The organism is Corallococcus sp. CA049B, assembly GCF_003611685.1.
GTDB lineage: Bacteria > Myxococcota > Myxococcia > Myxococcales > Myxococcaceae > Corallococcus > Corallococcus coralloides.
On sequence record NZ_RAWC01000065.1, the window covers coordinates 1 to 40,883 of the forward strand.

Genomic DNA, 40,883 nt, shown 5'->3' on the forward strand with positions numbered 1-40,883 from the left:
GGGCAGCGGGAGGGCGCCTACGGGGGTGGGCGCTCTCCCGCATTTTTTCGTGCTCAGTGCGCGTCCGCCCAGCTCTTCCCCGCGCCCACGTCCACCTTGAGCGGCACCTTCAGCTCGGCGACGGAGGCCATGCTCTTCACGGCCAGGGCCTTCACGGCTTCCACCTCCGCGTCCGGCGCCTCGAAGAGCAGTTCGTCGTGCACCTGGAGGAGCACGCGCGTCTTCAGCTTCTGCTCGCGGAGCGCGGCGTCCACGGCCAGCATGGCCTTCTTCATCAGGTCCGCGGCGGTGCCCTGGATGGGCATGTTGATGGCGGCGCGCTCGGCGGCCTGGGCCACCGCCCGGTTCTTGGAGAGCAGGTCCCCCATCAGGCGGCGGCGGCCGTAGAGCGTCTCCACGTAGCCCACCTTGCGCGCCCGCTCCACGGTGTCCTCCAGGTACTGGCGGATGCCCGCGTACCGGATGAAGTACCGCTCGATGACGTCGCGCGCGTTCTCCTGGGAGATGCCCAGGCGCGTGGACAGGCCGTGCGCGGACAGGCCGTACGCGATGCCGAAGTTCACCATCTTCGCCACGCGGCGCTGCTCGCGGTCCACGTCCTTGGGGTCCACGCCAAAGACTTCCGCCGCCGTGCGGCTGTGGATGTCCTCGTCGTTGCGGAAGGCGTCGATGAGGACCGGGTCCTCCGCGATGTGCGCCAGCAGCCGCAGTTCAATCTGCGAGTAGTCCGCGCTCACCAGCTGGTGCCCCGCGTCCGCCACGAAGGCGCGGCGGATTTCGCGCCCCAGCTCCGTGCGGACGGGGATGTTCTGCAGGTTCGGGTCGGACGAGGACAGCCGGCCGGTGGCGGTGGCCGCTTGGTGGTACGTGGTGTGGATGCGCCCGTCCTTCGCGACCAGCGTGGGCAGCGTGTCCAGGTAGGTGCTCTTGAGCTTGGACAGGCCCCGGTACTCGATGAGCGCGCGCGCGAGCACGCTGCCGTGCTCCTCCGCCAGCTTCTCCAGCACCTCCTGGTCCGTGGACGGGCCCGTCTTGCCGCGCTTGAGGATGGGCAGCTTCTGCTCCTCGTAGAGCACCTGCGCCAGCTGCGGGTTGGAGCCCAGGTTGAAGACGTGGCCCGCGGCCTGGTGGCACTCGGCCTCCTTCGCCTTCACCTCCACGTCCACGCGCTCAGAGGTGCGGCCCAGCTCCGTCACGTCCAGCTTCACGCCCTCGCGCTCCATGCGCGCGAGCACGGGCAGCAGCGGCAGCTCCAGCGTGCGCGCCAGCTCCGCGAGCCCGCCCAGCTCCAGCTCCTTCCACAGCTCCGGCGCCATCCTGCGCGCCGCGTCCGCGCGCACCGCGTACGCCGCGGCCACCTCTTCCGGCCCGTGGTCCGCCAGCGGCCGCCCCTTCTTGCCGCCCACGGACGCGGGCAGCGCCGGCAGCTCCGAGCGCAGCCGCTCGCGCGCCAGGTCCGCGAGCGCGTGCTCCCGGCGCGACGGGTTGAGCAGGTAGCTGAGCAGCTCCACGTCGTCGTGCGCGCCCTCCAGCGTCAGCCCTTCGTTGGCCAGCACCAGCGTGAGCGCCTTGAGGTCGTGGCCGCCCTTCTTCACCGCCGCGTCGGAGATGACGTCCTTCATCGCCGCGGTGAAGGCCGCCACCGGCACCTGCGTGGCGCCCAGCTGCTGGTGCCTCAGCGGCACGTAGCGCGTGGTGCCGTCCGGCAGCGCCACGCCCAGGCCCACCAGCGGCGCCGCGAAGGGCATGCCCTCGTAGGCGGGCACCAGGGTGAGGGCCCCGGCCGCCTTCGCCGCGTCCGCCAGCGACTGCAGCTCCGCCTCGGTGGTGACCAGCGTGGTGGTGGTGGCGAGCGGCGCCACGTCCGGCCGGGCCGGGGCCTCCTCCGCGGGCAGGTCACGCAGGAGCGCGAAGAACTCCAGCTCCGTGAACAGGTCCCGCGCGCGCGTGGCGTCCGGCGCGCGGCGGATCAGGTCGTCCAGCTTCACGCCCAGGGGCAGCCCGGTGTTGAAGGTGACGAGCTGCTTGGCGCGCGTCAGGCTCTCACGGTGGGACTCCAGCGCCGCGCGGATCTTCGGCTTCTTCACTTCCTCCACGCGCGCGAGCAGCGTCTCCACGTCGCCGAACTGGTGGAGCAGCTCCACCGCCGTCTTGTCGCCCACGCCGGGCACCTTGGCGACGTTGTCCACCGCGTCGCCCACCAGGGCCAGGAAGTCGCGCACCTGCCCGGGCAGGATGCCCATCTTCTCCTGCACGTCCGCGATGCCCATGCGCTTGTTCTTCGCGGGGTCGAAGAGGGTGATGTCCTCGTCGACGATCTGCATGAAGTCCTTGTCGCTGGTGACGACCAGGACCTGGAAGCCCTCCGCCTTGGCCTGCATCGCCAGCGTGCCAATGACGTCGTCCGCCTCCCAGCCCTCCGCGTCCAGCGAGGGCAGGTTCAGCACGTCCCCCACCTTGCGGATGAGCGGGAACTGGGGCGTCAGGTCCTCCGGCGGCGCCTTGCGGTTCGCCTTGTACGTGGGGTCTATCTTCTGACGCTCCACGCGGCCGGACTTGTCGAACGCCAGCGCCACGTGCGTGGGCTTCAGCTCCTGCAGGGCCTTGAGCACCATGCGGGTGAAGCCCAGCACCGCGTTGGTCGGCACCCCCTTGCTCGTCGTGAGCGGGGGGATGGCGTGGTAGGCGCGGAAGATGAAGCCGGAGGCGTCGAAGAGCGCCAGGCGGCGCTCGGAGCGCGGGGGGCTGGTGTCGGCCATCCCCCGTCCCTAGCGCGCCTACCGCTGTCTGTCCACGAAGCCCCACACCGCGGCGCCGCTCAGCGGCACTTCAGCTCGGCCTTCTTCGCGGCCATCTGCTCGGCGATGCCGTCACCCGGCACGGCATAGTCCTCCACCGCCTGGAAGTCCGAGCAGCTGCCCGCGGCGTTCAACGCGTTCTGCGCCTGCGTGGAGCAGAAGGCCACCACGCGGTTCAGGCTCGTGTTGCCCTTGTAGAAATCGAAGCCCATCTTCCAGATGCGGCAGCCGCGGCGGCGGTCCTCCCGGTCGGCGAAGTGCTTGCCGCGCTGGTAGGCGGCGGTCGCCAGGTCCTGGAACATGTTCTTCCGGTAGAAGGACAGGTGCGACTCCGCCAGCTCCGCCATGATGCGCTTGTCCGTCGCCAGCGCGTCCTTGAACGGCGCCACCGCGCGCTCGGGGTCGTCGTTGGTGATCAAGCTCTGGCCCGTCTTGAAGAGCTGATCCACGTTGGACACGTCGCGGATGAGGTCGTCCGCCAGTTGGTGGAACTGCGCCTGGTCTTCCTTCGAGCGCAGCTTCTGCAGCGTCGCCATTGCCTCGCTGCCGCGGCCGGACCAGTAGTCCATCAGCGCCGCCTGGACGAGCTTCGGGGCGTAGCGCTTGGCGAACATGGCGCGCACCTCGCTGGCCTGATCCACGCCCAGCCCGTCCTCCTGGAGGATGTCCGACACGGGGCACGTCCACGGCGCGGCGTCGCGGTCCACGCGCAAGCGGGCCACCAGGAACTTCACGAACATGGCGTCCTTGGGGCGCCACTCGTTCTTGCGCAGGCTCCCCACCAGGCGGAGCGTCTGACCGATGGGCGGCTCCAGGTCCTCCTTGCTCTGCTTCTGGCACCACACTTCCATGTACTGCTGGCAGCGCTGGACCGCCGGAGCCCACTGCGAGTTGTTCAGGTAGCGGTTGCAGTCGAACTTCGCGCGCTCCACGAACTGCTCGGCCGTCTCCTTCGCCTTGGAGCGGGCGCGGCGGAAGTACTCGCTCTCCTTCGGAATCTTGCGCAGGTACTCCAGGGCGTCCTTCTCGCGGTTGAGCTCGATGGCCTTCTTCGCGGACTCGAAGTTGCCGAAGGCCTCCTTCTCCAGCTTGATGCGCCGCACGAGGGTGTTCGCCTCGGTGTTGATGGGGTCCCTGTCCAGGGCCTGCTCGCACGCCTTTTCGGCGCGCTCCCAGTCCGGAGCCCCCATCTCATTCGAGGCGTAGGAGCGGCACTCGCTGAGGAACTCCTGCACCTGCTGCGCGGGATCCATTGGCGCGGCGGGCCCCGTCTTCTGCGTCTTCTGCGGCGCCCCGACGGAGGACTTCACCACCGCCGCCACCGCCAGCAGCGCCACCACGCCGCCCGCGATCACCAGCAGCTTGCGCTTCTTGTCCGCCTCGGGTGCCGCCCTGCCCCCACGACGGGCCGGCGCCGCGCCCGTGCCCGGACGGCGCGAGGGCGTGTCGGAGGCCTCGTAGGTCATCTCCACCACGCCGAACTGGAGGACGTCCCCGGGCTGCAGGTCGACGAACTCCTCGCCCAGCAATTCGCCGTTGAGCAGGGTGCCGTTGGCGCTGCCCAGGTCGCGCGCGAGCACGCCGGAGCCCTCGCGCTTCACCTCCGCGTGCTTCCGGCTCACGGAGTCGTCATCCAGGATGACCGCCGCCGGGGGCGCCCGGCCCACCAGCAACGTGCCGTGGATGGGATGGGACTTGCCCGCCCACGGCCCCGTCATGCCCTTGAGCACCGGACCCGAAGCCGCGTCACCCGCACGCGAGGGCGTGGAGCGCGCGGGCCGCTTCGCCAGCGCGCCCTCGGGCTTCGCGGCCCCGTTCTGCGTGGCCTTGGCGCGGATACTGGGCATGGCGCGCGTGCCCTTCACGGGCGCGTCCGAGAGCGTCGCGGGATCGCCGGGCGGAGGCGTCGCCGCGCGGCGGCCGCTGGTGCTCCGGGCATTGCCCTTGAGCTTCAGCTCGTAGTCGCCCAGCAGCACCTGCGAGGCAGGCGTCAGCGCCGTGGGCCCCTCGATGCGCTCGCCGTCCACGAAGGTGCCGTTCTGGCTGCCTCCGTCCTCGACGTAGACGGTGCCACCCTCCACGTAGACGCGCGCGTGCTGCCGCGACACGCCGCCTTCCGTGAGGACCAGGTCATTGCCCTGCTGGCGGCCGATCTTCAGCTCGCCCGCGATCTCGTGCTCGTGCTCAGTGCCGTCAGGGTGACGGACGACCAGGGTAGGCATGGGCGCGTCAGTCCTCGCGGAAGATGCTCATGTTCACGGGGATGCCCTTGCGCTGGAGTTCGTCGTAGAACTTCGGGACGAAGCCCGACGCCACGTAGCGTCCGCGCACCTTGTGGTCTTCCGTGAAGCCGTCCTGCTTGTAATAGAAGATGTCCTGCAGGGTCACGATGTCGACCTCCATGCCGGACACCTCGGTGATGAAGCAGATCTTGCGAGAGCCGTCGGAGAAGCGCGTCTGCTGCACGATGAGGTGCACGGCGCTGGCGATCTGCTCGCGGATGGCCTTCACCGGCAGCTCCATGCCGGACATGAGCACCATCGTCTCCAGCCGGGCAATCGCGTCGCGCGGCGTGTTCGCGTGCAGCGTGGTGAGCGAACCGTCGTGGCCGGTGTTCATGGCCTGGAGCATGTCCAGCGTCTCACCGGAGCGGCACTCGCCCACCACGATGCGGTCCGGCCGCATGCGCAGGCAATTCTTCACCAGCTCGCGGATGGTGATGGCGCCCTTGCCTTCCAGGTTGGGCGGGCGGCTCTCCAGCTGCACCCAGTGGTCCTGCGGCAGCTGAAGCTCCGCCGCGTCCTCCACCGTGATGATGCGCTCACCCTCCGGGATGAACGAGCTGATGATGTTCAGCGTCGTCGTCTTCCCGGAGCCCGTGCCGCCGGAGATGACGATGTTGCGCCGGGCCGTCACGCACATCTCCAGGAACTCGGCCATCTGCGCGGTGACCGTCTTGTACTTGATCAGGTCCTGGATCTTCAGCGCGTCCTTCTTGAACTTGCGGATGGTGATGCAGGGGCCCTTGAGCGCCAGCGGCGGGATGATGGCGTTCACGCGGCTGCCGTCCTTGAGGCGCGCGTCCACCAGCGGGCTGGATTCGTCGATGCGGCGGCCAATGGGCGCCACGATGCGCTCGATGACGCCGAGCACCGCCTGGTTGGAGGAGAACGTCTTCTCCGACAGGGTCAGCTTGCCCTTGCGCTCGATGTAGATCTGGTTGGCGTGGTTCACCATGATCTCGCTGATCTCTTCCGACGCGAGGAACGCTTCCAGGGGCCCCAGGCCCAGCGCCTCGTTGATGACGTCGGTGAGCAGCTCCTCCCGGTCCACGTCCCCGGGAAGCTCCTGGTCCGCCTCCATCTGGTCGATGATGTCCCGGATGGCCTTCTCGGTGCGGCGCCAGAGCTCCTCGTCCCCGAGCCGGTCCATGTCCATGCGGCGCAGGTCCAGGTACTCGATGAGCCGGTCGTGGATCTCCTTCTGGAGCCGCGAGTAGCGCTCCAGCCGGGGGTCCACCTTGCGCTTGTTCTTCGCCATGGCCGCGGCCATGGACGCGGGCATGCGGCTGGGAGCGGCAGGGGCGGGCGCGGGCTCCTCCTCTTCGTAGGGCTCCTCTTCGTCGTAGGCCTCTTCCTCGTAGGCCTCCTCGCCCTGCTCCTCGTCGTAGGCCTCTTCCGCGGGCTCTTCCTCCAGCGGCTCCACGTTGAGGATGTAGTCGCCGATGGAGACCTGGTCGGTGGGCTTGAGCACCATGGGACCGGCGATCTTCTTGCCGTTCACGAAGGTGCCGTTCGTGGACTTCATGTCCACGATGATGAAGCGACCGTCCTTTTCGACGATGCGGGAGTGGGTCTTGGAGACGTTCCCCTTGGCGAGCACGATGTCGTTGCCGGCAATCCGGCCGATCGTGATCTCGTTCTTGGGGTACTCCCGCTGCTCCGAACCGCCACCCTTCTCCGTCAGCGTGATGAGAAACATGGGGTGGGATGCTACCAAGCCCTCCTACGACCTCAAAGACTCCTGCGACGCTCGCCCGCCTGCTGCCCGGAAACGGACGGGCCGGCACCCTCCCCCTCTGAAGCAGGGACGGGCCGGCCCGGATCCGACGTGAGGGCGCTGAAGGGCCGTCAGTCGAAGATGTTGAAGTTCACCTCGGAGCGGGCCTGCTTGTAGCGGGTCTTCACGTCCTCGATGATGCTGCGGACCTTGTCCGAGTCCGGGTTCACGATGCGCGGGGTGACGAAGATCACCAGCTCGCGCTTGGTGGAGTCGAACGCGCGGTTCTTGAACAGCTCGCCCACGATGGGGATGTGACCCAGGCCGGGCAGCTTCGCGACGGCCTTCTGCTCGTCGTGGCTGAACACGCCGGACAGCACGATGGTCTCACCGTGGCGCACGGTGACGTTCGTCTTGACCTTGCGGGTGCGGAAGCCGGGGATGGCGGACGAACCACCGAAGGACACGGACACGGAGGTGTCGATTTCGGAGGCCTCGGCCTCCACTTCCGTCTGGATGTTGCCGTTGCGGTCCGCGGTGGGGCGGATGTTCAGGATGACGCCGTAGGGCTTGTACTCCACCGTGAACTGCGTGTTGGTGATGAGGGGGATGGGCACCTCGCCGCCAGCGAGGAACTCCGCCTTCTCACCGCTGGCGCACACCAGCTTGGGCTGCGCCAGCAGGCGGCCGTAACCGTCGTTGGCCTGGAAGCCGATGCTCAGGTCGGAGCCGCCCGTCGCACCCAGCACCAGGTTGGAGATGGCGTCGCCGGAGGGGATGAGCGCCTTGTTCAGCGTCGCGGCGGCGGTCAGCGTGCCGGTGATGTCCGTGGGGTACTTGATGCCGTAGCGGTCGCGGCTGTTGCGGCGGATTTCGACGAACTGGACCTCGGAGAGGATCATCCGCTTGATGCCGACGACGAGCAGGTTCTCCACCTTCTCACCGATGGCCTTGGTGATGAGCTCCGCCTTCTGGAGGTCCTGCTGGCTCTCCACGGAGCCCTCCAGGAAGATGGTCGCGCCCACCACGTTGGCCTGCACGTTCTTCAGGCCCGCCTTCTGGAAGGCCGCGTTCAGGTTCTGGGCGACGAGCTTCTTGGCGTTGGGGGCGATCTTCACGAACGACTTCACGTTCGGGTACAGGCTCACCACCTGCTCGATGCGGTCCGCGTCCTGCGTGGTGTAGGCCTGACCGTCCAGGTAGATGCGGTCGCCCACCATGCGCACGGACACGCCTTCGATTTCACCCAGCAGGCGCTTGATTTCGGAGATGACCTCGTTGGGGTCCTGCTTGCGGACCGTCACCAGGTAGCTGATGCGCTGACCGGAGGACTTCCAGACGAGCAGCGTCGTCTTGCCCTCGGCGTTACCGGTGACGAGCAGCTGGCCGGTGCCGAGCGTCTTCACCTCGGCGATGGACGGATCTCCCAGCGCGACGCGGCTGAGGCCGGGAATGGTGAGCACCTTCTGGGTACCCACCCCCAGGCTGACGGAGCTGCCCTCCTGGGCCAGGGCGGGGGCACTGGCCACCAGGGAGACGAGGGCGCCGAGCGCCAGGGCTTGCGTGAAGCGAGTGAACATCGTGTGAGTCCCCTTCTTGCGTGCGCGCGCCCGGCCTGACGGCGCGCTATCCCAGATGTTGTTGCTGCCACCACATGGCCCAGAAAGTCCCGAGCGCGATGGAGACGCCGTAGGGGATGTGTCGCGCGGGAGCGGGCGAGGTTTCCTCGCGCATCCATTTCATCCGCACCGCCCAGCGACGGGCCACCGCCGCCAGCGTGTCCCAGACGGCCCCCTGCCACAGCAGCGTGACGATGGCTTGCAGCGCGCCCGTCAGCGAGATGAAGGCCGCCGCGGCGAGCACCGTGGGAAAGCCCAGCACGCAGCCCACGCCCGCCATCAGCTTGACGTCACCCCACCCCATGCGCCCGCGCAGCGCACCCGGCACCAGCAGCGCCGCGAGTCCCGCGCCCGCCAGAAGCCCGCTCACCACCCCCGACTCCAGCCCGCCCACCCCTTCGGACACACCGCGCACCCCGAGCCCCAGCACGATGAGCGGATAGGTCACGGCGTTCGGGATGAGCCGGCGCAGCACGTCGGTCACCACCGCAATCACCAGGGCCACTCCCAGAATCGTCCACAGCGCGAGCTGAACAGGTGTCATTCGGCACCTGCTCCCATGGGGAGCAGGCGACCCCCATCAAACAATGGAGGCCCTGAGGCCGTCAATTCCTGAACAAGGCCATCGCACCGTGGGGCCCCGCGTCATGCCGGCATCAGTGGATGACGAGGCGGATCTTCTCGCTGCAGATGAAGTACTCGTCCCCGTCCTCGACCTTGCGGCGCTTGATGCGCTGCTTGTTGAACCAGGTCCCGTTCGAGGAGCCGAGGTCCTCGATGTAGAAGTCGCCGCCGTCGCGGGCGATGACGGCGTGCTCGCGCGACACCTTGCCGGAGTTGATGACGAAGTCGCAGTGCTTGCCGCGGCCGATGACGTAGCGGTCCTTGACGATCTTCTCCTGCTCGCCGGACTCCAAGACGAGATAGAGCGAGGCGCCCTCCTCCTCGTCCGGCTCCTCCATCGGCTCTTCTTCTTCGGCCTCCTCGGGAGGCTCGTCCTGCATGTCGTCGAGCGGCGGCTCCTCCTGCTCCGGCAGGGGCTCCTCCTCGTCCTCGATCATGTCGTCCGCGGAGGGCGGGGGCGGCTCGTTCTTGCCCTTGATGAGCCGCTCCAGCTCCGCGGCCGTCTCCAGGACGCGCTCGGCGACCTCGCGGCGCACCGGATCATTGTCCAGCCCGTTGGAGGACGGGCGCTCCTCCGCGTTGCGCGCGGCGGGACGCGCGGCCGGCGCAGGGGCGAGGACTGGAGGACCGCCCTTGGCAGCGGCGGCCGGCGTTGGCGAGGCGGAGGGACGCGCCGCCGGAGCGGGCGCGGGTGACGGCACCGCCGCCACGGCGGGCTCGCCCTTCGTCTTCACGTCAATGAAGCCGTTGAGACGCGCGAACATGAACAGCGCCTGGTTGATCAGCGCGTCGCGATCCGACCCCATCTGCTGGGCCATCTCTTCGTACGTCTCCCACAGGTGCTCGGCGATGCCGACCTTGCGTGCGGGACGGGAGTTCTGATCGATCATCGGTCTTGGCTCGGGAAATGCTGGACGTGGGGAACGATAGCAGAGCCGGCTGAGCGCGCCCAGTTACTGGAACGCCCGGAGATACGTGAGGTTGTCCAGGTTGTCGGTGATGGACTCCAGGGCCACCTGGAGCACGCCGTCCGCTGAAGGATAGGCGACGTAGGCCAGGCTGGCGCCGTCCACGTCCGTGGCCACCACGGAAGCAGGCAGGGTGTAGACCCCCAGGTTGCTCGACTGACTGGTGTCCACGCCGAAGACGTAGCGGCGGAAGCGCGGCAGCAGCGTCACCACGTAGCGGTCACCCGCCGCCAGCCGGCTCCCCGCCCCGATGGTGGGCGTCAGCGTGAGCGTCAACGGCGCGGGCGCGAAGGTGGTGGGCGACTTGGGCGGCTCCAGGCCCAGGTCGAAGCCGTCCGGGTGGTAGTAGTAGTCCAGGACGCTGGAGACCGTGTACGCCTCGTTGACGTCCAACCGCTGCAGGTACGTGCCGCCGGTCTCCGCGCCGGAATAGAGCACGAAGGGCTTCACGTTCGGGCCCGCGCGCACGGAGAACAGCGGGTACGCCGCGCAGGGCTCCGCCGCGGCGGCGACCGCCGGGTTGGACAGGTCCGGGTAGAGCCGCGTGAGGCCATTGCCCTGGTCCTCCAGGCGCAGGATGGGGATGACCGCCGCGCAGGCGCCCGCGTTGTTCGCCAGGATGATGGAGTCACCGGGAATCACGCCGCGGGCCTCCACCAGGGGCGTCTCGATGAGGAGCGCGGGGTCTTCCTGGGTCAGGTCGCGAGAGAGTCCGACCAGTCCGGGCAGCACGCCCTGGAACACGAAGCGGTACGTCCCGTTGGGCACCGAGCCGTTGCAGAGGAACGCCGTGGCGTTGGTCGTATCCGTCACCTGGGGGCAGCCGGGCTGCTCCACGAGGATGCCCGGGAACTGATCCGCGCGCGCCACCTCGTTGTTGTCACGCAGCTCCGCGGACACCGACGAGTTCAGCGCCTTGCTTTCGGAGTCCCGGTCCAGGTTGAACGCGCGCCGCTCGTCCGCGCGGAACAGGGTGATCCGCCCGTCGGACGACGGCATGATGCCCAGGAGCGGAATGGGGGTGAGGTAGGGCACGTTGTCCGCCCGGAGCTCGCGGACCTCCAGGCCCGAGCGCAGCGTGAGGCCCGTGGGCAGACCCGCGGACGGCCGCAGGGTCAGCATGGGCGCGCCGGTGACGTCGCGGGCGAGCACCGGCGCCGCGGACGGCGCCAGCGGATCCGGACCATTGTCGAGCGCGATGACGCCCTCGCAGTCAGACGAGTTGCACGTCAGCTCATCCAGCACCACGAACACGTAGCGGCCCGCGGGCTCGGTCACCGTGTCCGACACCTTGTAGCTGGGGTGCGTGGTCACGAGCCGCGCCGGGATGTCCACCAGGTCCGCGTAGTTGGGCACCGCGTAGGGCTCCGGCCGCGGCCGCTTGTAGGGGATCTCCACGGAGGCCCCGTCCGCGACGACACGCACCAGCCGGCTGGTGCCGGACACGTTGCGGATGGCGACCACCAGCGAGTCCGCCACGTCGGCCCGCGCGGGCAGCGTGACCATGGACATCACCGTGTCCGCCGGCTTGAGGCAGAAGACGGGCAGCGCGGGAGGCAGCGCGGCGGCGTCGAAGCCCTCCGGGCCGGGCAGGTCCTGGCGCATCACCACCCCGCCGCCGAAGGGGCCGCAGAGCTGCTCGGCGGCCTCCGGGCGCGTCTGGAGCGCGTAGTACAGGACGCTCGGCGCGCCCTCCGCCACCGGGGCGTGCGCGGCGAAGGCGGTGATGAGCTGGCCGGTCGCCAGGCGCGTCACCTCGTTGAGGCGCGCGCGGTCCGCGGCCACCACGGAGATGCCGCGTCCGCCGGAGCTGCGCGCGTAGATGTACGGGCCGGACACGTCCTCGCCCTTGTCGTTGTAGCCCACATCGCGGGTGAGCGAGTCGGGCCGCGCGATGACGGGGATGGCCAACGGCTCCAGCGGGTTCGGCGCGGGGATGAACTCACGCGGCGCGCGCGTCAGGTCCAGCACGCGCAGCTCATCCCGGTCCTGCGAGGTGACGAAGACGAGCTGATTGGAGAGCACCACGTCGTACGTGCCGGACAGACCGGCGGCGCCCGCGGTGCTGGTGGTGTCGGAGCAGGCGAGCGCGAGGCTCGCGCCGCTCAGCAACAGGGCAGCAAGAAAGCCGCGCTTCAAGGTCAGTTCTCCTGGCACACGCTGGTGCCCTGGTTCGGATCGCGCTGCTGCTGGATGCCCAGCTTCGCCACCAGCCGCGCGTCCTGGGGACGCGTCAGGTCGGAGATGTCCACGATGGACACCTGGCTGTCGCCGAAGTTGGTCACGAACAGCCGCGCCGCGTTCGTCCCGGCGGGGTTGTCCACCGTCAGCCCGAAGGCCTGCGACGGGTTGCTGGTCTGGTTGAGTTCGTTGACGAGCGGCACCTGCGCCACGACCTGCCCGAGCGCCTCGTCGTAGAGGGACAACGCGCTGTCGCCGGTGCTCGTCACCGCGATGATGTGGGTGTCCGCGTTGGACGTGCCCGGCGTCCGCGAGATGATCTGCATGTCGCTCACGCCGTCGGGCATGGGCACCGCGGAGACCACGCGGAAGAAGGGCTGGGTGGCTGCGGTGCCCGGCACCGCGTCGTACTCGAAGTCGAGGGTGAGCAGCGTGTCCGGGCCGCGCGCCAGCATGTACAGCCGCTCGCGCACGAGGTTCGGACGCGCCGCCAGCTCCTCCGGCGTCACCGGACGGGGCACCACGCGCGCCGCGCGCGCCTCGCGGATGCGGTACTCCGACTGCAGCGAGGGCTCCAGGATGGTGCCGGGGTCGTTCTTGTCCACCAGCCGCAGCACGAAGTTGCCGCCCACCGTGCCGTTGATGCCGGCCACGAAGTTGCGGCCCGTCACGTAGAGGTAGCCCGCACCCACCGTCACCGAATCCGAGCCGCCGTAGAGGTAGCCCTCGGGAGACAGCGAGATGAAGCCCAGCGTGTCGCGCGTGGGGTTGTCCAGCTTCACCGTGGCCAGGTAGTTCTCGAAGTTGCTGCTGGACTTCGCGGGCGAGTCCGCCGCCTCCGAGTGCGTCACGTACAGGTTGCCGCTCGCCTCATCCACCGTCACGCCGATGGGCGACGGAGCGCGGGGCAGGCCCGCGCGGCCCTCGTCACTGAGGGACGACGGGATGTCGTCGGTGAGCGACAGCGCGCCATTGCGGCAGTCCACGCCGCCCTGCACGCAGGTGAGCACCGGAGCGCCATTGGCCTCCAAGCTCACGTCCACCGCGTTCAGGTTGTTGCCCTCCGCGCGCGAGGGCACGAACAGGCGCGGCAGCCCCGTGGCGGGGTTCACCCACATGCCCAGCTCACCCGCGAAGCTGCGGATCTGCACGAGCGATTCGTCCGCGGAGCTCAGGTCCTCGAAGGCGAGCGCGGGGGCCGGGAGCACGCTGCCCAGGTGGGGCACCATGACAGCCTGCCCGTCCACCTGCGTGCTCAGCGTGTCCAGGTTCAGCGCCACGACCGAGCCGGAGTCGTAGCAGTTGTCGAAGTTGGCGTTCGCAACGAAGAGATAGCCGTTGCTCACGGAGGGCCCGCCCGCCGCCGGAGGGCGCCAGAACGCCACCCCGCTGGGGTACACGAAGCGGGTGGACGGAGGCGGGTTCGGATCGGATTCAATCGAACACGCCCCGAGGAGCAGCAGCGCGGGGGTCAGGAAGTAGAGGCGCATCAGAGGGGGGCGGAGTGTAGGAACGCGGCCCCGCCCCGGGCAACTGAATAGGGTTGCCACTATTCCCGGCCGCCCGCCCGCCGACATCCGCCCCCATCCACGGGGCGTGCGCCGCTCCCCTGGAGGGGGAACGGGCACGCTCCGGCGGTGAAGCGGCGGCCGGGCATCAGGCCGCGGCGAGCTCGGCCTGGATCTTGGAAAAGTCCGCCACCTGGTTGAACAGGGCGCCAATCTCCGTGAGGAACCGGATGCGGTTCTCCCGCAGGTCCTTGTCCTCGGCCATCACCATCACCTTGTCGAAGAAGGTGTCCACGGCGGGCTTCAGGCCGGTGATCTCCTTGAGCGCGCCGGCGAAGTCATCCGCGCGCACATGCTCACCCACCTTGGTGCGCGCCTGGGTGAAGGCGGTGTGGAGGTTCTTCTCCGGCTCGTCGGTGAAGCGCTGCGGGTTGGTCTGCCCGCCGGCCACGTCCTTGCCCTGCTTCTCCACGATGTTGACCACGCGCTTGAACGCCGCCGCCAACGGCTGGAAGTCCGAGTGGCCCACGAGCACGCTCAGGGCCTCCAGGCGCTTCTTCGCCGCCACCAGGTCGTCGAAGCCCACGGCCAGCACCGCCTCTACGACGTCCGTGCGGTGCTGCTCGCCCCACAGCGCCTTGAGGCGGCCGCGGAAGAACTCCAGCACCTGCTCGCGCGGGGCCGCTTCACCCGGCTTGCGCTTCACGCTGGCCAGCTTGGGGGCCAGCAGGCGCAGCGCTTCATCCACCGCGGCGGACAGGCTGAAGCGGTAGCCGCGCCCCAGCACGATGCGGATGATGGACAGGCACGCGCGGCGCAGCGCGAACGGATCCGCCGCGCCGGACGGCGCCTTGCCGATGGCGAAGATGCCGCACAGCGAGTCCAGCCGGTCCGCCAGGCCGATGAGCGCGCCCGCGTCCTGGGACGGCAGCGCGTCCTCGGCGCCGCGGGGCAGGTAGTGCTCGAAGATGGCCAGCGCCACCGCGTCGGGCTCGCCGCCCGCTCTCGCGTACTCACGGCCCATCACGCCCTGGAGCTCCGGGAACTCGCCCACCATGCCGGTGACGAGGTCCGCCTTGGACAGCGTGGCGGCGCGCTCCACCGTGGCCGCCTCCCCTGCCCTGCCCGTCGCCTGGGCCAGCCAGCCCGCAAGCGCGCGGAAGCGCTCCACCTTCTCCAGGTACGTGCCCAACTGGCCCTGCCACACCACGCGGCCCAGCTTCTCCACGCGGTCGGCCAGCGGCGTGCGGCGGTCCTCGTCGAAGAAGAAGCGCCCGTCCGCGAGCCGCGCGCGCAGCACGCGCTCGTAGCCACGCAGCGACAACTGCGCGTCGCGCACCGGCGTGTTGGACACGGCGATGAAGCGCGGCAGGAGCTTCCCCTGCGCGTCCAGCAGCGAGAAGTAGCGCTGGTGGCTCTTCATCTCCTGCACCAGCACCTCCGGCGGCAGGTCCAGGTGGCGCGGGTCGAAGCTGCCCACCACGGGGTTTGGCAGCTCCACCAGGTTCGTCACCTGGTCCACCAGGCCCTCGTCCTCCATGAGCTGCCCGCCGGCTCCCTTCGCCGCGGCGTGCAGCGTCTCCACGAGCGACGCGCGGCGCTTGCCGAGGTCCGCCAGCACGTGCGCCTTCTCCAGCGCGGACTCGTAGTCCGCGGGCGCCTTCAGCGAGATGGGCCCCGGCGCGAGGAAGCGGTGGCCGTAGGTGGTGCGGCCCGCCTTCACGTCGCCCAGCACCACCGGCAGCTCCGTGTCGCCCAGGAGCGCCACCATCCACTGCACGGGGCGCGCGAAGGACGTGTCCACGTCCCCCCAGCGCATGGACTTCTTGAAGTTGATGCCGTGCACCGCGGCGTGCAGCGCATCCAGGAGGATGGCGTTCGCCGGGCGTCCCTTCTCTTCCACGCGCGCCGACACGTACTCGCCCTTGGCCGTCGTCGTGCGGCCGAGCGCGTCCACGGTCAGCTTGAGCCCCTCGGCGAACTTCTCCGCCGCCTTGGTGGGCTTGCCCTGCGCGTCGAAGGCGGCCTTGGCGCTGGGCCCCAGCACCTCCTTCGTGATGTCCTCGCCCGCGTCCGCCACGTCGCGGACCCAGATGGCCAGCCGGCGCGGCGTTCCGAACGTGCGCACCTCGCCGTGCTTCAGGCGGGCGTCGGCCATGCGCTCGGTGAGCACGCGCTTCAGGTCCTCCAGCGCGGGGACGATGAACGACGCCGGGATCTCCTCGGCACCGACCTCCAGCAGCAGATCACGCGCCACGGGCCACCTCCGACTTCTCCTTCTTCTCCACCGGCTTGTTGAGCTGCACCGTCTTCCAGTAGTCGCTGGCGGGCTTGCCCTCCAGCACCGGCGGCTGCTCACCCACGGTCCACGGCGTCTTCATCAGCGGGTAGCCCAGCCGCTCGCGCATCTGGAGATATCCCTCCGCGCACAGGCGCGCGTTGTCACGCACGCGCTTGATGAAATTGGCTCGCTCGGTGACGGAGATGGCGCCGCGCGCGTCCAGCAGGTTGAACGTGTGCGAGCACTTCAGCGCGTAGTCGTACGCGGGCATCGGCAGGTGGCGCTCGATGAGCCGCTTGCACTCCTTCTCGTACGCGTCGAACAGCGTGAAGAGCATCTGCGGGTCGGACTCGTGGAGGGCGTACTTGCTCATCTCCACCTCGTTCGCGTGGAAGACCTCGCGGTACTTCACGCCCTTGACCCACTCGATGTCGAAGACGCTCTCCACGTTCTGGAGGTACCTGGCCAGGCGCTCCAGCCCGTACGTCAGCTCCGCGGCCACGGGGCGGCAGTCGAAGCCGCCGCACTGCTGGAAGTAGGTGAACTGCGTCACCTCCTCGCCATCGCACCACACCTCCCAGCCCAGGCCCCAGGCTCCCAGCGTGGGCGACTCCCAGTCGTCCTCGACGAAGCGGATGTCGTGCTCCAGCGGGTCCAGGCCAACCTTCCGCAGCGACTCCAGGTACAGCTCCTGGACGTTCTTGGGCGCGGGCTTGAGGATGACCTGGAACTGGTGGTGCTGGAACAGGCGGTTCGGGTTCTCACCGAAGCGGCCGTCGGCGGGGCGCCGCGAGGGCTGCACGTAGGCGACGTTCCACGGCTCGGGACCGAGCACGCGCAGGAACGTGTACGGGGCCATCGTGCCCGCGCCGACTTCCGTGTCGTACGACTGGGTGACGATGCATCCCTGGTCGGCCCAGTGCTTCTGGAGCGTGAGGATGAGGTCCTGGAAATACATGATGGCGAGTCCTTCTCGCAGTGCGTCGAAGGCGAAGGCGGAACGCGGCGGACCCTAGTGAGGGGGTCCAGGAGCGTCAAGGACGGCGGTCAGTTCGAGTAGGCCGGGAGGTCGGCCAGTCGAATCTGCAGCTTCGTCACTTCGCCGGGACGGATGGGAGCGGACAACAGCTTGCTCGTACCGCCGGGGTCTTGCGGGTCCACCACGCGCAACCGGTACGTCCCGATGGGCAGGGGGAACTTGATCAACGGGGACGTGCCCAGCTGCGTGGCGCCGTCGAACACCGCCGCGTTCTTCGGCACGGTGTAGAGCGTCAGCCACCCCAGGCCCGCCTTCGCCGCGCCCTTCGAGGTGGTCGTGTCGAGCACCTCCGGGTTCTCCACCTGGGTGACGGTGGTGACGGGCTCCGGAGGCCGCTCCGAGGGCTCGGGCTTCGCGGGGCGCGGTTCCACCTTGGCCACCGCGGGCGGCGCGTCCGTCGTGGCGGCCGGCTTCGTCTTGCGTGCCCCCTTGCCGGCGGGGGCCTTCTTCGTGTCGGCGGCGGTCGCTGCCACCACCGGCTCGGGCGTGGGCGGAGCCTCCACCGGCGCCTGCTCGGGCTCGGGCTCGGGGGTCGTCTTCTGGACGAAGCCCGGCGGAGGACCGGAGGGCTTCGGCGGCCACTGCCCGTTCGCGGCGGGGTCCACGGGCGGAGCCGGATCCAGCTCCGCCTTCACCCACTGCTTCGCGGAGTCGAACGCCGGCATGAACACGCGGCGCACGGGTTCGAGCGTCGCCATGTAGGCCACGCCGCCCAGGATGAGGAGCAGGAACAACCGCATGCCCCAGCCGGAGCCCTCGCGAGCGGGCGGGGCAACGGAGGGCGCTTCAACGGACTCCGCTTCCTCCACCTGGCGTGAGGGCCGCGAGGTGCCGCGCACCGGACGGGCCTTGAAGCGCTGGGTCTGGAGCTCGCTGGGCGGATCCATCAGCCCGTCGGACTCGGCCGCGTCGCGAGCCTCGGAGGGCTCGGGCCGCGCGCTGGGACGGGCCCTCGAGGGCCGCACGGCGTCAGCAGGAGGACGGATGACCCGCGGAATGGGCGTCCCGTCAGGCCCCGAGGGCCGCTGTGCGCGCGGCGTCACGGCGGGCGTGCTGAGGCGAGAGGCGCGGGCCTCCACGGCTTCATTGGCGGGACGCGGGGTGGCGCGGGGCGCGGGCGCCGTGGGCTCGGCCGCGGTGCGACGGACAGGCGTGGGCTTGAAGGACGCCGCGACGTCCGCGGGCGGGGCCTCCGCGTGCGGCGACTTCACCTGCGCGGTGGCGGCGGAGGCGGCCTGCTCACTGCCCTCCTCCACCTGGAGCGCACCGGCGGCTTCGCTGACGCGGGCGTCCTCGGCGCGGCTGGCCAGTTCCAGGAGCGTGCGCGTCTTCTGGCGCTTCTCCTCGAAGAGTTCGCCCATGACGGCGGTCATCTGGTCTTCGTCGAACAGCTCGGAGCCCAGCGTGGCCTCGATGGCGCGCGCCATCTCCCGGCAGGTGCCGAAGCGCTGGGTGGCATCGCGCGACAGCGCCTTGAGCACCACGGCTTCCAGCGCCTCCGGCACGGCCGCGTTGAGCGAGCGCGGCGCGGGGATGTCCCCGTCCACGATCTGCATCATCACGGCGGCTTCGCCGGGGGCGTTGAACAGGCGCTGTCCCGCCAGCAGCTCGTGGAGCATCACGCCCGTGGAGAACTGGTCGCTGCGGCCATCCAGGTCCTTGTTGCGCACCTGCTCCGGGGACATGTACCCGCTGGTCCCCTTCACGGTGCCCACCTGCGTGCGGCCCAGCTTGCCGCGCGCCTTGGCGATGCCGAAGTCGATCACCTTCACGACGCCGTCGTAGGTGAGCATCACGTTCTTCGGGGACACGTCGCGGTGCACCACCGCCACCGGGCGGCCCGACGGATCCATGAAGTGGTGGGCGTAGTGCAGGCCCAGGCACGTGTCGCGAATCACGCGCGCGCTGAAGCCCAGCGGCAGCGCGTACTTGCGCCGCTCCGCCATCTTCACCACCTGCTCCAGGTTCTGGCCGGGCAGGAACTCCATGGCGAGGTACAGCTCGCCGTCCTCCTCACCCAGGTCGAACACCTGTCCGATGTTCGCGTGCGAGAAGGCCGCGGTGATGCGCGCCTCGTCGAGGAACATCTTGACGAACTGGTCGTCCTTCTTGATGTCGGGGAGGATCTGCTTCACCGCCACGAACTTGCGGAAGCCACCGGGGCCGGAGGTGTACGCGAGGAACAGCTCCGCCATCCCGCCCATCGAGAGTCGGGTGAGGATCTCGTACTTTCCAATGCGCCGCCCCCGGTCGGGATCGTCTCCGGCGACTCCCTGCGTGCTCATGCGGGGGCGGATGTTACCCGCCGAACCCTCCCAGGTCGATGACCGTCTTTCCAGACGGTCCCCCCGGGCTTCGGAGCCCGGTGAAAGCGGATTAGGCGCCGAACCGCCACCGCCGCACGTCGAGCATCCAGGCCTCGAGCGCGGCCACGGCCGCCGGTTGTGGCTCCAGAGGCAACAAGGAGGCCGCGTCCGCCGCGTCGAGCACCGCGAAGGCGCGCGTCACCTCCCGCTGCCACGCTTCGCTGAGCGCGTCGGTCAGCTCGATGCGCTCACCGCTCCGCTTGCGCTCCACCAGCGTGCGGGCTTCGCCAAAGCCATACGGTTCCAGCAGGACGGTGACGTCCGTCTCCACTTCGCCCGTGCGCAGCGCATGCGTCCCGGTGAGCGCGGTGCGCAGCACGTACAGCAACTTCTTCACGGAGCGGAATCCGCTCTTCTCCCACTCGCGCAACTGCCCCTGCGCGAAGCCGCGGTAGTGCCGGTGGATGCGCCGCGACAGCACGGCCCGCACCAGCGGCCGCAGCGCCTCCAGCTCCGGCAGGGCCCGCACGGTGATGGCCCCCAGCACCCGCTCGAGGTAGTTGCCGTTGCCCTGGAGGATGCCCAGCAGCACGGGCTGCAGCTCGTTGGACGAGTAGTCCACCTCCACGCCCTCCAGCACCTCCAGCCGCTCCGCCGGCACGTGCCGGGGCTGGAGGCCGAGGAGCGCGGCGGTGGGCGCGATGTGGATGGCCTTGAGGTCCAGGTCGCTGTCATGCGACGGGAAGCCGTACGCATGCGCGCCGGACAGCGAGATGACCAGGTGCTCGCGCTGGAGGGACTCCGCGTCCAGCACGCGGTCCGCCATGCGCTCCTGATGCTCCGTCACCCTGCCCTTCATTCCGTCCCTCCTTCCAGCGCCGGAGCCTCCGGCGCGTCACGGCCCAGCGGTCCGGGCGCCTTCAAGACCCAGCGCCGCGCCACCTCGTCCCCCACGCGCCGCAGCAGCCGGTCCGCGCGGGCGTAGTCCGGATGCTCCGGCAGCCGGCTCTCGCGGTGCGCGGCCTCCAACGCCGGAGCCATCGCCTCGGCGTCGCGCAGCACGTCCTCCAGTGGCACCTGTCCACCCTTGATGTCGAGCAGCCGCGCCTTCAACGCCCCCGTCGCCTCGAAGGAGGGCACACCGTCGCGCAGCCAGCCGGTCGCCAGCGCCACCAGCCGCAGCAGGTTGTAGGCGTTCTTCGGCCGCAGCTCCCGGGCGGACGGAGGACGCTGACCGCCGCCGCGCGCGTACGCAGTGAGCGCCGCGAAGTCGTTCGACGCGAGCAGCCCCTGGTCCCAGAGCGAGCGGTAGAGCTGCTTGACGTACGTCTTCGCCGCGAGCACCGCGTCCTCGGGCGTGGGCGCGGCACGAGGCGACACGGCGGACAGGCGGCGGGCCACTTCGTCCAGGTCCGGAGTGGGCTCCTCGCACAGCCACGCGAGGAGCAGGTCGCGGTGCTCGGCCAGCCGCTGGCTGCGGGTGAGCTTGTCGAGCTGGCTCATGGCGTAGCGCCCGAAGCTGCCGAAGATGGCCTTGGAGACGAACGCCTCGCGAGCCTCCAGCACCCACGTGCCCAGCTCGTCCACCGCCGTCGCGCCGGGGACGAAGAGGGTCTCCAGCGTGTTCGGATCCGCGCGCAGCGCCTGCTCCACCGTCTTGCGGACCTCCCAGTACGTGGTGCTGCCATCCGCGCTCACCAGGTCCTGCGGCGGCTGCCCCAGGCCGAGCTTCCACGGAAGCGGCAGCGCGAACACACCGCGCACGTCCACGTCGGAGCGCTCATCCGCGAGCCCCCACGCATGACTGCCCACGCGCGTCTCCAGCACCACGCACGGCCGCAGCGCGCCCCAGGCCGCCTCGCGCCGCTGGGCGAACTGCACCTGTCCCGCGCGCCGGGGTACCAGCTCGTCGCGCGCGAACCACACCTCCCCCACGCCGACGATCTGCACGTCGAAGCCGCCGTCATGCGCGCGCACCACGCGGCCCACCACGCCCTGGGGGATGCGGCGTCCCCCGGACGCCACACGCTCCACGCGGGTCGTGACCTCGGTGCCATGCGGCAGGGGCACCGACAGCCGGTCGATCTGCTCCAGCCCCCGGACACGCGCCGGAGCGGAGGATGCATTCTCGCGGGTGTCGCTCATCGGTCCCTCCTGGATGGGATGGTGGGCCACGCAGGACGCAGCGAAGCACACGAGCCTGACCCGGCGCGGTGCTTCCCGTCAGCGCGCGCTGCGTCGCATGGTGGGCCGAGCAGGCAGCAGCCCCTCCACTTCGGATGCCAGGGGGAGCGCCGACACCGCCCCCAGCCTTGTCACCACCCGGGCCCCCACGCCCGCCGCGAAGGTCATCAGCGCGACCAGCTCCTCGCGGGTCGCCTCCTCCAGCGAGCGCGCGTCGCCGTACCAGCGCACCAGGCCGCTCAACATGGCGGACACGAAGCCGTCACCCGCGCCTGTCGTGTCCACCACCGTCACCTGGGGCGCGGGAACGGAGAGGACCTCGCCCCGCCAGAGGAACACCGCGCCGCGAGGGCCCAGCGTCACCACGGGCAGCCGCACGCCCTGCGCGGCCAGGACGTGCAGGGCCGCCTCGGGCGAGTGCTCGCCGGTCGCGAAGTGGATCTCCTCCTCGGACAGCTTCACCACGGTGCACAGCGGGAGCATGCGCCCCAGGAGGGCTCGCAGCTCCTCGGGCTGGGTCCACATGTGCAGCCGCAGGTTCGGATCACAGCTCACCAGCATCCCGGCCTCACGCGCCAGGGTGAGCATGCGCACCATGGCCTCGCGCGCCTCCGGCAGGAGCAGGGAGTTGGAGCCGCAGTGCAGCGCCTTCGCGCTGAGCACGAAGCCAGCGTCCACGTCGGAGTCGTCCAGCAGGAACTCCGCGGACCGGGTCCGGAAGTACGTGAAGCTGCGCTCGCCATGCGCGTCCAGCGAGACGAACAACAGGCCCGTGCGCGCGTGGTCCACCTGGCGCAGGCGGCTTACGTCCACGCCGTCCGCCGCCAGCCGGTCGCGAAGAAAGTGGCCGAACTCGTCGGAGCCCACCACGCCCACCATCGCCGAGCGCAGGCCCAACCGCGAGAGCCCCACGGAGACGTTGGCCGGCGAGCCCCCCGGCGATGGCTTCCAGGCCTCCACGTCCCGCACGCGGGTGGCGCCGCCGGCCACGGGAAGGAAGTCCACCAGCGTTTCGCCGACACACACCACGTCCAGCGGCCCGGCTTCGTGCATGACAGCTCCCCCTGGGGACCGCGTGCTGCCCGTCAGTCCAGGCCCACCTGCGCCATGAAGTCCACGCTCTTGAGCTTGCGGCCCACGTGGTGCGCGATGAAGACGTTGAGCAGGCCCCGAGCCCGCGCACGGAGGTCCGCGGGCAGCGGCGTGCGCTGGCCTTCCTGAAGCGAGCGCAGCCCGGTCAGCAGCGCCACCGGCACCGGCACCGAGTCACGCGCGCGTCCGCCACACGGCTCGCACACCGCGCCACCGTGGCCCTGGTCGAACCGGGGCCGCTCGCCGGGCAGACCGCCGCACAGCGAGCAGGAGTCGAAGCGCGGCATCAAGCCCGCCTGCGCCAGCGCCGCCAGCTCGAACGCGAGCAGCGACGTGGGCCCGGCCTCCTTCGCGTCCAGCCGGTGCAGGTAGCCCTCCACCAGCTCGAACAGCTCCGGGTGCGGTTCATGTTCGCGCGTGAGCTCGCGGCACAGCTCCACCGCGTACAGCGCCCGGGCGATGAGCGACAGGTCCTCGCGCGCGGCGTAGAAGCCCGTGACGATGTCCGCTGAATCAATGCGCACCGTGCTGCCGCGCGTCTCCACGAGCTGCACGCGCAGCCGCATGAACGGCTCCAGCGCCCCCGCGAACCGGCGCTTGCTCTTGCGCGCGCCCGCGGCGAACGCGGTCAGCTTGCCGTGCTCACGCGTGAGCAGCGTCACCAGCCGGTCGGACTCACCATAGTCGACCGTGGACAGCACGAACGCGTCGTCGGCGTACCGCTCCATGATCCCTCTTCAACGCGCCGCGGGGGGCGGAAGCTTCCCGGACAGCACCAGGAACAGCCCCGCGCCCAGGAGCAGGACCGCCAGCAGCACGGCCAGGATGACGTACGCCCGCTTGCGCCGCGCCTTCTCGAGCTGCGCCGGCGAAGGCGCGGGCACCGCCCGGTCCACCTCCTCGTAGCGCAGCGCCGCTTCCTCCGGCGACAGGCCAATGACCTGCGCGTACGCGCGGATGTAGTTCAGCACGAACACGCGCTCGGGCAGCCGCTCCACCTGCCCCGCCTCCAGCGCCGCGACGAGGCTGGGGGGAATCTTCGTCTCCCGGGAGACGTCCTCGCGCGACAGGCCGCGAAGCTCGCGCTGCTGGCTGAGGTATTTGCCGAAGTCGACGTGATCCACGGTCTTTCGGGGCCCCCGCGGCTAGAGGTGGTCCAGCAGTGAGCGGCAGTCGTCCTTGAGCACCTGCTCGTTGGGCTGGGCCTTGGCCTCGCAGCCCGCGAACGCCTTCTTCGCCTCCTCCACCCGCCCGAGCTTCGCCTGGCACACGCCTTCGCGGCGATACGCATCCGCCACGTCCGGGCACTTCTCACGGTAGTTCCCGAACTGCCGGCACGCCTCCTCCGTCTTGCCCGTCTCGTCGTAGATGATGCCCAGGTTCTTGTAGCCCAGGCAGAAGTCCGGGTTGGTGGTGACGGCGGACTTGATGTTCTGCAGCGCGTTCGCCGTGTCGCCCTTCTTGTAGAGCGCCCAGCCCAGGTTCCCCTGCGCGGAGTAGCCGTGGCGGTACTGCATGTCGTTGAGCGACTCTTCGTACAGCTTGATGGCCTCGTCGTAGCGGCCCTGATCCAGGCGCAGGTTGCCCAGGTTGGTGCGCGCGTCGGAGAAGGACGGCCGCAGCTGCAGCGCCTTCTCGTAGTGGGACGACGCCTCGTCGAGCCGCCGGAAGGACAGGTGCAGCAGCACGCCCACCGCGTTGTGGGCCTCCGGGTTGCCCGGGTTCTGCTCCAGCGCCTTCTGGTACTCCTGGAGCGCGTCCTGCACGTGGCCGTGCTGCTGTGCCTGGATGCCCAGGTCGTAGTGGATCTCCGAGCTCTGGCGCTCCTTCTCCGTGGGGACGTGCGCACAGCCCGCCGACGCGAGCGCGAACGCGAGGAAGCAGGAGGAAGTGATGCGGGACATGGGTGCCAATCCAGGGTGGAGGGTCAGAACGCGGCCAGGAAGCGGCCCAGGGTGGTGGCGACGTTGCGCTTCTCTTCGGCGCGGGCCTTCACGGCGGGCACGAGCGTGGGCTCCCGGAAGAACACGGGCAGCGTCTTCAGCCACTCGTCCTGCTGCGCGGGGGCCGCGGCGCGCCAGTTCGCGTTGTCCATCATGAAGCCCAGCGACTCCACGAACGCGAGCGCGTCGTCCTCGTCCTCGCGCAGCTCCTCCGCGGACTGGATGCGCCGGCCGGACACGTACACCGCGCAGTCCCCCGCCTCCACGAGGTACAGGTACACGAAGACGCCCGCGCCCTGCCCGCCGCGCAGCCCCACCACGAAGGCCTGCGCGGGCCCGGCCTGCTTGCCGGGAATGGCCACGTGCGGCGTGTTGAGGGCCAGGTGCAGCGCGAGCACCTGGTCGCGGTTGGCGGGAAGGCCCCGGTAGCGCTCGTCGATGGTGAACACCGTCGTCTCCCTTCCCGCGCACCCTAACGGGTGGTGAGCGTGAACTCCTCGGTCGCGTCCTGCATGTCCGCAGCCGTCTTCTGGAAGCGGATGAGGGGCGTGTCAATCATCACGTTGCCGCCGCCCTCGTTCCCCTCGCCGATGATCACCTTGAAGACGTTCCCGGGCGACGTGCTGCGGCGGCTGCCCGTGCTCTGCTTGCGGGCAATCAGCGTCACCGCGTTCGCGCCGGGACGCAACTGGCTGGTGATGTCCACCACCACCTGGTCCTCGTTGTTGCGCAGACGGCGCAGCCAGCGCGAGTTCACGTACACGTCGATGTCGAAGTCCGTCATGCCCGGCGTCGTCTGCTCCGTCACCAGCCAGTAGCGCTGGGAGATGCGTCCCGGCACGGCCGGGGAAGCCGCGGGAGCGGCCGGCGCGGGGGCCTGCGCGACGACACCCGCGTCCACCGGCGCGGCTGCCGGAGGCGCGGCTGCCGGAGGCGTGGCGGTGGAGGGTGTCGCGGGCGTGGGCGTCACGTTCGTCACGCGGGCGGCGTACCCCGGCGCGTCGATGTGGACGTTCCCCTCCGCGTCGATGCGGACGGTGGCCTTCTCGAAGCGCGTGTTCGTCACTCCGTCGATCTTCACGCCGTTCAGGAAGACCGAGCCGGCCAGGGCCAGCATGGGGACGAGCGAGGCCGCGACGGTGATGGCAATGCGGGCGGACGGACGGGGCATGGGGGCATTCCTCCTCAGGAATCCTCAACAGTCCCGGGAGCTTGCGAACGACTTAGCGCACCCGGGGGAGCGGGACAAGGCGGTGACGGCCCTCCTTGGAGCGCTCCGCCGCCCCGAACATTCACCCGGGGGCCCGTCTTCCAGTCCAGCCGCGAACGCCGTCAGGGCGTCGCGGTCGGCGTCTCGTCGGGCGCTGGTGGCGGCAGCTCACGCTGCGCGAGCGCCCAGTCCCCGCCCAGGCCGTGGCCCTCGCGGAAGCGGCGGAAATCGCGCCGCACGGCCCGGGGGTAGCGGCGGAACTTCTCCAGCTCCCCTGCCTTCATGGCGTCCCGGATGCGCGTGGGGCCGGCGTTGTAGGCCATCAGCGCCAGGTCCAGGTCGCCGCCGAAGCGGCCCTGCAGGTTGCGCAGGTAGCGGATGCCCAGGCGCACGCAGACGGCGGGATCCGCCACCACCTCCTCGCGCGACAGCCGCAGGCCTTCCTTCTCCGCCAGGAAGTGCAGCGTGCTGGGCTTGATCTGCATCAGGCCCCGGGCGCCCTTCTCGGAGACGGACTCCTCCTCGAAGTCGGACTCCACGTCGATGAGGGCCAGCACCAGCAGCGGGTCATACCCCGTGCGGCGCGACTCCTCGTCGATGGCCTGCCCCAGCCGCCGGCGCAGCGTGAGCCCCAGGTCCGGGGCGCGCTTGGCCAGCACGGCGTCGATGAGGGCCGCCTCCTCGGAGACGACCTCCTGCGCCACCACCTCGGGGACCATGGGCTGGGGGGCGGACTCCTCCAGGAGGGGCACCACCCGAGCGGACACCACGAGCGCCACGCCCGCGAGCAGCGGGAGCCGGGAGCACCCGCTGCTCAGGGCATGCAGCCCCGCGAAGAACCGCGTTCCCAACGACCTGCCGCCCGAGGCGGCGGGTCCTCTCACTTCCGGTGCTCCAGGGCCTGGATGCGTTCGTTCAGGCGCTCCAGGCGGGCACCGAACGCCTGCAGCTCCTCGCGGCGCGGCAGCTTCAGGAGGGTCAGGGCCGTGCGGACCCGCTCCTCCACGTTGTGCTCCAGGTCCTTGCGGTGCCCCGTCAGCCGCTCCGCGAACTCACGGGCCTGGCGCTTCACCTCGTCCTGGCTCCAGCCCGCGACGGACGCCACGCGCTGCACGGCGCGGGAAGCCTCCTCCTCCGCCGTGTTCACCGCCAGGAGCGCCTGGCTCCAGATCCGCTCGAATGCCTCCGCCACGGAGGTCTTCTCTCGGGGGGCCTCGGTGTTGTTGTCCATGAAGTCGCTCCGGGAGTTACCCCGGGCCCTTCCCGTGGAAGGACCCTGGGCATTCAAAGGGGTTTGCGACCTAAGCACACCCCATGGGTGATGGAAACGCTGCTCAGGCCCGCGGAGAAGACGCCGCGCCGCCCGAATTCTTGGTCGACGGGTGGGCACGACGGGTGGGCTTCAGGAGCACATCCAGCTTCTTCGAAAGGCGGTTCAGCTCCCGGGTGATCTGCTCCACCTGGGACTGGCTGGCAACTCCCACCGCCTCCACGACCTTCGTCTGGAGCCCATCCAACCGCTTGCGCAGCTCTACGCCCGCGGCGTCCACCTTCTTGCTCAGCTCCTGCACGCGAGGGTCGGCGCGCAGCTCACCGGCCTGCACCTTCGTCCACAGCTCCTGGACCTCCTTCGCCGCCACCTGGCCCCGCGTCTCCAGCGCACGGAAGGCCTTGTTCGCCTCCCCTTCCAGGCCCTGGAACCGCTTCTGCGCCTCGGAGAACCGCCCCTTCAGGAAGGCCTCCACGTTCTGCGTCACGCCCGCCTTCGCGTCAGCCTTCTCAGTCGTCGTCGCCATGTCGCGCTCCCCCCCGGGTGTTCCGGGTCTCACAACGTGATGCGTCAAAATAACGCACCGCGACATACTGTCAAGCAAACAGGAAGCGGAGTGTGCAAAACGAGAAAGCCGCCGCCCCGGCATGACACCAGGACGGCGGCTGACTCAGGAAGCGTCAGGGACGCTTCTTACGCAAGCACTAGGCGACGTCAGTGGACCGGGTGTCCGGCCGCGACGGCGGAGGGGCCAGCGGGCCGGTGTCGCCGTGGGTGGCGGCCAGGGCGGCCTCCATCTCGTTGACCTCGTCCGTGGGGCTCTCCACCTCGATGTCGAGGTGCTTGTAGTTCGGCAGGCCCGTGCCGGCGGGGATGAGCCGGCCCATGATGACGTTCTCCTTGAGGCCGCGCAGGTAGTCCACCTTGCCGTTGATGGCGGCCTCGGTGAGCACCTTCGTGGTCTCCTGGAACGACGCCGAGGAGATGAACGACTCGGTGGAGAGCGACGCCTTGGTGATGCCGAGCAGCAGGGGCTCGCCCACGGCCGGGCGCTTCCCTTCGGACATGACCTTCTCGTTCTCCTCCTCGAACACCCACTTCTCGACCTGCTCGTCGACCAGGAAGTTGGTGTCGCCCACGTCGGTGACGCGCACCCGGCGCAGCATCTGCCGGACGATCGTCTCGATGTGCTTGTCGTTGATCTTCACGCCCTGCAGTCGGTAGACCTCCTGCACTTCGTCCACCAGGTAGCGAGCGAGTTCCTTCTCGCCCAGCACCTTGAGGATGTCGTGCGGGTTGGCCGCGCCGTCCATCATCGCCTCGCCGGCCTTCACGCGGTCGCCGGAGTGGACGTTGATGCTCTTGCCCTTGGAGATCAGGTACTCCTTGGCCAAGTCCGCGCGCTGCTCGCCGCTCACCTCGGGGGTGATGATGAGCTTGCGCTTGCCCTTGGTGTCCTTGCCGAAGGACACCACGCCGTCGATCTCCGCGATCGCCGCCGCGTCCTTGGGCTTGCGCGCCTCGAAGAGCTCGGCCACGCGGGGCAGACCGCCCGTGATGTCCTTGGTCTTCGTCGTCTCGCGCGGCACCTTGGCGATGACTTCACCCGCGGAGATCTCATCCTGGTCGTTGACCGTGATGATCGCGCCCTGGGGCAGGAAGTAGCTCGCCTGGTTCTTGGAGGACGGCAGGTCCTTCACGTTGCCGGCCGCGTCGCGGATGGTGACGCGCGGACGCGCCTCCGGGTCCTTGGACTCGATGACCGTCTTGCGCGACAGGCCCGTGACCTCGTCGAGCGTCTCGGACATCGTCACGCCTTCGATGATGTCCTCGTAGCGCACGACACCGCCCACTTCCGTGAGCAGGGGAATCGCGAACGGGTCCCACTCGGCCACCAGCACGCCCGGCTCCAGCTTCTGGCCTTCCTTCACCAGGATGCGGGCGCCGTAGATGATCTGGTAGCGCTCACGCTCGCGGCCGGACTCGTCGACGATGACGATCTCGCCGTTGCGGTTCATGGCCACCAGCGTGCCGTCCGCCTTCTGCACCGTGTTCAGGCCCGCGAACTTCACGGAACCCGCGTAGCGGTTCTCCAGGCTGGACTGCTCCGCGCGACGGGTCGCCGCGCCACCGATGTGGAAGGTGCGCATGGTCAGCTGCGTACCCGGCTCACCGATGGACTGCGCCGCGATGACGCCCACGGCCTCGCCCACGGACACCTTGCGGCCACGCGCCAGGTCACGGCCGTAGCACTCCACGCAGATGCCGCGCTTGGCCTGGCAGGTGAGCACCGAGCGGATCTTCACCTTGTCCAGACCGCTGTTCTCGATGCGGCGGACGCGCTCCTCGTCGATCTCCTCGTTGGCGCGCACCAGCACCTCGCCCGTCACCGGGTCGAGGATGTCGTCCAGGGCCACGCGGCCCAGGATGCGCTCACCCAGCGGCTCGATGATCTCGCCGCCCTCGACCAGGGCGCCGATGAACAGACCGTCCATGGTGCCGCAGTCGTACTCGTTGATGATGGCGTCCTGCGCCACGTCCACGAGACGGCGGGTGAGGTAACCGGAGTTGGCCGTCTTGAGCGCCGTGTCCGCCAGGCCCTTGCGGGCGCCGTGCGTGGAGATGAAGTACTGGAGCACGGAGAGGCCTTCACGGAAGTTGGCCGTGATGGGCGTCTCGATGATTTCGCCGGAGGGCTTCGCCATCAGGCCGCGCATACCCGCCAGCTGGCGGATCTGCTGGGCGCTGCCGCGGGCGCCGGAGTCGGCCATGATGTAGATGGGGTTGAACGACGGCTGCTTGCGCGTCACGCGCTTGCCGTCGACGTCCCCGGAAGCCTCGTCCTGGGAGATCTGCTGCATCATCTCCTGGGCGACCTTCTCGGTGATCTCCGCCCAGATATCGATGACCTTGTTGTAGCGCTCACCGTCGGTGATGAGGCCTTCCAGGTACTGGTTCTCGATCTCCGCCACTTCCTTGCGCGCGTAGTCCAGGAACTCCTGCTTCTTCGCAGGGATGATCATGTCCTTGAGCGCGATGGAGATACCGGCGCGGGTCGCGTGGAAGTAGCCCGCGCTGCGGACGCGGTCCGCCAGCAGCACCGTCTCCTTCTCGCCCGTGAGGCGGTAGCAGAGGTCGATGAGGTTACCGAGCGACTTCTTGTCGAGCACCTTGTTGATGGCGTCGAAGCCCACGCGGCGCGGAACGACTTCCCACAGCAGCACGCGGCCGACCGTGGTCTCCTTGCGCTTGCCGTCGATGCGGCACACCACCTTGGCCTGCAGGTGGACCTCGCCGTGGTCGTACGCGGCGCGCACCTCGTCCGGCGACGCGAACACGCGGCCTTCGCCGTTGGCGAACTCGCGGGCGCGCGTCATGTAGTAGATGCCGAGCACCATGTCCTGCGTCGGGACGATGATGGGCTTGCCGTTCGCGGGGCTGAGGATGTTGTTCGTCGACATCATCAGCACGCGCGCTTCCATCTGGGCCTCGATGGACAGCGGCACGTGCACGGCCATCTGGTCGCCGTCGAAGTCCGCGTTGAACGCGGCGCAGACCAGCGGGTGCAGCTGGATGGCCTTGCCTTCGATGAGCACGGGCTCGAAGGCCTGCATGCCCAGGCGGTGCAGCGTGGGGGCGCGGTTTAGGAGCACCGGGTGCTCGCGGATCACGTCCTCGAGGATGTCCCAGACCTCCGGACGCTCCTTCTCCACCATCTTCTTCGCGGACTTGATGGTGGTGACGTAGCCCTTCTCTTCGAGCTTGTTGTAGATGAACGGCTTGAAGAGCTCGAGCGCCATGATCTTCGGCAGGCCGCACTGGTGCAGGCGCAGCTCGGGACCGACGACGATGACGGAGCGGCCCGAGTAGTCCACGCGCTTGCCGAGCAGGTTCTGGCGGAACCGGCCCTGCTTGCCCTTGAGCATGTCGGACAGCGACTTCAGCGGCCGCTTGTTCGGGCCGGTGATGGTCTTGCCGCGGCGGCCGTTGTCGAACAGCGCGTCCACGGCCTCCTGGAGCATCCGCTTCTCGTTGCGGATGATGATGTCCGGCGCGTTCAGCTCCTGGAGCCGCTTGAGGCGGTTGTTCCGGTTGATGACGCGGCGGTACAGGTCGTTGAGGTCGGAGGTCGCGAAGCGACCGCCGTCCAGGGGCACCAGCGGACGCAGGTCGGGCGGGATGACCGGGATGACGTCCAGCATCATCCACTCCGGCTTGTTGCCGGAGACGCGGAACGCCTCCGCCACCTTCAGGCGCTTGGCGTACTTCTTCCGCTTCGCCTCGCTGGTGGTCTCGCGCATGTCCTTGCGCAGTTCCTCGGACAGCTTCTCCACGTCCAGGGACTTGAGCATCTCGCGGACGGCCTCGCCGCCCATGCCCGCGCTGAACGAGTCCTCACCGTGCTCCTGGAAGAGCCGGTGCATCTTCTCCTCGGAGATCAGCTCGCCCCGCTGGAGCGGCGTCGCCTTGGGGTCGATGACCATGTAGCTCTCGCAGTACAGCACCTTCTCCATCTCCTTGAGGGTGATGTCGAGCAGGTTGCCGATGCGGCTGGGCAGCGACTTGAGGAACCAGATGTGGGCCACGGGCGTGGCCAGCGTGATGTGGCCCAGGCGCTCACGGCGCACCTTGGACTGGATGACCTCCACGCCGCACTTCTCGCACACGACGCCACGGTGCTTCATGCGCTTGTACTTGCCGCAGTTGCACTCGTAGTCCTTCACCGGCCCGAAGATGCGGGCGCAGAACAGGCCGTCCCGCTCCGGCTTGAAGGTGCGGTAGTTGATCGTCTCCGGCTTCTTCACCTCGCCGTGCGACCACTGACGGATCTTGTCGGGCGACGCCAGCGCGATGCGGATGGCGTTGAACGACAGCGGGTCCTTCGGCTTCTCGAAGAAGTTGAAAATGTCCTTCACGTTGCCTCCGAAAACTTATGAGCGCTCAGGGCGCCAAACGTTTCGGGCCCCCGCCCTGCGCCCGGCCAGCTGCTCCCTCCACGAGGAAGCAGCCAGCCGGTCAGGCGGGCGCACCGGCTTCTTTGAAAAGGCCTAGGCCTCGGTCCCCGACTTCCGGTCCTCGCCGTCGCCGCCGCCCAGGAAGTCACCGCCGAAGCTGCGCTGCCGCTCCGGGGGCGCGCTCTCCAGCAGCTCCACGTCCAGGGCCAGCGACTGGAGCTCCTTGAGGAGCACGTTGAACGACTCGGGCAGGCCGGACTCCAGGACGTTGTCGCCCTTGACGATCGCCTCGTACATGCGCGTGCGGCCCACCACGTCGTCCGACTTGACCGTGAGGAACTCCTGCAGCGTGTACGCCGCGCCGTAGGCCTCCATCGCCCAGACTTCCATCTCGCCCAGACGCTGACCGCCGAACTGGGCCTTGCCGCCCAGGGGCTGCTGCGTGACGAGCGAGTAGGGCCCGATGGAACGGGCGTGGATCTTCTCGTCCACCAGGTGGTGCAGCTTGAGCATGTACATCACGCCCACGGTGACGTTCTGGTCGAACGGCTCACCCGTGCGGCCGTCGAAGAGCACCATCTGACCGGAGCGCGGCAGCCGGCCCTCGTCGAAGAGGGCGTGCAGTTCCGTTTCGCGAGCGCCGTCGAACACCGGCGTCGCCACGTGGATGCCCTTCTTCAGGCGGCGGCAGAGGTCCTGGACTTCGGGGTCGGACAGGCCGTCCACGAAGTCACCGAACGCCTTGTCGTCGTAGATGGTCTTCAGCTGCTTCTTGAGCTGCTCGCCGCTGAAGTTCTCATCCAGGTAGCGCTGGATCTGCTCGCCCACGCCCTTCGCGGCCCAACCCAGGTGGACCTCGAGGATCTGCCCGATGTTCATTCGGGACGGAACGCCGAGCGGGTTGAGGACGATGTCCACCGGACGGCCATCCTCCAGGTACGGCATGTCCTCCTCGGGGAGGACGCGGGACACGACGCCCTTGTTGCCGTGGCGGCCGGCCATCTTGTCGCCCACCGCCAGCTTGCGCTTGATGGCGACGTACACCTTCACCATCTTGATGACGCCCGGGGGGAGCTCGTCGCCCTTCTTGATGCGGGCGATCTTCTCGCCGAAGGCCAGCTTCACGGCCTCCTTCGTCTCCTCCAGGTTGCGCAGGATGTCGCGCAGGCGCGCGTCCAGCGGGTCGCCCACGGAGATCTCGCCCCAGTACTTGTACGGCACCGTGGCCAGCAGCTCGTCGTTGAGGATGTCCCCCTTCTTCAGGAGGATCTTCCCCTTGTCGTCCACGAGCTTGCCCTGGACCTCCTTGCCGCGGACCAGGCCGCGCAGGCGGCTGTACGCGGAGTCCTGGAGGACCTTGATCTCGTCGTTCTGGTCCTTGAGGAGCTTCGCCTCCTCCATGGACTCGATCTGCTTGGCGCGCTCGTCCTTCTCCACGCCCTTGCGGCTGAACACCTTGGCGTTGATGACGGTGCCGACCACGCCCGGGGGCACGCGCAGCGAGCTGTCGCGCACGTCGCCGGCCTTCTCACCGAAGATGGCGCGCAGCAGCTTCTCTTCGGGGGAGAGCTGGGTCTCGCCCTTCGGAGTGATCTTGCCCACCAGCACGTCGCCGGGCTTCACCTCGGCGCCGATGCGGATGATGCCGCTCTCGTCCAGGTCCTTGAGGGCTTCCTCACCCACGTTCGGGATGTCGCGGGTGATCTCCTCCTTGCCCAGCTTGGTGTCGCGCGCGATGCACTCGAACTCCTCGATGTGGATGGACGTGAAGACGTCCTCCTTGAGGATGCGCTCGCTGAGCAGGATGGAGTCTTCGAAGTTGTAGCCCTGCCACGGCATGAACGCGACGACGATGTTCTGTCCCAGCGCCAGCTCACCGGTCTCGGTGGCCGGGCCGTCCGCGATCACGTCGCCCTTCTTCACCCGGTCACCCTTGCGGATGATGGGCTTCTGGTTGAGGCACGTGTTCTGGTTGGAGCGCTGGTACTTGAGCAGGTTGTAGATGTCCACTTCGCTGGACACGTCGCTCAGGGCCGCGTTGGAGTCCGCCTTCACCACGATGCGGCTGGCGTCCACCGACTCCACGATGCCGTCACGGCGCGCCACGCAGGTGACGCCCGAGTCGCGGGCCACGATGGCCTCGATGCCCGTGCCCACGAGCGGCGCCGCCGTGCGCAGCAGCGGCACGGCCTGGCGCTGCATGTTGGAGCCCATGAGCGCGCGGTTCGCGTCGTCGTTCTCCAGGAACGGGATGAGGGAGGCGGCCACCGACACCAGCTGGTTCGGGGACACGTCCATCAGGTCCACGTCCTCGGCCTTGACCTGGACGAACTCGCCGCTGCGGCGGCTCTGCACCAGCGCGTTGACGAACTTGCCCTTCTTGTCCGTCTCCGCGTTCGCCTGGGCGATGGTGTGCTTCTCCTCCTCGAGCGCCGAGTAGAAGGCCACGTCCCCCGTCACGCTGCCCGCGTCCACCTTGCGGTACGGCGTCTCCACGAAGCCGAACTCGTTGACGCGCGCGTAGGTCGACAGCGACGCGATGAGGCCGATGTTCGGGCCTTCCGGCGTCTCGATGGGGCAGATGCGGCCGTAGTGCGTCGGGTGCACGTCGCGGACTTCGAAGCCCGCGCGCTCACGCGTGAGGCCGCCAGGCCCGAGCGCGGACAGACGGCGCTTGTGCGTGACTTCCGAGAGCGGGTTCGTCTGGTCCATGAACTGCGACAGCTGGCTGGACCCGAAGAACTCCTTGATCACCGCCGTCACCGGCTTGGCGTTGATCAGGTCGTGCGGCATGAGCGTCTCGATCTCCTGGAGGCTCATGCGCTCCTTGATCGCGCGCTCCATGCGGACGAGGCCGATGCGGTACTGGTTCTCCAAGAGCTCGCCCACCGCGCGGACGCGGCGGTTGCCCAGGTGATCGATGTCGTCGATCGTGCCCTTGCCGTTCTTCAGGTCGATCAGGTAGCGGATGACCTCCAGGATGTCGCGCTTGGTCAGGATCTGACCGTCGAGGGGCTCCTCGAGGCTGAACTTGAAGTTCAGCTTGAGGCGGCCGACCTTGGACAGGTCGTAGCGCTCCGGGTTGAAGAACAGGTTGCTGAACAGGTTCGTCGCCGTCTCCGGCGTCGGGGGATCGCCCGGGCGCAGACGCCGGTAGATCTCCATGATGGCCTGCTCGGGCGACTCGATCTTGTCCAGCATCAACGTCTCACGCAGGTACGGACCCACGTTGAGGTTGTCGATGAAGAGGACCTTGAACTCCTTGATGTCGCGCTTGAGGAGCTCGTCCACCTTCTCCTGGGACACCTCCTCGTTGCACTCGAGGATGACCTCACCGGTGTTCTCGTCCACCACGTCGTAGGCGGACACCTTGGTGAAGAGCTCGTCCGCGTCGATGGGCAGCTTGGTCATCTTCGCCGCTTCGAGCTTCTTGATGGCGGCGCGCGTGAACTTGCGGTTCTTCTTGACGATCAGCTCACCGGCCTTGGTCTTGATGTCGCGCGTGGCGCGCTGACCCGGCAGGAGCTCCAGCTCGACGGACTTCTCGAAGTCCGCGGCGCTCTGCAGGTAGATGGTCTCGGTGGCGTAGTAGTAGTTGAGGATTTCCTCGGTGGAACCCTTGAAGTCGAGCGGGTTCTTCTTCGCCGTATCACCGACCGCGCCCAGGGCGCGGATGAGCACGGTCGCCGGCAGCTTGCGGCGCCGGTCGATGCGCACGTACAGCAGGTCCTTGTGGTCGAACTCGAAGTCGATCCACGAGCCGCGGTACGGGATGATGCGGGCGTTGTAGAGCAGCTTGCCCGACGAGTGGCTCTTGCCCTTGTCGTGGTCGAAGAACGCACCCGGGCTGCGGTGCAGCTGGCTCACCACGACGCGCTCGGTGCCGTTGATGATGAACGTACCGTTCTGGGTCATCAGCGGGATTTCGCCGAAGTAGACCTCCTGCTCCTTCACGTCGCGGATGGACTGGGCGCCGGTCTCCTCGTCCTTGTCCCAGACGACCAGGCGCACGACGACCTTGATAGGCGCCGAGTAGGTCATTCCACGCTGGTGGCACTCATCGACGTCGTACTTCGGCTTCTCCAGGTGATAGCTCACAAACTCCAGCGAGGAGGTCTCGTTGAAGTCCCGGATCGGGAAGACGGACTTGAAGACACCCTGAAGGCCAAGGTCCTCACGCTTCTCCGGGGCGATGTCGGCCTGGAGGAACTTCTCGTAGGATTGCTTCTGGATGTTGATGAGATTGGGAATGTCGATGATCTTCGCGATTTTCGCGAAGGTCTTCCGCACGCGGAAATTGTTCTGGATCTGCGTCGGCATTCGGTCTCCGGGGACGGCTGCTCGGGCGGGGCAAACTTCAGTAACGCGCGGCGGCGCCGGGAAATTTGGCAAATGTCAAATGGGCAAAGCCGGCGCCCCAGCAAAGGGAGCGCCGGCCTGCTCATCCGATCAGGCGGCTACCCGGGATTTCCCGGAAGAACAGGGTAGCCCCTGTACAGAACTACTTGATCTCGACGGTGGCGCCAGCCGCGACGAGCTGGTCCTTGATCTTCTTGGCGTCGTCCTTGTTGACGCCTTCCTTGACCGTCTTGGGCGCGCCCTCGACCAGATCCTTGGCCTCCTTCAGGCCCAGGCCGGTGATCGCGCGGATCTCCTTGATGACGTTGATCTTGTTGGCGCCGGCGTTCGCCAGCACCACGTTGAACTCCGTCTTCTCCTCGACAGGAGCGGCGGCGGCGGCGGGACCCGCGGCGGCAACGGCCACGGCGGCGGCGGAAACGCCCCACTTGTTCTCCAGCAGCTTCACGAGCTCGCCCGCCTCGAGGACGGTGAGCTTCGAGAGTTCTTCAGCAATCGCGTTCAAATCGGCCATGGAACTGTTCCTTCTGGTTGACTAACGGCCGGCGACCCATTTGGGCGGCTCGGCCGAAGAGGTTGCGGTAGAAAAACTTCTCGGGACGATTACTGACCCTGCGCCTTGTCCGCGTGCGCCTGGATGACGCGCGCGAGCTGCGACCCGGGGGCCGCGATGGTCCGGACCAGCTTGCCTGCAGGCTGGTTGAGCATGCCGAGCAACATCCCGCGCAGCTCATTGAGGCCCGGCAGCTTCGCCAGTGCCTTCACGCCGTTGGCGTCGACCTTGTTACCGGCGACGACGGCGCTACGGACCTTGATGGTCTCCATGTCCTTGATGAAATCCATCAGGATCTTCGCAGGAGCCACCTCGTCGTCGTAGCTGATGCACAGCGCCACGGGACCGGTGAAGTCATCCGAGATCGCGGAGACGGTCGTACCCTGAGCGGCACGGCGCGCCAGCGTGTTCTTGATGACCTTGTACTCGACCTTGCCCTCGCGGAACTTGCGACGCAGCTTGGTAACGGTCTCGACGTTCACCTTGGAGGACTCCACGAGCACCGCGGTCTTGGTCCGGGTGAACTTCTCGTGAAGCTCCTTGATCATTTCTTCCTTCTCGCTCTTCAGCACCTTGACTCACCTCCTTCATGGCCCGACCTGACAGTCGGGCGTGATGCCTGGGCCAAAGTGGCAGAGCGAGAGAGGAGCCTCCGAGAGGCACCACACCGCACCTCCAGTCTCGGCAGGGCTGACCTTGCGGTCGTTTGAACCAGGAGCGGATGGACGGCCCGACCGGTTGCCCGGTTCCCAACGGACGCGTCTTCTCCCATCCAGGTCCCTGCTGTCATGAACCAGGTCGGAACGCCGCGTCTCTCGACATGGCGCCCCAATTGCAAAAGCCGGGGGCCTATACCCCCGGCTTTCGCAAAGATCCAGCACTTTCTAACGGACCGACGTTCACGGGCGACGGGACTGACGCTCCCCGTCAGGGAGCGCACCCTTCCCTGCCCGTCCTGGCAGCCGCGATTAGCGGTGACGCGCCAGGATTTCCGTGGTGTCGAGCTTGATGCCCGGTCCCATGGTCGTCGAGATGGCGATGCCCTGCAGGTACACGCCCTTGGCGGTGGCCGGCTTGAGCTTCATCACCAGGTCCACCAGCGCGTTGAAGTTCGCCTCGAGCTTGTCCGCAGGGAAGGAGGCCTTGCCCATCTTCGCGTGTACGATGCCCGCCTTCTCAGCGCGGAAGTCGACCTTACCGCCCTTGGAGTCGCGGATGGCCTTGGCGACGTCCATGGTCACCGTGCCGACCTTCGGGTTCGGCATGAGGCCACGGGGACCGAGCACCTTACCGAGGCGGCCGACGATACCCATCATGTCCGGCGTCGCGATGACGGTGTCGAAGTCGAGGAAGCCCTCCTCGATGCGCTTCTGGAGGTCCTCGGCGCCGACGATGTCCGCGCCGGCGTTGGTGGCCTCGGTGGCGCGCTCGCCCTTGGCGAACACGGCCACGCGCACGGTGGCGCCGGTGCCGTGCGGGAGCACCACGGCGCCACGGACCATCTGGTCCGCGTGCTTCGGGTCCACGCCCAGGTTGATGGCGACGTCGACCGTCTGGTCGTACTTCGTCGCGCGGGCATCCACCGTCTTCTTCAGCAGCGCGAAGCCCTCGGCGACGGCGTAGCGCTTGTTGCGGTCCACCAGCTCGTTGGACGCGCGGAACTTCTTTCCATTGGTAGCCATGGCAGGAATCCTTGAGAGGTAGGGCGGGCTAGCCGACGACGTCGATGCCCATGGAGCGCGCGGTGCCGGCAATGGTGTTCATGCAGGCTTCGAGGGACGCGGCGGTGGTGTCCTGGATCTTCTTGTTGGCGATCTCCTCGAGCTGCTTGCGGGTGATCTGCCCCACCTTCTCCTTGCCCGGCTTCTTCGCGCCCGAACCCTTCTTCTTCTCCGTGTGGAGACCCGCGGCCTTCTTGATGAGGATCGCGGCGGGAGGGGTCTTCAGGATGAAGGTGAAGGAGCGGTCCTGATACACGGTGATGATCACCGGGATGATCAGACCCTCCTTGGCCTCCGCCTGCGTCTTGGCGTTGAACTGCTTGCAGAACTCCATGATGTTCACGCCCTGCTGACCGAGCGCGGGACCAATCGGCGGGGCGGGGTTCGCCTTGCCGGCGGGGATCTGCAACTTGACCTGACCTGTGACCTTCTTCATCGGCGGACTGCTGCCTTTCGAGAGGGTGGTTCCGACGGGCCGCCAGACGGGGCGACCCTCCCACCCGTTGATCCGCGCCCGTCACCCGGGCGCGGAAGACCTGTGAAACTAGCCGGTGGTCTTCTCCACCTGCATGAAGTCGAGTTCCACGGGGGTCGCACGACCGAAGATGCTGACGAGCACGCGCACGCGGCCCTTCTCCGGGTTGACCTCTTCCACGGTGCCATTGAAGTTGGCGAACGGACCGTCGATGACGCGCACCGTGTCGCTGGTCTCGAACTGGACCTTGGGCTTGGCCTTGTGGGCGCCCTCGGTGACCTGCGCGGTGAGGCGCTCGACCTCGCGGTCCGACATGGGCCGGGGCTGCTCGTTCTGACCGACGCCCGGGAACCCCGTCACCTTGGAGGTGTTCTTCACCAGGTGGACGGTGGTGTCGCTGAGCTCCATCTGGACGAAGATGTAGCCCGGAAACAGCTTGCGGCGGGTGGTCTTCTTCTCGCCGTTCACCATCTCCACGACCTGCTCCATGGGGATGAGGATCTCACCAATCAGATCCTGGTCCTGCAGGCCCTTGAGGCGCACCTGCTCTTCCAGGTTCTTCTTCGCCTGGTTCTCGTAGTTCGAGTAGGTCTGGACCGTGAACCATTTCTTCGCCATTACAGCTTCCCCCACAGGGCAGGCAGCCACTCCACCATCAAGTTGTAGGCGACGGTGTCGATGCAGAAGAGCAGAACGGCCGCCACCAGCGAGGCGACGACCACGGCCATGGTCGACGCACGGGTCTCCGACCAGGTAGGCCAGGTGACCTTCATCAATTCGGCCGCCACGTCGATGGAGAGTGCGTGCGTGCGAGGGTGGAAGTAGGCCGCCAGCATCAGGGCCAGGGCGACCCCGTAGCCCGCGAGCGTCGACACGCGCCAGCCGAGGCCTTCGAAGAGTTCCACGTCGCTCCAGCCGAACCGGCTCCAGAGCAACCCGAAGACGTGCTCCAGGAAGAGGGCCAGGACGATGCCGGAGACGAGATAGAAGATGACCACGAGCCGCTTGGGGTCGATGCCCGAGCGGTTAGCCTGCTGGCTGGCCTCAGATGCCGTCGCCATGGTGCCTCACGAGGGACTGCGGAAGCGGGACTGCGAAAAGGCAGGGACCCCCGGCACCGCTCGGTACCGGGGGTCCCTGTACTGAAGCTGGCAGGCCAGGAGGGATTCGAACCCCCAACACGCGGATTTGGAGACCGCTGCTCTACCGTTGGAGCTACTGGCCTAAACCTTCATGAAACCGACGACCTAGACCTTGCCTTCCTTGTGGTCCGTGTGCTTGCGGCAGCGAGGGCAGAACTTGCTCAACTCAAGCTTGTCCTGGCTCTTCCGCTTGTTCTTCGTGGTCGTGTAGTTCCGCTCTTTGCACGTGGTGCACTCGAGCGAGATGATGGAACGGTTACCCTTAGGCATGGTTCATTTCACCAGATGCGAGAAGGGAAGGCTACAAAAGCAGCCCTCCCCTCCGCAACTCAGTGCCCGTGAAAGCCGGTCGGCGGGAAGCCGACTAGGCGATGATCTCCGCAACGACGCCGGCGCCCACCGTACGGCCACCCTCGCGGACGGCGAACCGGAGCTCCTTCTCCATCGCAACCGGGGTGATGAGCTCCACCTCGATGGCGATGTTGTCGCCCGGCATGACCATCTCGACGTTGTCCGGCAGCTTCACCGTGCCCGTCACGTCCGTGGTGCGGAAGTAGAACTGCGGACGGTACCCCTTGAAGAACGGGGTGTGGCGGCCGCCCTCTTCCTTCGACAGCACGTAAATCTGCGCCTTGAACTTCGTGTGCGGCGTGATG

General features: G+C 68.3%; 31 protein-coding genes, 1 tRNA gene and 1 pseudogene. All 33 read right to left on the reverse strand.

Annotated elements, in window-relative coordinates; all coding sequences use genetic code 11:
• Window positions 1–53 precede the first annotated feature (53 nt).
• Complete coding sequence (gene polA, locus D7W82_RS16790) at window positions 54–2,759, reverse strand: DNA polymerase I (protein ID WP_120619324.1); 2,706 nt, start codon at window positions 2,757–2,759, stop codon at window positions 54–56.
• Between the two features lie 59 nt (window positions 2,760–2,818).
• Window positions 2,819–5,020, reverse strand: a complete 2,202-nt coding sequence (locus tag D7W82_RS16795) for an FHA domain-containing protein (RefSeq protein WP_120619325.1) — start codon at window positions 5,018–5,020, stop codon at window positions 2,819–2,821.
• A 7-nt stretch (window positions 5,021–5,027) separates the two neighbouring features.
• Window positions 5,028–6,779 carry an ATPase, T2SS/T4P/T4SS family gene (locus D7W82_RS16800; RefSeq protein ID WP_120619326.1) on the reverse strand — a complete coding sequence of 584 codons (1,752 nt, stop codon included), beginning with the start codon at window positions 6,777–6,779 and terminating at the stop codon, window positions 5,028–5,030.
• Between the two features lie 149 nt (window positions 6,780–6,928).
• A complete protein-coding gene (locus D7W82_RS16805) occupies window positions 6,929–8,377 on the reverse strand; it encodes a type II and III secretion system protein family protein (RefSeq protein ID WP_120619327.1) in 1,449 nt (482 codons plus the stop codon).
• Window positions 8,378–8,423: 46 nt separating this feature from the next.
• Window positions 8,424–8,960 carry a prepilin peptidase gene (locus tag D7W82_RS16810; protein ID WP_120619328.1) on the reverse strand — a complete coding sequence of 179 codons (537 nt, stop codon included), beginning with the start codon at window positions 8,958–8,960 and terminating at the stop codon, window positions 8,424–8,426.
• Window positions 8,961–9,072: 112 nt separating this feature from the next.
• A complete protein-coding gene (locus D7W82_RS16815; protein ID WP_120619329.1) occupies window positions 9,073–9,930 on the reverse strand; it encodes an FHA domain-containing protein in 858 nt (285 codons plus the stop codon).
• Window positions 9,931–9,993: 63 nt separating this feature from the next.
• Window positions 9,994–12,147: a hypothetical protein gene (locus D7W82_RS16820; protein WP_147439359.1), complete on the reverse strand. Its 2,154-nt coding sequence runs from the start codon at window positions 12,145–12,147 to the stop codon at window positions 9,994–9,996.
• Between the two features lie 2 nt (window positions 12,148–12,149).
• Window positions 12,150–13,679: a hypothetical protein gene (locus D7W82_RS16825; protein WP_120619331.1), complete on the reverse strand. Its 1,530-nt coding sequence runs from the start codon at window positions 13,677–13,679 to the stop codon at window positions 12,150–12,152.
• A 166-nt stretch (window positions 13,680–13,845) separates the two neighbouring features.
• Window positions 13,846–15,954 (reverse strand): glycine--tRNA ligase subunit beta, encoded by a 2,109-nt coding sequence (gene glyS / locus D7W82_RS16830; RefSeq protein ID WP_120619332.1) that lies wholly within the window; start codon window positions 15,952–15,954, stop codon window positions 13,846–13,848.
• On the reverse strand, window positions 15,944–16,936 hold the full coding sequence (gene glyQ, locus D7W82_RS16835; RefSeq protein ID WP_120619333.1) for a glycine--tRNA ligase subunit alpha: 993 nt from the start codon (window positions 16,934–16,936) through the stop codon (window positions 15,944–15,946). Before glyQ ends, glyS begins: the two co-directional genes overlap by 11 nt.
• Before the next feature lie 89 nt (window positions 16,937–17,025).
• Complete coding sequence (locus D7W82_RS16840) at window positions 17,026–19,302, reverse strand: serine/threonine-protein kinase (RefSeq protein ID WP_120619334.1); 2,277 nt, start codon at window positions 19,300–19,302, stop codon at window positions 17,026–17,028.
• Window positions 19,303–19,393: 91 nt separating this feature from the next.
• Complete coding sequence (locus tag D7W82_RS16845; protein WP_199727769.1) at window positions 19,394–20,182, reverse strand: DNA polymerase beta superfamily protein; 789 nt, start codon at window positions 20,180–20,182, stop codon at window positions 19,394–19,396.
• Window positions 20,179–21,468, reverse strand: a complete 1,290-nt coding sequence (locus tag D7W82_RS16850) for a DNA polymerase beta superfamily protein (protein WP_120619335.1) — start codon at window positions 21,466–21,468, stop codon at window positions 20,179–20,181. The genes D7W82_RS16845 and D7W82_RS16850 overlap by 4 nt, the downstream gene beginning before the upstream one ends.
• Window positions 21,469–21,546: 78 nt before the next feature.
• Window positions 21,547–22,560: a carbohydrate kinase gene (locus D7W82_RS16855; protein WP_120619336.1), complete on the reverse strand. Its 1,014-nt coding sequence runs from the start codon at window positions 22,558–22,560 to the stop codon at window positions 21,547–21,549.
• Window positions 22,561–22,592: 32 nt separating this feature from the next.
• Window positions 22,593–23,327, reverse strand: coding sequence for a DNA repair protein RecO (recO, locus tag D7W82_RS16860; protein WP_120619337.1), 735 nt, complete (start codon window positions 23,325–23,327; stop codon window positions 22,593–22,595).
• A 9-nt stretch (window positions 23,328–23,336) separates the two neighbouring features.
• Window positions 23,337–23,723 carry a RodZ family helix-turn-helix domain-containing protein gene (locus tag D7W82_RS16865; RefSeq protein ID WP_120568121.1) on the reverse strand — a complete coding sequence of 129 codons (387 nt, stop codon included), beginning with the start codon at window positions 23,721–23,723 and terminating at the stop codon, window positions 23,337–23,339.
• Window positions 23,724–23,744: 21 nt separating this feature from the next.
• Complete coding sequence (gene tgl / locus D7W82_RS16870) at window positions 23,745–24,503, reverse strand: social motility TPR repeat lipoprotein Tgl (RefSeq protein WP_120619338.1); 759 nt, start codon at window positions 24,501–24,503, stop codon at window positions 23,745–23,747.
• 23 nt (window positions 24,504–24,526) lie between these two features.
• Window positions 24,527–24,991, reverse strand: coding sequence for a social motility and stimulation tgl protein (locus D7W82_RS16875; protein ID WP_120619339.1), 465 nt, complete (start codon window positions 24,989–24,991; stop codon window positions 24,527–24,529).
• A 23-nt stretch (window positions 24,992–25,014) separates the two neighbouring features.
• On the reverse strand, window positions 25,015–25,713 hold the full coding sequence (locus D7W82_RS16880; RefSeq protein WP_120619340.1) for a hypothetical protein: 699 nt from the start codon (window positions 25,711–25,713) through the stop codon (window positions 25,015–25,017).
• Between the two features lie 161 nt (window positions 25,714–25,874).
• Window positions 25,875–26,636 carry a lytic transglycosylase domain-containing protein gene (locus tag D7W82_RS16885; protein WP_120619341.1) on the reverse strand — a complete coding sequence of 254 codons (762 nt, stop codon included), beginning with the start codon at window positions 26,634–26,636 and terminating at the stop codon, window positions 25,875–25,877.
• Window positions 26,633–26,983, reverse strand: a complete 351-nt coding sequence (locus D7W82_RS16890; protein ID WP_120568125.1) for a phasin family protein — start codon at window positions 26,981–26,983, stop codon at window positions 26,633–26,635. Before D7W82_RS16890 ends, D7W82_RS16885 begins: the two co-directional genes overlap by 4 nt.
• 103 nt (window positions 26,984–27,086) lie before the next feature.
• Window positions 27,087–27,548 (reverse strand): hypothetical protein, encoded by a 462-nt coding sequence (locus D7W82_RS16895; RefSeq protein WP_120619342.1) that lies wholly within the window; start codon window positions 27,546–27,548, stop codon window positions 27,087–27,089.
• A 178-nt stretch (window positions 27,549–27,726) separates the two neighbouring features.
• A complete protein-coding gene (rpoC, locus tag D7W82_RS16900) occupies window positions 27,727–31,938 on the reverse strand; it encodes a DNA-directed RNA polymerase subunit beta' (protein WP_120619343.1) in 4,212 nt (1,403 codons plus the stop codon).
• A gap of 132 nt (window positions 31,939–32,070) precedes the next feature.
• Entirely contained in the window at window positions 32,071–36,297 is a 4,227-nt protein-coding gene (rpoB, locus tag D7W82_RS16905; protein WP_120619344.1) for a DNA-directed RNA polymerase subunit beta, read from the reverse strand.
• 181 nt (window positions 36,298–36,478) lie between these two features.
• Entirely contained in the window at window positions 36,479–36,850 is a 372-nt protein-coding gene (gene rplL / locus D7W82_RS16910) for a 50S ribosomal protein L7/L12 (RefSeq protein WP_120619345.1), read from the reverse strand.
• Between the two features lie 89 nt (window positions 36,851–36,939).
• Complete coding sequence (gene rplJ, locus D7W82_RS16915) at window positions 36,940–37,461, reverse strand: 50S ribosomal protein L10 (RefSeq protein ID WP_120619346.1); 522 nt, start codon at window positions 37,459–37,461, stop codon at window positions 36,940–36,942.
• A gap of 396 nt (window positions 37,462–37,857) precedes the next feature.
• Complete coding sequence (gene rplA, locus D7W82_RS16920) at window positions 37,858–38,571, reverse strand: 50S ribosomal protein L1 (RefSeq protein ID WP_120619347.1); 714 nt, start codon at window positions 38,569–38,571, stop codon at window positions 37,858–37,860.
• Between the two features lie 28 nt (window positions 38,572–38,599).
• Window positions 38,600–39,046, reverse strand: a complete 447-nt coding sequence (gene rplK / locus D7W82_RS16925; protein ID WP_120577859.1) for a 50S ribosomal protein L11 — start codon at window positions 39,044–39,046, stop codon at window positions 38,600–38,602.
• 108 nt (window positions 39,047–39,154) lie between these two features.
• Window positions 39,155–39,703 carry a transcription termination/antitermination protein NusG gene (nusG, locus tag D7W82_RS16930; RefSeq protein ID WP_014397772.1) on the reverse strand — a complete coding sequence of 183 codons (549 nt, stop codon included), beginning with the start codon at window positions 39,701–39,703 and terminating at the stop codon, window positions 39,155–39,157.
• On the reverse strand, window positions 39,703–40,146 hold the full coding sequence (gene secE / locus D7W82_RS16935; RefSeq protein WP_120619348.1) for a preprotein translocase subunit SecE: 444 nt from the start codon (window positions 40,144–40,146) through the stop codon (window positions 39,703–39,705). Before secE ends, nusG begins: the two co-directional genes overlap by 1 nt.
• A gap of 88 nt (window positions 40,147–40,234) precedes the next feature.
• Window positions 40,235–40,310 (reverse strand) — tRNA-Trp (locus tag D7W82_RS16940).
• A 22-nt stretch (window positions 40,311–40,332) separates the two neighbouring features.
• Window positions 40,333–40,497 (reverse strand): 50S ribosomal protein L33, encoded by a 165-nt coding sequence (gene rpmG, locus D7W82_RS16945; RefSeq protein WP_002617522.1) that lies wholly within the window; start codon window positions 40,495–40,497, stop codon window positions 40,333–40,335.
• Window positions 40,498–40,591: 94 nt separating this feature from the next.
• Window positions 40,592–40,883, reverse strand: a pseudogene (gene tuf / locus D7W82_RS16950) (elongation factor Tu); the annotation flags it as partial.

Coding starts and splice junctions, on each gene's coding strand:
- recO (WP_120619337.1), bottom strand. CDS start 23,327: ATGGAGCGGTACGCCGACGACGCGTTCGTGCTGTCCACGGTCGACTAT.
- polA (WP_120619324.1), bottom strand. CDS start 2,759: ATGGCCGACACCAGCCCCCCGCGCTCCGAGCGCCGCCTGGCGCTCTTC.
- D7W82_RS16805 (WP_120619327.1), bottom strand. CDS start 8,377: ATGTTCACTCGCTTCACGCAAGCCCTGGCGCTCGGCGCCCTCGTCTCC.
- D7W82_RS16840 (WP_120619334.1), bottom strand. CDS start 19,302: ATGAGCACGCAGGGAGTCGCCGGAGACGATCCCGACCGGGGGCGGCGC.
- rpmG (WP_002617522.1), bottom strand. CDS start 40,497: ATGCCTAAGGGTAACCGTTCCATCATCTCGCTCGAGTGCACCACGTGC.
- rplK (WP_120577859.1), bottom strand. CDS start 39,046: ATGAAGAAGGTCACAGGTCAGGTCAAGTTGCAGATCCCCGCCGGCAAG.
- D7W82_RS16845 (WP_199727769.1), bottom strand. CDS start 20,182: ATGAAGGGCAGGGTGACGGAGCATCAGGAGCGCATGGCGGACCGCGTG.
- D7W82_RS16825 (WP_120619331.1), bottom strand. CDS start 13,679: ATGCGCCTCTACTTCCTGACCCCCGCGCTGCTGCTCCTCGGGGCGTGT.
- glyQ (WP_120619333.1), bottom strand. CDS start 16,936: ATGTATTTCCAGGACCTCATCCTCACGCTCCAGAAGCACTGGGCCGAC.
- D7W82_RS16810 (WP_120619328.1), bottom strand. CDS start 8,960: ATGACACCTGTTCAGCTCGCGCTGTGGACGATTCTGGGAGTGGCCCTG.
- D7W82_RS16815 (WP_120619329.1), bottom strand. CDS start 9,930: ATGATCGATCAGAACTCCCGTCCCGCACGCAAGGTCGGCATCGCCGAG.
- nusG (WP_014397772.1), bottom strand. CDS start 39,703: ATGGCGAAGAAATGGTTCACGGTCCAGACCTACTCGAACTACGAGAAC.
- tgl (WP_120619338.1), bottom strand. CDS start 24,503: ATGTCCCGCATCACTTCCTCCTGCTTCCTCGCGTTCGCGCTCGCGTCG.
- D7W82_RS16850 (WP_120619335.1), bottom strand. CDS start 21,468: ATGAGCGACACCCGCGAGAATGCATCCTCCGCTCCGGCGCGTGTCCGG.
- D7W82_RS16855 (WP_120619336.1), bottom strand. CDS start 22,560: ATGCACGAAGCCGGGCCGCTGGACGTGGTGTGTGTCGGCGAAACGCTG.
- rplA (WP_120619347.1), bottom strand. CDS start 38,571: ATGGCTACCAATGGAAAGAAGTTCCGCGCGTCCAACGAGCTGGTGGAC.
- D7W82_RS16890 (WP_120568125.1), bottom strand. CDS start 26,983: ATGGACAACAACACCGAGGCCCCCCGAGAGAAGACCTCCGTGGCGGAG.
- D7W82_RS16795 (WP_120619325.1), bottom strand. CDS start 5,020: ATGCCTACCCTGGTCGTCCGTCACCCTGACGGCACTGAGCACGAGCAC.
- rpoB (WP_120619344.1), bottom strand. CDS start 36,297: ATGCCGACGCAGATCCAGAACAATTTCCGCGTGCGGAAGACCTTCGCG.
- secE (WP_120619348.1), bottom strand. CDS start 40,146: ATGGCGACGGCATCTGAGGCCAGCCAGCAGGCTAACCGCTCGGGCATC.
- D7W82_RS16800 (WP_120619326.1), bottom strand. CDS start 6,779: ATGTTTCTCATCACGCTGACGGAGAAGGGTGGCGGTTCGGAGCAGCGG.
- D7W82_RS16880 (WP_120619340.1), bottom strand. CDS start 25,713: ATGCCCCGTCCGTCCGCCCGCATTGCCATCACCGTCGCGGCCTCGCTC.
- D7W82_RS16895 (WP_120619342.1), bottom strand. CDS start 27,548: ATGGCGACGACGACTGAGAAGGCTGACGCGAAGGCGGGCGTGACGCAG.
- rplL (WP_120619345.1), bottom strand. CDS start 36,850: ATGGCCGATTTGAACGCGATTGCTGAAGAACTCTCGAAGCTCACCGTC.